53 protein-coding genes and 1 riboswitch (2 of these 54 cut by a window edge) are annotated in these 57671 nt (G+C 30.3%); of the genes, 40 read left to right on the forward strand and 13 right to left on the reverse strand.

Features of this window, described 5'->3' with window-relative positions; all coding sequences use genetic code 11:
• The 12 genes from cobA to V6137_RS04755 all read left to right on the forward strand — a co-directional run.
• On the forward strand, window positions 1-68 hold the 3' portion of the coding sequence (gene cobA, locus V6137_RS04700; RefSeq protein WP_425446730.1) for a uroporphyrinogen-III C-methyltransferase. 1435 nt of this gene lie to the left of the window's left edge; 68 of the gene's 1503 nt are visible here — the last part of the coding sequence; its start codon lies beyond the left edge, outside the window; it ends in the stop codon at window positions 66-68.
• Between the two features lie 296 nt (window positions 69-364).
• On the forward strand, window positions 365-1342 hold the full coding sequence (gene hemB / locus V6137_RS04705; RefSeq protein ID WP_425446731.1) for a porphobilinogen synthase: 978 nt from the start codon (window positions 365-367) through the stop codon (window positions 1340-1342).
• 525 nt (window positions 1343-1867) lie between these two features.
• Entirely contained in the window at window positions 1868-3166 is a 1299-nt protein-coding gene (hemL, locus tag V6137_RS04710) for a glutamate-1-semialdehyde 2,1-aminomutase (protein ID WP_425446732.1), read from the forward strand.
• 618 nt (window positions 3167-3784) lie between these two features.
• Window positions 3785-5089 (forward strand): radical SAM protein, encoded by a 1305-nt coding sequence (locus tag V6137_RS04715; protein ID WP_425446733.1) that lies wholly within the window; start codon window positions 3785-3787, stop codon window positions 5087-5089.
• Window positions 5090-5262: 173 nt separating this feature from the next.
• Window positions 5263-6633 carry an extracellular solute-binding protein gene (locus V6137_RS04720; protein WP_425446734.1) on the forward strand — a complete coding sequence of 457 codons (1371 nt, stop codon included), beginning with the start codon at window positions 5263-5265 and terminating at the stop codon, window positions 6631-6633.
• Window positions 6634-6826: 193 nt separating this feature from the next.
• The gene (locus V6137_RS04725; RefSeq protein ID WP_425446735.1) at window positions 6827-7159 is read left to right on the forward strand and encodes a YddF family protein; all 333 of its coding nucleotides are present in this window, start codon (window positions 6827-6829) and stop codon (window positions 7157-7159) included.
• Between the two features lie 42 nt (window positions 7160-7201).
• Window positions 7202-7385, forward strand: a riboswitch (cobalamin riboswitch).
• Window positions 7386-7562: 177 nt separating this feature from the next.
• Entirely contained in the window at window positions 7563-8294 is a 732-nt protein-coding gene (locus tag V6137_RS04730) for an energy-coupling factor ABC transporter permease (RefSeq protein WP_425446736.1), read from the forward strand.
• Complete coding sequence (locus tag V6137_RS04735; protein ID WP_425446737.1) at window positions 8278-8568, forward strand: energy-coupling factor ABC transporter substrate-binding protein; 291 nt, start codon at window positions 8278-8280, stop codon at window positions 8566-8568. Before V6137_RS04730 ends, V6137_RS04735 begins: the two co-directional genes overlap by 17 nt.
• Window positions 8552-9232, forward strand: a complete 681-nt coding sequence (gene cbiQ, locus V6137_RS04740) for a cobalt ECF transporter T component CbiQ (RefSeq protein ID WP_425446738.1) — start codon at window positions 8552-8554, stop codon at window positions 9230-9232. Before V6137_RS04735 ends, cbiQ begins: the two co-directional genes overlap by 17 nt.
• Before the next feature lie 8 nt (window positions 9233-9240).
• Window positions 9241-10044, forward strand: a complete 804-nt coding sequence (locus V6137_RS04745; RefSeq protein ID WP_425446739.1) for an energy-coupling factor ABC transporter ATP-binding protein — start codon at window positions 9241-9243, stop codon at window positions 10042-10044.
• Window positions 10045-10385: 341 nt separating this feature from the next.
• Window positions 10386-11084 (forward strand): DUF7847 domain-containing protein, encoded by a 699-nt coding sequence (locus V6137_RS04750; RefSeq protein WP_425446740.1) that lies wholly within the window; start codon window positions 10386-10388, stop codon window positions 11082-11084.
• A 63-nt stretch (window positions 11085-11147) separates the two neighbouring features.
• Window positions 11148-11669: a GNAT family N-acetyltransferase gene (locus V6137_RS04755; protein WP_425446741.1), complete on the forward strand. Its 522-nt coding sequence runs from the start codon at window positions 11148-11150 to the stop codon at window positions 11667-11669.
• Between the two features lie 144 nt (window positions 11670-11813).
• On the opposite strand, the gene V6137_RS04760 is transcribed toward V6137_RS04755, so the two are convergent.
• On the reverse strand, window positions 11814-12110 hold the full coding sequence (locus tag V6137_RS04760) for a hypothetical protein (protein ID WP_425446742.1): 297 nt from the start codon (window positions 12108-12110) through the stop codon (window positions 11814-11816).
• 136 nt (window positions 12111-12246) lie between these two features.
• On the opposite strand from V6137_RS04760, the gene V6137_RS04765 reads away from it, so the two are divergent.
• The 4 genes from V6137_RS04765 (at window position 12247) to polX (ending at window position 15615) form a co-directional block, all read left to right on the forward strand.
• Entirely contained in the window at window positions 12247-12945 is a 699-nt protein-coding gene (locus V6137_RS04765) for a hypothetical protein (protein ID WP_425446743.1), read from the forward strand.
• Window positions 12946-12968: 23 nt separating this feature from the next.
• Window positions 12969-13499, forward strand: coding sequence for a dCTP deaminase (gene dcd / locus V6137_RS04770; RefSeq protein WP_425446744.1), 531 nt, complete (start codon window positions 12969-12971; stop codon window positions 13497-13499).
• A gap of 49 nt (window positions 13500-13548) precedes the next feature.
• Complete coding sequence (locus V6137_RS04775) at window positions 13549-13791, forward strand: hypothetical protein (RefSeq protein WP_425446745.1); 243 nt, start codon at window positions 13549-13551, stop codon at window positions 13789-13791.
• Between the two features lie 96 nt (window positions 13792-13887).
• On the forward strand, window positions 13888-15615 hold the full coding sequence (polX, locus tag V6137_RS04780; RefSeq protein ID WP_425446746.1) for a DNA polymerase/3'-5' exonuclease PolX: 1728 nt from the start codon (window positions 13888-13890) through the stop codon (window positions 15613-15615).
• 18 nt (window positions 15616-15633) lie between these two features.
• Here polX and V6137_RS04785 read toward each other — a convergent pair whose 3' ends face one another.
• Genes V6137_RS04785 through V6137_RS04795 form a run of 3 tightly spaced genes read right to left on the reverse strand, consistent with a single transcriptional unit; the run spans window position 15634 to window position 19526 of the window.
• A complete protein-coding gene (locus V6137_RS04785) occupies window positions 15634-16866 on the reverse strand; it encodes a Ger(x)C family spore germination protein (protein ID WP_425446747.1) in 1233 nt (410 codons plus the stop codon).
• The gene (locus tag V6137_RS04790; RefSeq protein WP_425446748.1) at window positions 16863-17960 is read right to left on the reverse strand and encodes a GerAB/ArcD/ProY family transporter; all 1098 of its coding nucleotides are present in this window, start codon (window positions 17958-17960) and stop codon (window positions 16863-16865) included. The genes V6137_RS04785 and V6137_RS04790 overlap by 4 nt, the downstream gene beginning before the upstream one ends.
• Before the next feature lie 30 nt (window positions 17961-17990).
• Window positions 17991-19526 carry a spore germination protein gene (locus V6137_RS04795; protein ID WP_425446749.1) on the reverse strand — a complete coding sequence of 512 codons (1536 nt, stop codon included), beginning with the start codon at window positions 19524-19526 and terminating at the stop codon, window positions 17991-17993.
• A gap of 243 nt (window positions 19527-19769) precedes the next feature.
• Here V6137_RS04795 and V6137_RS04800 point away from each other — a divergent pair, with 243 nt between their 5' ends.
• A complete protein-coding gene (locus V6137_RS04800) occupies window positions 19770-20816 on the forward strand; it encodes a MerR family transcriptional regulator (RefSeq protein WP_425446750.1) in 1047 nt (348 codons plus the stop codon).
• Between the two features lie 39 nt (window positions 20817-20855).
• Entirely contained in the window at window positions 20856-21020 is a 165-nt protein-coding gene (locus V6137_RS04805; protein ID WP_425446751.1) for a hypothetical protein, read from the forward strand.
• A gap of 125 nt (window positions 21021-21145) precedes the next feature.
• Here V6137_RS04805 and V6137_RS04810 read toward each other — a convergent pair whose 3' ends face one another.
• Window positions 21146-22432, reverse strand: coding sequence for an L-cysteine desulfidase family protein (locus V6137_RS04810; RefSeq protein WP_425446752.1), 1287 nt, complete (start codon window positions 22430-22432; stop codon window positions 21146-21148).
• A gap of 328 nt (window positions 22433-22760) precedes the next feature.
• On the reverse strand, window positions 22761-24557 hold the full coding sequence (locus V6137_RS04815; RefSeq protein WP_425446753.1) for a sigma-54 interaction domain-containing protein: 1797 nt from the start codon (window positions 24555-24557) through the stop codon (window positions 22761-22763).
• Between the two features lie 337 nt (window positions 24558-24894).
• Between V6137_RS04815 and V6137_RS04820 the strand changes: the two genes are divergently transcribed.
• The 4 genes from V6137_RS04820 to V6137_RS04835 all read left to right on the forward strand — a co-directional run bounded on the left by V6137_RS04820 (window position 24895) and on the right by V6137_RS04835 (window position 31174).
• Window positions 24895-25179, forward strand: coding sequence for a hypothetical protein (locus tag V6137_RS04820; protein WP_425446754.1), 285 nt, complete (start codon window positions 24895-24897; stop codon window positions 25177-25179).
• 506 nt (window positions 25180-25685) lie between these two features.
• A complete protein-coding gene (gene rsgA / locus V6137_RS04825; protein WP_425446755.1) occupies window positions 25686-26732 on the forward strand; it encodes a ribosome small subunit-dependent GTPase A in 1047 nt (348 codons plus the stop codon).
• Window positions 26733-26833: 101 nt separating this feature from the next.
• Entirely contained in the window at window positions 26834-28918 is a 2085-nt protein-coding gene (locus V6137_RS04830) for a M1 family metallopeptidase (protein WP_425446756.1), read from the forward strand.
• A 162-nt stretch (window positions 28919-29080) separates the two neighbouring features.
• Window positions 29081-31174 carry a M1 family metallopeptidase gene (locus tag V6137_RS04835; protein ID WP_425446757.1) on the forward strand — a complete coding sequence of 698 codons (2094 nt, stop codon included), beginning with the start codon at window positions 29081-29083 and terminating at the stop codon, window positions 31172-31174.
• Between the two features lie 49 nt (window positions 31175-31223).
• On the opposite strand, the gene V6137_RS04840 is transcribed toward V6137_RS04835, so the two are convergent.
• Window positions 31224-31871 (reverse strand): ribonuclease HII, encoded by a 648-nt coding sequence (locus V6137_RS04840; RefSeq protein WP_425446758.1) that lies wholly within the window; start codon window positions 31869-31871, stop codon window positions 31224-31226.
• A 426-nt stretch (window positions 31872-32297) separates the two neighbouring features.
• Here V6137_RS04840 and V6137_RS04845 point away from each other — a divergent pair, with 426 nt between their 5' ends.
• Window positions 32298-32498 (forward strand): cold-shock protein, encoded by a 201-nt coding sequence (locus V6137_RS04845; protein ID WP_425446759.1) that lies wholly within the window; start codon window positions 32298-32300, stop codon window positions 32496-32498.
• A 57-nt stretch (window positions 32499-32555) separates the two neighbouring features.
• Here the strand turns inward: V6137_RS04845 and grxC are convergent, their stop codons facing one another.
• Window positions 32556-32810, reverse strand: a complete 255-nt coding sequence (grxC, locus tag V6137_RS04850; protein ID WP_425446760.1) for a glutaredoxin 3 — start codon at window positions 32808-32810, stop codon at window positions 32556-32558.
• 303 nt (window positions 32811-33113) lie between these two features.
• On the opposite strand from grxC, the gene V6137_RS04855 reads away from it, so the two are divergent.
• From V6137_RS04855 to V6137_RS04880, 6 genes are all read left to right on the forward strand, one after another.
• Window positions 33114-34982 (forward strand): YgiQ family radical SAM protein, encoded by a 1869-nt coding sequence (locus tag V6137_RS04855; RefSeq protein WP_425446761.1) that lies wholly within the window; start codon window positions 33114-33116, stop codon window positions 34980-34982.
• Between the two features lie 13 nt (window positions 34983-34995).
• A complete protein-coding gene (locus tag V6137_RS04860) occupies window positions 34996-35253 on the forward strand; it encodes a TfoX/Sxy family protein (RefSeq protein ID WP_425446762.1) in 258 nt (85 codons plus the stop codon).
• 534 nt (window positions 35254-35787) lie between these two features.
• Window positions 35788-38070 carry a methyl-accepting chemotaxis protein gene (locus V6137_RS04865; protein ID WP_425446763.1) on the forward strand — a complete coding sequence of 761 codons (2283 nt, stop codon included), beginning with the start codon at window positions 35788-35790 and terminating at the stop codon, window positions 38068-38070.
• A gap of 122 nt (window positions 38071-38192) precedes the next feature.
• Window positions 38193-38630 carry a chemotaxis protein CheW gene (locus tag V6137_RS04870; RefSeq protein WP_425446764.1) on the forward strand — a complete coding sequence of 146 codons (438 nt, stop codon included), beginning with the start codon at window positions 38193-38195 and terminating at the stop codon, window positions 38628-38630.
• 45 nt (window positions 38631-38675) lie between these two features.
• The gene (locus tag V6137_RS04875; RefSeq protein ID WP_425446765.1) at window positions 38676-40706 is read left to right on the forward strand and encodes a chemotaxis protein CheW; all 2031 of its coding nucleotides are present in this window, start codon (window positions 38676-38678) and stop codon (window positions 40704-40706) included.
• Between the two features lie 45 nt (window positions 40707-40751).
• Complete coding sequence (locus tag V6137_RS04880) at window positions 40752-41111, forward strand: response regulator (protein WP_425446766.1); 360 nt, start codon at window positions 40752-40754, stop codon at window positions 41109-41111.
• Between the two features lie 52 nt (window positions 41112-41163).
• Here the strand turns inward: V6137_RS04880 and V6137_RS04885 are convergent, their stop codons facing one another.
• On the reverse strand, window positions 41164-41427 hold the full coding sequence (locus V6137_RS04885; RefSeq protein ID WP_425446767.1) for a YciI family protein: 264 nt from the start codon (window positions 41425-41427) through the stop codon (window positions 41164-41166).
• Between the two features lie 287 nt (window positions 41428-41714).
• Here V6137_RS04885 and V6137_RS04890 point away from each other — a divergent pair, with 287 nt between their 5' ends.
• The gene (locus tag V6137_RS04890; protein WP_425446768.1) at window positions 41715-42017 is read left to right on the forward strand and encodes a hypothetical protein; all 303 of its coding nucleotides are present in this window, start codon (window positions 41715-41717) and stop codon (window positions 42015-42017) included.
• Between the two features lie 130 nt (window positions 42018-42147).
• On the forward strand, window positions 42148-42903 hold the full coding sequence (locus V6137_RS04895; RefSeq protein WP_425446769.1) for an HAD family hydrolase: 756 nt from the start codon (window positions 42148-42150) through the stop codon (window positions 42901-42903).
• Window positions 42904-43181: 278 nt separating this feature from the next.
• Here V6137_RS04895 and V6137_RS04900 read toward each other — a convergent pair whose 3' ends face one another.
• The 3 genes from V6137_RS04900 to V6137_RS04910 form a co-directional block, all read right to left on the reverse strand.
• Window positions 43182-43892, reverse strand: coding sequence for an ABC transporter ATP-binding protein (locus tag V6137_RS04900; RefSeq protein ID WP_425446770.1), 711 nt, complete (start codon window positions 43890-43892; stop codon window positions 43182-43184).
• 239 nt (window positions 43893-44131) lie between these two features.
• Entirely contained in the window at window positions 44132-44899 is a 768-nt protein-coding gene (locus tag V6137_RS04905; protein ID WP_425446771.1) for an ABC transporter permease, read from the reverse strand.
• Window positions 44874-45947 (reverse strand): ABC transporter substrate-binding protein, encoded by a 1074-nt coding sequence (locus V6137_RS04910; RefSeq protein WP_425446772.1) that lies wholly within the window; start codon window positions 45945-45947, stop codon window positions 44874-44876. The genes V6137_RS04905 and V6137_RS04910 overlap by 26 nt, the downstream gene beginning before the upstream one ends.
• A 554-nt stretch (window positions 45948-46501) precedes the next feature.
• On the opposite strand from V6137_RS04910, the gene V6137_RS04915 reads away from it, so the two are divergent.
• The 8 genes from V6137_RS04915 to V6137_RS04950 all read left to right on the forward strand — a co-directional run bounded on the left by V6137_RS04915 (window position 46502) and on the right by V6137_RS04950 (window position 55331).
• Window positions 46502-47197 carry an LptM family lipoprotein gene (locus V6137_RS04915; protein ID WP_425446773.1) on the forward strand — a complete coding sequence of 232 codons (696 nt, stop codon included), beginning with the start codon at window positions 46502-46504 and terminating at the stop codon, window positions 47195-47197.
• A 385-nt stretch (window positions 47198-47582) separates the two neighbouring features.
• The gene (locus V6137_RS04920) at window positions 47583-48233 is read left to right on the forward strand and encodes a hypothetical protein (RefSeq protein WP_425446774.1); all 651 of its coding nucleotides are present in this window, start codon (window positions 47583-47585) and stop codon (window positions 48231-48233) included.
• Window positions 48234-48299: 66 nt separating this feature from the next.
• The gene (locus V6137_RS04925; protein WP_425446775.1) at window positions 48300-48980 is read left to right on the forward strand and encodes a hypothetical protein; all 681 of its coding nucleotides are present in this window, start codon (window positions 48300-48302) and stop codon (window positions 48978-48980) included.
• A 564-nt stretch (window positions 48981-49544) separates the two neighbouring features.
• Entirely contained in the window at window positions 49545-51188 is a 1644-nt protein-coding gene (abc-f, locus tag V6137_RS04930; RefSeq protein WP_425446776.1) for a ribosomal protection-like ABC-F family protein, read from the forward strand.
• Between the two features lie 610 nt (window positions 51189-51798).
• Window positions 51799-53619, forward strand: coding sequence for a translational GTPase TypA (gene typA / locus V6137_RS04935; RefSeq protein WP_425446777.1), 1821 nt, complete (start codon window positions 51799-51801; stop codon window positions 53617-53619).
• A gap of 12 nt (window positions 53620-53631) precedes the next feature.
• On the forward strand, window positions 53632-53991 hold the full coding sequence (locus V6137_RS04940; protein ID WP_425446778.1) for a VOC family protein: 360 nt from the start codon (window positions 53632-53634) through the stop codon (window positions 53989-53991).
• Between the two features lie 54 nt (window positions 53992-54045).
• Window positions 54046-54426, forward strand: coding sequence for a hypothetical protein (locus V6137_RS04945; protein ID WP_425446779.1), 381 nt, complete (start codon window positions 54046-54048; stop codon window positions 54424-54426).
• Window positions 54427-54692: 266 nt separating this feature from the next.
• Window positions 54693-55331 (forward strand): hypothetical protein, encoded by a 639-nt coding sequence (locus tag V6137_RS04950; RefSeq protein WP_425446780.1) that lies wholly within the window; start codon window positions 54693-54695, stop codon window positions 55329-55331.
• A gap of 140 nt (window positions 55332-55471) precedes the next feature.
• Here V6137_RS04950 and V6137_RS04955 read toward each other — a convergent pair whose 3' ends face one another.
• The gene (locus V6137_RS04955) at window positions 55472-57418 is read right to left on the reverse strand and encodes a copper-translocating P-type ATPase (RefSeq protein ID WP_425446781.1); all 1947 of its coding nucleotides are present in this window, start codon (window positions 57416-57418) and stop codon (window positions 55472-55474) included.
• Window positions 57419-57619: 201 nt separating this feature from the next.
• Here V6137_RS04955 and V6137_RS04960 point away from each other — a divergent pair, with 201 nt between their 5' ends.
• Window positions 57620-57671, forward strand: the beginning of a protein-coding gene (locus tag V6137_RS04960) for a hypothetical protein (protein ID WP_425446782.1). The gene runs 533 nt beyond the window's last position; 52 of the gene's 585 nt are visible here — the first part of the coding sequence; it begins with the start codon at window positions 57620-57622; the stop codon falls past the right edge of the window.

Here is a 57671-nt window from a genome sequence, read left to right on the forward strand (position 1 = left end):
TTTATAGGGAAGCAGAGGAGTATACAATTGAGGGAGTTTTGAAAACAATTATAAATTGTAAATTATAAATTTTAAATTAAAAGATACGGAAGCTATGCTTCCTTGTATGTAGGGCTTGAATATATTCAAGCCTCCCACCCTGTAAAGTGGTGGGAAAGGGCCGAAAATAAAGCTAATAAAAAGAACAAAACTAACTGTTCACCAAAAAAACACGAAACACCACAATTTATAATTTGAAATTTACAATTTAAAATTCCGAAGGCGATCCAAGGCAAAAACTTTGGAACCACCAAAACTAATAATTAACAATTAAAAATTAACAATTCCGAAGCAACCGCTTCGGCAAAGGGGTGTTACTATAAAAATGAAAATAACTAAAAGACCTAGAAGGCTAAGGGCAAATAAAGCAATAAGAGATCTAATAAGGGAAACTAAAATAACTCCAGATGATTTAGTTTATCCCATATTTGTAGTTGAAGGCAAAAATAGAAAAGAAGAAATATCCACATTAAAGGGAAACTATCACTTATCAGTAGATATGTTATATGAAGAAGTAAAAGAGATAAGGGATTGTGGTATAAAGTCGTTACTTATATTTGGCATACCAGATAATAAGGATTGCCTTGGAACAGAATCCTATAGCGACAATGGCATAGTCCAAAGAGCTGTAAGAGAGATTAAGAAAAATTATAAAGATATGTATATAATAACTGATATATGTATGTGCCAATATACAGATCACGGCCATTGTGGAATATTAACAGAAGAAGGGATTATAGACAATGATGAAACTCTAGACTACCTTGGAAAGATAGCTGTAAGTCATGCCAAAGCTGGAGCTGATATGGTGGCACCATCGGATATGATGGATGCAAGGATTGGTTATATAAGGAAACAGTTAGACAAAGAGGGATATAGTAATATCCCCATAATGGCCTATAGTGCAAAATATGCATCAAGTTTTTATGGTCCATTTAGAGCTGCGGCCCACTCAGCACCATCCTTTGGAGATAGAAAGACCTATCAAATGGATCCAGCAAATGGCGATGAGGCCCTTAGGGAAGTCCAACTGGATATAGAAGAAGGAGCCGATATAGTTATGGTTAAGCCGGCACTACCATACTTGGATATAATAAGAAGAATAAAGGATAACCACAACATTCCAATAGCAGCCTATAATGTAAGTGGAGAATACTCAATGTTAAGAACGGCAGTGGATACTGGACTATTAAGTGAAGATGCAATAATAGAAGCCTTAACCTCAATAAAAAGAGCAGGAGCAGATATTATTATTACCTACTTTGCAAAAGAAATCTGTAAACAATTGAGAATTGACAGTTGACAATGGACAGTTAACGAAACCGTCGAATGAATTCGATGCTACAATTGTATGTAAGGCCTGAATATATTCAGTTCCCCCGCCCTTTTTATTAAAGAAGAATGGGTAAAGAAGAAAGAAGAAATATGATGATACAGAAGCTATGTTTCCTCATGTGTAGGGACAGGGCATGCCCTGTCCTCCTGCCCTGCTAAGTGGCGGGAAAGGGCCGAAAATAAAGCTAATAAAAAGAACAAAACTAACTAATCACAAAAAAATACGAAACAACATCAATTTACAATTTAAAATTTCGTTGTTGGGGGATTCGTAATCCCCCAACCAATAAAACTAGAGAAGGTGAAAAACTGGGGGATTACGAATCCCCCAGTAACGAAGACATAAAACCAATTTATAATTTAAAATTTACAATTTAAAATTCCGAAGCTGCGGAATAAAACAAAAATTAAGAACCCACCAAAACTAACAATTAACAATTAAAAATTAACAATTCCGAAGCAATCGCTTCGGGAAAGGGGTGCTAAAATACAAATGAAAAACGGAAAATCAACAAAACTATATAAAGAAGCTCAAAACTATATTCCAGGGGGAGTAAACAGTCCTGTTAGGGCTTTTAAATCTGTAGGACTAGACCCTATATTTATAGACAGAGCAGAAGGGAGTAAAATATATGATGTGGATGGAAATGAATATATAGACTATATATGTTCATGGGGTCCCCTTATACTTGGACATAGTAATAAAGAAGTATTAGAAGGAGTAGAAGATATACTTAAAAAGGGAACAAGCTATGGAGTACCAGCTCCAATAGAAGTGGACATGGCAAAGGAAATAGTAGAAGCATTTCCTTCTATAGACATGGTTAGAATGGTAAATTCAGGAACAGAGGCTACAATGAGTGCATTAAGGGTGGCAAGGGCATATACAAAGAGAAATAAAATATTAAAATTTGAAGGATGCTATCATGGTCATTCCGATTCCCTACTAGTAAAATCAGGGTCAGGTGCATTAACCTTTGGGGTACCAACAAGTCCAGGTGTACCAGAGGATGTGGTTAAAGATACATTAGTTTGTAAATACAATGATATAAATTCTGTAAAAGAAGCCTTTAATAATAACAAAGACGAGATAGCAGCAGTTATTATAGAACCGGTTGCTGGAAATATGGGGGTAGTTCCCCCAATGGAAGAATTTTTATCTGATTTAAGAAAACTAACAGAAGAAAATGGTACTGTACTTATATTTGATGAAGTAATAACAGGGTTTAGACTATCCTATGGAGGAGCCCAAGAACATTTTGGCATAGAACCAGATATGACTTGCCTTGGTAAGATAATAGGTGGCGGACTTCCAGTTGGAGCCTATGGTGGAAAAAAAGAAATAATGGAAATGGTATCTCCAGTGGGTTCAGTATATCAGGCGGGAACCCTATCGGGAAATCCGCTGGCCATGCATATGGGATATAAGACAATAAATATATTAAAAAATAATAAAGATATATATGTGGAGATGGAAAATAAGGCTAAAAGATTAGAAGAAGGATTTAATAGTAATATTGAAAAGTTAGGGATAGATGCCCATGTTAGTAGGATAAAAGGAATGACATGTTTATTCTTTGCTACGGGACCGATGACCAATTATGATGATGTATCAAGATGTGATACAGATAAATATGCTATATATTTTAGAGAAATGCTAAAACAAGGTATTCTTGTTCCTCCAGCACAGTTTGAAGGAATATTTTTATCCACTGCCCATACTTACGATCAAATAGAGAAAACTATAGAAGCTAATTATTATGCCCTTGAAAAGGCATTTAATTTAAAATAGATAGATATATATATAATAAAAAGGATAAGCTAGATATCTAGCTTATCCTTTTTATTTTGTAGCTCAACTTATTAAGTAAAAAAATTCATTATAAATTGCTTGATATTCACATAAAAATATGGTAAAATGATACACATAACACACTATATAGTAAAAGTTTTAAAGTGGACAAGCAAAAGAATTTGTGAATATAATTTTAAAGTTGATTATAAAGGAATCTGATTATAAAGAATTTTTTATTAGCTATCTAATTCAATGATTTCTATACCTTGCACTCTGCACAGAATAAAGAAGCACAAAGTGGACTTTATTCTTATAAAGTAGAAGGATTCCTTTTAATAAAAACTTAAAATGAGGGGAGGCATACAAATGAAAGACAAAAAGAAATTATTAAATATGAAAACTTCAAGTAAGAAGAACTATGGATGTGGTCATACAATAGTAGTTTTCGCTCCAGATGTATATCACTGCTAATTGGCACAAAAAAAGTGTATTCGTTTTACGAATACACTTTTTCACATAATTTCAGAAAGAATAACTATACATATTATTTAAGTAAGAGTTTAGTGAAAGTATTATAATAAATTTTTAATAATATTATTAAATGGAGATGAAATTATGAAATATAAGTTTCCTAGAATTAAAGAGGAGAACATTATTCACTATTTTGGTGAAAATAGTATTATTTATAATAAATATGATGAAATAAATGTTTTTAGTGAACCTCAAACAGATATATTAAAACTGTGTAATGGAACTATGAATTTAGAAGAAATACATGGTGAAATTAGTAAAATTTATGGATTAAATAGTGAAGAAAAAGACCAAGTTATAAAGACTATAAACACTTTTATAGAGAATATGACTAATGTTGGTCTAGTGGAGTATGGAAATAAAAGCATGGAAAGTGTAATTAGTACAACTGGAGAAGTGCTCAAATACTATCCATACAATTTAAATATCGAATTAACAAGCTTATGTAATCTTGAATGCTCCCATTGTTTTAAAAGTGCAAATAATAAATCAGGAAAATTCATTGAGTTAGAAGATATTAAATACTTAGTAGAAAAATTAAAAGGAAAAACACACAAGGTAATGGTAAGTGGCGGTGAACCTCTAATACATCCTAACATAAATGAAGTTTTAGGGCTATTAGTTGAAAACTTTGAAGTAAGTTTAATTACTAATGGGACCAACATAGATAGAGTGAATGACGATATATTGAAAAAAGTATATTTTCCCCAAATATCTTTATATGGAATTGATGAAGGAGAATTTGAAAGTATAACAAAAAGACCGTCGGAATTTGAGAAGTTTAAATTAGGAACTAAAAAGTTAAGTAATATAAATAAACGGCTTGGATTGAGTCTAGTATTGAATCAAGAACGAAAAAATAAATTAGAACAATATGTTCAATTTGCTATTGATTATGGAATAAGAAAAATGACATTTGGGACACCACTTCCAATAGGAAGAGCTGCAGGGAGTGAAAAAAATAGACATAATTGGAGTTTAAATCACAATGATATTATTAATATTAATAAGGATTTAAAATATCTTAAAGACAAATATAAAGATAAAATCATTTTATCAACACTAGATGAACTATTTGATAAGAGCAAACAAGAATACTGGCTAAGTTTTTTTGAAGAGAATTATGAACATAGCTTTAGTTGTGGAGCTGGAATTACATCGCTTACTGTTACGGCAAATGGAAATATAAAACCATGTGAAACTATGCCAGAAGAATATTTTAAAATGGGGTCTTTAAGTGATTTGGATTCTATTATAAACAGAAAGGAAATAAAAGGACTTAAAAAAGAGGCTTCAGTATATGGGGAAAGTCTAAAAAATAACAATATAGATCCCAGTAAGATTTGTGGAAAATTAAATAGGTTAATAAAAATTAGTGGTGACAATTAGAAAATTAGCCTAAGATATAAACAAAGGATAAGCTAGTAAACTAGCTTATCCTTTGTTTATGCCCATATAAAACTATATTTTAATTTATAATACATGGAGTTTTAATTAAAAATTAAAATTTAAATTGAACCTTTTAGTTATTTAAGAACTCTATATATAAAGGGGGAATGAAAATGAAAAAAATATTTATTTTTGCATTTTGTATAATACTAATATTAACTTCGTGTACAACGGATAAAAAAGAGGTTAATAGTAAAAGTAGTGAAAGTAAAGAAGTAACTATAGCTGTATGGGAGGATGATTATGATTTCACTATAGACCTTTCCATGCCTATTATTGAGTATATATCAAAATATAATAAGGATAATGATACAAGGGTGAAGTTTGATAAAATTAAAGGGAATACCTATGAAGAATTCTTAGATAACTTAAATGTTAAGTTATATTTAGATGAAGGGCCTACTCTTATATACATATCTAATATGCCATATTTTTATCAACTATTCAAAGAAAAAGGTATAGCAGAGAAGGTAGATACTGATACCATACCTAATCTTAATAATGTATATGACTTTTATTTAGAAGATGAAATATATTTTATACCCATAGGTGCTGACTATACGTGTAAATCATTCAATAAAGAACAGATAGAAAAGCTCGATATTCCATATCCGGATTATGACTGGACTATAGAAGATTACTATGAAATCAGAAACAAGTGGGTAGACTATACAAAACCTATAGAGTTTTCTCGAGATGATATACAGGATATAATCATATATAAATTAGATAACATAGATGTGTTTAGTCAAGATAATAAAAAAATTAATCTAGATACTAAACAAATGAAAGAAAACATAAATAATATGAGGGAAGAAATATATTCAGATAAATATATTTTACCTGAAAATTTTACATATGAAGATTATTATAATGCCTGTTTTGATTATCATAGTTTTAATAAGGGGAGGGATTTTCTTACAAGGTCGGCTACAATTTATTATTTAACCTTTGATGCATATAATGCCTTAAATGTTGAATCTTTAAAACGAGGTATGATGGATGACAGAATACATTTTCCAAATGTAAATAATCAAAAATACAATATAGACCTAGGTGGGTTTATAGTTAATAGTAATGGGAAAAATAAAAAACTAGGATATGAGTTTATAAATAGTTTATTAAGTAAAGAGTTTCAAATGCAAATGTATAAAGGGGAAAAACAAGATTATGTTTTACCATCAAATATGTATAGTCCTGTGTTAAAGACTTTAAAAGATAATATACAAAATATAGAATCAAAGAAGAATCTACAACCAGAGGTTATAAAAATTAAAAATTATATATATGACAAACTTAAAAAAGGAGAAATAAAACCAGAGATATATAGAAAAGACAAGACATTGAAAACAGTTACTTTAAGAAGAAAGTTATATAAGGATTTATTTAAGTTTATATTTACAGAGGATGTGTTTAGTGATGACAGCTTAAGTAGAGAATTAAAGGAGTTAGAAGATAGGTATAGTATATATTTAAATGAATAAGAATATTTACATAATTTCACAAAGAGCTTTTTGAATATTATATCACTCTAAATTCAAAACAGGTTTATACCAATATGCCATTTATTTTAATAAAGGATAATGTAAAAAAATATAGAAATATATAATAACTAGATTATTTATAATTTTAAAATAGCTTTAGTATACTTAAGGCTTTCTATAGGGGTGATGTATATTGGTTGAAAATATGAAAGTAGGTTTATTTAATGGAACGGTTGCCACTACAAACGGTTTATATAAAATAACAGATATAGATTTAGATAGTGCTAAAAAACTTATAGAGAAAAATGGATTTATATCTGCTATAGGCCATGGATCAACTGCTGAAATTATGTCCGATTTGTTTAATATGGATATAGACATGAATCGTATACAGTTTAAACAGAAGGTTGGTCAAAAAGCTGTGGTTTTTAAATTGAATAAAAGACCACCGGAAGGTGTTGTATTAACTAGAGAAGAGGTAGAGTCTATAGGATATTCGTTAAAACTAATGGAAAGATTAGAATAAATTAATTGAATAATTTTATTTAATATGGTAAAATCTTTATGAAAAGTAAATAGGAAATTTGGTTTGCCTATGGTAATTAAAAGGGAAAGAGGTGCAAATCCTCTGCAGCCCCCGCTACTGTAAGTAGTTACGAAACTTAAGGTTCCACTGCAAGATTTCTTGTGGGAAGGATAAGGAGTAGGGTTAAACTATGAGCCAGGAGACCTGCCGAATTTCTCGATAAAGTATACTTTCGGAGGGAAGGTTGTGCTTATGGGTGAATCTATGACGGGGGAAGTCTGTCATTTAACATTCACTGTGTATAAGTATACAAGCTCTACCTAAAGAAGGTGGAGTTTTTTTATTTTATAGTAAACTCCAATTCATCCGAAGGTCTAATTCAAAAAAAGAAAGGGGTATTATTATGAAGAGAAAAAGAGTGTATTTATTATTAATTGCTTTACTTATTTTAGTAGCTCCAAACTTTGCAAGTGCTATGCACATAATGGAAGGATATCTACCTCCTATGTGGGCAATTGGTTGGATAGTGGTGGCTATACCGTTTTTGATTAGGGGATTCAGTAATATTAATGGAATAGTTAAAAACGAGCCAAAGAAAAAATTATTACTTGCACTTGTTGGGGCATTTGTGTTTATATTATCAGCCCTTAAGATTCCATCGGTAACGGGAAGTTGTTCCCATCCCACAGGAGTTGGATTAGGTGCCATATTATTTGGACCCACTGTAATGACTGTTTTAGGAGTTATAGTTTTACTGTTTCAAGCATTACTATTGGCCCACGGAGGAATAACAACTCTGGGAGCAAATACATTTTCTATGGCAATAGTAGGTCCATTAGTGGCATATGGATTGTTTAAATTGTTGAAAAAACATAACGTAAAGGGTGGTGTGGCAGTTTTCTTAGCTGCAACTTTAGGAGATTTAGCTACATATATGATGACCTCAGTTCAATTGGCAGTTGCCCATCCCGATGCCACCAGTGGAATAATAGGATCTATGTCTAAGTTTATGTCAATATTTGCAGTAACTCAATTACCTATTGCCATAGCAGAGGGAATTATAACAGTTATAGTGTACAATCTATTAATGGAATATAAAACCGAAGGGGGTAATTTAATTGAAAACATCAACTAAAAATCTTATCTTATTGGGACTTGTTATAATAATTATATTAATACCCCTTATATTTATGGGGAACTCAGAATTTGGAGGAGCAGATGGAGAAGCAGAAGGGGTTATAACAGAGATATCACCCGACTATGAACCTTGGTTTAGTTCTATTTGGGAACCTCCAAGTGGAGAAATAGAAAGTTTATTATTTGCATTACAGGCAGCCATAGGAGCAGGAATTATAGCTTATTTCTTTGGATATATGAAGGGAAAAAGAAAAAGTGCTAATAATAGATAAATATGCATATACTAATAAGTTGAAAGATAAAAATCCCTTGGCAAAGTTCTACTTTGCCATTTTTTTCTTAATATTGGCTATAGTATCTAAAAAATTTTATATTCATATTGCTATATTGTCAGTAATGTTTTTTATAACTATAACAATAGCTAAAATTCCCCTGAAAAAATATATCAAAATGATTTTAATACCTTCATCGTTTTTAGTACTAAGCATTTTAGCAATATTAATATCTGTATCTAAAGGAAATGGTGAATACATCATAAGTATGGAATTGTATAATGTAAATATTGGAATAACCAATGGAAGTATAGAAAATGGAAGAATATTATTTACAAGATCTCTATCGGCAATAACTTGTACTTTTTTTCTTATACTAACAACACCAATGAATGATATAATATATATACTAAAAAAGCATAGAGTGCCTAAGCTTTTAATAGAAATGATGGTGTTAATATATAGATTTATATTTATACTTTTAGAAGAATATAAAAATATCTATACAGCTCAACAATTAAGATTTGGATATATAAATATTAAAAATTCCTTTAAATCCCTTTCTGCTTTGATATCGGTGCTATTTACAAGGATAATGCTAAAATATGAACATATGGAAATGGCCCTTGACAGTAAAGGCTTTGATAATGAATTTTATGTGTAGGTGATTAAATGATAAAAACTAAAGATTTAACATATATATATGAGGATGGAACTAGGGCCCTTGACAACATAAATGTAGATTTAAATAAAGGAAATATAATAGGCATAATAGGAGCCAATGGGTCTGGAAAAACTACATTGTTTCTAAATTTGGTTGGCTTATTAAAGCCCACCAGTGGAAAAGTATTATTTGATGATAATCAAATAAGTTATAAAAAAAAGGAATTAATAAAGTTAAGAAAGAAAATAGGTGTAGTATTTCAAGATCCAGATAAACAGATATTTTATCCTAAGGTATATGATGATGTTGCATTTGGACTTAGGAACTTAGGATATGATGAAAGGGAAGTAAAGGGGAGAGTAGAAAAGGCCCTTGAAAGTGTAGATGCCAAGGACTTTAAAGATAAACCTGTTCATTTTTTAAGTTATGGACAAAAGAAAAGAGTAGCAATAGCAGGAGTACTAGCATTAGATAATGATATAATTTTTTTTGATGAGCCTACAGCAGGTCTTGACCCTATTATGACTAAAGGAATAATAGATATTATTAAAAGTATATCAGAAAAGGGAAAGAAAGTGGTTATATCTAGCCATGATATGGATTTAATATATAAGCTATGTGATTATGCATACATATTAAATAGTGGAAAAGTGATATCATCTGATAATGTAGAAAAAGTATTTTTAGATGATAGTATAGTAAAACAAGCTAAAATAGAAGCCCCCTGGCTTATTCGATTTCATAAAAATGTGGGAGGCCCTATATTTAAAAGGGAAAAAGAGTTATATAAATTTTTAAATGAAAGGATTTAAAATAGGATTAAATATATATTTAGAAAAAGTAATAAAAAATGGTAGCTATTCCGCAGGATTTGTGAAAATATAGAATAAGGGAGGAAATTGTTAGAATTCCACTGTTCGAGCATAGCGAGTTTGGAATTCTATTTTCGACCGTTTCTATATATTTTCCAAATCCGAGGACTAGCGGACATTTTTTATTACTTTTTCAATATCCTAAATTAAATATATATTTAGTCCTATTTTAATATAAAATTTTACATTTAAAAGGATATATATTGATGAATATAGAAATATAACTATTGTGACTTTATAAATAATGTGGTCACCAATACTTTATTAGGAGGCAAGAAGGTATGGAGAATATAATAAATGAAAGGGAAATGGGAATTGGAGAGATATTTTCCTATGGATTTAGTATTTTTAAAGAAAAATTTAAAACGATAGCTATGATAATATTAATAGTTTATATACCAATTAATATTTTATTAGAAATGGTATCTTCTATGATAATAACAGAAAACTTATTTAGAACATACTCAACATTAGTGGATTTGCTGGAATTATTATTTGGTATATTGGCTACAATGTCCATAACCTATGTAGTTTATGGATATATATATGGTGAAGATATAAAATATTATGGTGCCCTTGAAAAAAGCTTTAGTAGATGGGGAGCGGGTATAGGGACAGGTATTATCCGGGGAATAATACTTTTTATCCTATTTTTGGCACTTATAATACCCGGTATTATATTTGGAATATATTATACATTTATGGCTCAAGCAATTATATTAAAGGACATAGGTGGGAAAGATGCATTGGACTATAGTAGAGAAACTGTAAAAGGGAGTTGGGGGAAAGTTTTTGGATTATCGGTATTATCAGGTATTATAGGTATAATAGTATCTTTACCACTTTTAATATTACCGGAAAACTTTATAATAAATGTTTTGTCAAGCACTATTATAGACATATTTTTAGCTTTTATAGTTGTTGTAATGACTGTGGCCTTTATAAATTTAGATATTATTAAAGATAAGGAAACTTTATAGAATATAAAGAGAATAATATGAGTTTATTATTTGTTCTAATTATATAACATCTGAAGGGACGGTATGAATATGATAGTTAACGGCAAAAAAATAAAGAATATTAAAATAAGAAGAGCTAAATCAAGTGATGCATCGGAATTGGTAAAAGTAGTTAAACAAATACATAGGGAAACAGAAAACCTCCTTAATACTCCAGAGGAGTTTAATGTAACTGTAAACCAAGAAAAAGATTTTATAAAAAGTCAATCGCTTTTTTTAGTAGTGGAAGTTGACGGGAAAATAGTGGGTTCATCAACCCTTAGAAAAAATAACATAGAAAAACTAAGTCATACTTCAGTTTTTGGGATAACCATACTAAGGGACTATTGCAATCTAGGTATAGGAAGTAAGTTGGTGGAACATACTATTTCTTGGGCCAGGGAAGTAAATATAGAAAAGATTGATTTAGAGGTTTTTGAAAACAATAAACCAGCTATAAGACTATATAAAAAGTTTGGGTTTATAGTAGAAGGTAGAAGAAATAAATATATTAAAATTAATGGGGAATATCAAGATATGCTTCTGATGACTAAAATTTTGAGCTAATATAATATTTTCTTTAATGCTATTATAAAGTATGGGTATAGGGACTCAATATATTGAGTCCTTACACAACATGCTTAATTTTAGATATCTAAACTTTGTGCTTTGGGGCTAAAGGATTGGTAGTTGGGTGGATAGTCCATATAACTAGTTATTCATTTGGGATAAAAAGGACATGGCCATTTCAATTGATTTGGTAAGTTCTACTTTAACAATTTCTAAGTTTTTTTCTTCTGACCCCTCTTTTACAGTAAGTCTACATATATTCTTTCCAACTTCAAGTTGAACAAAGTCATCCTTTAATATATTCTTACAAGTATCTTTAATCATATTTCGGGTATTTTTATCTTGTAGATAAGGTTGTAACTGGTCTTGAAGGGATACCAATATCCTTTTTTTGTCATCTAGTTCTATATATTTTATAAATTCATTAAAATTGTCCATAAACATACTCCTCTCCATCTTATGATATAAATAATTATAACATAAAGAATATATAGGGTGATATGAAAAAAATGGAACTTTAAAATTTTTATCTCGTCTAATATAGTAATGTTAAAAAAAGAAAGGGTGTAGGAGTATGAAAAATAAAAAAATACTTATAATCTTTTGTATGATACTGGCTTTATCTCTTATAGTTAGCTGTAATGAAGAAAAAGTTCTAGAAGAAACATCAACAAAGAATGAAAATGATAGTATTAATAGTAATGAAAAAGAAGAATCCAGTGAAAATAAAGATTTGACTAAAGAAGAGAAAGTAATAAATAATGGTTCTATAGAGCCTTTCAATTCTGGTGATGCTAAAGTAAAAGATGTAGTCATTGGAGATATTTTAGATAAAGTAAATAGTAAGATTGGACCTGCCAATGAAATTGAAGATATGAATGAGGAAGACTTTGGTGATACAATAAAAATCAATAATTATGATTTTGGTAAATTAGAGTTTTCTAAAGGAGAAGATGGAAAGTTCTATTTATATAGAATTATTATACAAAATGATAATGTAATAGGTCCTAGGGAAATTAAAGTAGGAGATAGTGTTGAAACAGTACTGAGCAAGTTTCCTAATGATAATAATGATAAAAAAGACGGTATGAGGGTTTTATATGGTGGAGATTACGAATCTAATGGGTCAGGAATTTTATATTATGACGAAGATGATAATATATCCCTTATAAACTATATACATGGACAAGGGGGATTTGGTTCATATGGTATGAAATTAAGTATAGAGAATAATAAAGTAAAAGATATGGATATTATGGTTCAAATTAACTAACATTAAAGGAGATGAAATAAATTATGATACTTTCAGGAAAAGAAATAAAAAATAGACAAGGTAATGAAATAATAATAAAACCATTTAATGAAAAACAACTTAATCCCAATAGTTATAATTTAAGGTTAGATGATGAGTTATTAGTATATGAAGAAGAGGTCTTAGACATGAAAAGGGAAAATAAGACAAAAAAGCTAATAATACCACCGGAAGGAATAGTATTAAAACCAGGGAAGCTTTATTTAGGAAGGACTATGGAATATACAGAAACTGATAAATATGTTCCCATGCTAGAAGGAAGGTCATCAATAGGAAGGTTAGGTTTATTTGTTCATGTAACAGCAGGCTTTGGAGATGTTGGATTTAGTGGATATTGGACCTTGGAGATATTTTGTGTACAGCCTATAAGAATATATCCAGAAGTGGAAATATGTCAAGTTTATTACCATAGTATAGAAGGGGATTATGATAAATATAAAAGTGGTAAGTATCAAAATAATAAGGGGATTCAACCCAGTTTACTATTTAAAGACTTTGAAAATAGAGAGTTTTAAGTTAAGGTTATAAAATGCTTATAATCTTAACGAGGAGGGACGGTTAAAGATGAGTTTTATAATAGGAATAAGAATGGTTTTATTAATACTAATCATAATATTCCCAATATATATTATAGGAAAATCTTTTAAAAAAGGTTCTGAAGTTAAAAAGATGCTTATGGGAATAGAGATGACATTAGTTGGTGGAATATTAGTAATTGATTCAAATATGGATTTAGAAGAGGTTGGATATCTTATTATGTTTTTAGGCTTTATTGTCACCTTGGTAGGGTTTAATGAGAGGAAATAACACTTTTATCTAGTAATTATTTCTAGGCTATCTCTTTGGGTATAATAAAAGTAAGAGATAGATTTATAAAATAAGTCTAGAAATAGGAGGTAGCATATGCCGGTTCATAATAGTGAAATCAGTGATATATTCGGTAAAATGGCAGATTTATTAGAGATAAAGGGAGCCAATCAATTTAGAGTACGTGCCTATAGAAATGGTGCATTATCTATATCGAACCTTTCTAAAAGTCTTAGAAATATGGTTTCAGAAGGTGTAGATTTAACTGATATTGAAGGTATAGGCAAGGATCTTTCAGATAAAATTAAGGAAATTATAGAAACAGGATATCTAGAAGAACTTCAAGAACTGGAGTTGGAGTTTCCCGGTGGACTTATCGATATACTAAAAATTCAAGGCTTAGGACCTAAGAAGGTAAAGGTTTTATATGATGAATTAAACATAGGTAATGTAGATGAATTAAGAAAAGCAGCTGAAAATAATGATATTAGAAAACTATCGGGGTTTGGAGCTAAAACAGAAGAAAACATATTGGATGGAATAAAAGCTAGGGAAGAAAAAGGAGAAGATAAGAGATTTCTATTTGCCAAGGCTGAAGAATTTATATTATCATTAACTGAATACATAAAGGGTATTAATGGGGTAAATAAAGTCACTGTGGCAGGGAGTTATAGAAGAAGGAAGGAAACTATAGGGGATATAGATATTTTAGTAACATGTAAGGATAGAGATATAGTTATGGATAAATTTACTAACTATGAAGATGTGAATAAAGTAGTATCCCAGGGAAATACAAAGTCGACTATAATATTGAATTCAGGTCTTCAAGTGGATCTTAGGGTAGTAGATGGAGAAAGTTATGGTTCCGCCTTATTATATTTTACAGGATCGAAGGCCCATAATGTTGTATTAAGAAGCATTGCTAAGGATAAGGGATTAAAGGTAAGTGAATATGGAATATTTAAAGGGGATAAAAATCTTGCCAGTAAAACTGAAGAGAGTGTATATAAAAAGTTAGGGTTATCCTATATAGTTCCTGAATTAAGGGAAAACAATGGAGAAGTGGAAGCTTCTAAAAATAATCAACTACCTAAATTAGTGGAACTTAATGATATAAAGGGTGACCTTCAGATGCATAGTCATTATAGTGATGGCAGTAATACCATAAGGGAGATGGTTGAAGCTGCTAGAAAAATGGGGTATGAATATATAGCCATTACAGATCACTCAAAGAGGGTTACCATGGCTGGAGGATTAAAAAGAGATGATGTATTAAAACAACTTGAAGAGATAAATAAATTAAACGAAGAATATGATGATATAACTATTTTGAAGTCCATAGAAGTAGATATATTAAAGGATGGAACATTAGATTTATCCGATGATATATTAAAGGAGTTGGACTTAACCGTTTGTTCTACCCATTATAATAGAAATCTAAGTAGAGAAGAGCAAACTAAAAGAATATTGGCTGCCATGGAAAATCCATATTTTAACATATTGGCCCATCCAACTGGAAGAATAATTGGTAAAAGGGGAGAAATAGATGTGGATATGGAGAAAATTATAGAATCAGCTAAGAAAAATAATTGTTTTTTAGAGATAAATGCCTATCCAAAACGTCTTGACTTATCAGATAACTACTGTAGGTTGGCTAGAGAGATGGGTTTGAAACTTTCAATTTCTACCGATGCCCACTCTATAAATGATCTTAATAATATGATTTATGGAATTAATCAAGCTAGAAGGGGATGGCAAAGACCGGAGGATATAATAAATACACGGAGTCTTAAGGAGTTACTTCAATTATTGAAAAAGGATTAAAATCTATCTTCATAGATTTTAATCCTTTATTGACTCAAGGTCAGGTGGTCTTAATTGCTTTCCAAAATCTGTTATTGTCACATCTATACTTAAGTTGACTTCGGCCTTTGGATAACTTTTCATCCAATCATAGTCTATGTATTCCTTTGTAGTACTGAAATGTTTTCTGGCTTCTAAAGACCAGGCAAAGGGTTCCATTTTAAAATCATATTGGGTTCTTTCTATAAATTTATTAAACTTATGTCTTAAATTTTTTTCTATAGATTTTTTTAGTAGTTCCCTGTTCTTTATATTAGTTACATAATTAATCATACTAGGTATGGCAATAAGCCTTATTTCAAAAGAAACAGTAATATCTATTTTAGGTATATCGGTATTTAAGTCCATTTTGATATTTGGTTCGTGGCTTCTTTTTACGAGACAAGTTATTTTTCGATTATCATCTAGAGGATCAGGATATGTTGCAAGCATTGAATTGTTTTTAAAGGCCGGTCTTAAAAAATGGGATATCCTTGTTTCTTCTCCTGTCATAAGACCGATCATCTTTCCTTCCTTAAATGCAGCTGAGCCCATCATTTGAATAAAGTTATCATTTTTTATGGGGAGCTGTCCTGCTACATACTTGTCTTCACAACCGTAGGCAGGGGGAGGTGATTTTTTAGTTGTTCCATAAATAGCTAAGAATACCCCGGCATCTCCCTCTGTCAATTGTAGAAATTTATGTATAGTTGATTTAGATAATGATCCTGTTTCCTCGCCCCTTTTAGCTATAAAATCATAAAATTTATGGGGTCTAGTTATTAGCTGAGGGTCATTATTAATTATAAAATCCCTGGCATTTTCTTTAGATACTATAAAAAAAATATCCCTTTGAATCTCCCTTTCCCTTATTGCAGATTCCAGCAATGGAAAAAAATCATCAGACCTTGCAAGTTCTTCACTAACCACAAGTGTTCTTGTATGGGAAAAGGTTGGTCTTCTGGTTATAGACGAGCTAATCATATTTTTAGATGATATTATATCGGGAGCTATTACAGTTACTACTTCTGATGTTGGCTCTTTTTCTGACATTCCTGTTATATTACCTCCTCCCCCTTGGGGATTTTCAATTTCATATGTAACGGATACATTGTCTCCCTTGGCTTTATCTAATCCAATAACAATAATATAGGCCTGTTCTTCTAGCTCGATTCTATCCCAGCAACCTGTAAGTAATATCATAAATATTATTAAGATAATAAGCTTTTTCAATTGGAAACACCTCCCCTAACTTTAGATATTACCCAAAGAATTATAGGTAATAGTAAAAATACAATCCATAAATCAGATGATATAGCTATACTTTTTAAAGCATATACACTTTCTACTGTATTCCTAGGGATTAATCCTACCATAATATATAATGCTGTTATAGGTATTAATAGTGGTTCAAATTCTTTTAGATTTAAAGTATGACCTAAAGTGGCTGTAGTTAAATAAATAAAAAAGGAATACCTTATCATAGATGATGCAATCCAAAATAATAAAAAAATCATTTCTAGATTCACCAAAAATCTATCGGTTTCAATAAGCATAGTTAACTGCTGAAATGGAAAAGCAATCATTGTTATAGTTGGATAGTCAAAAACAACTATATAGACTAGGAAAAAGATAGTTACTTCTAAAGCTGTTATAACTATTGAAAGTAAACTGGCTTTTTTAAAAATTTTATAGCTTTTCACAAAGGGATAGATCATTCCTAGAAAGATCAATTCAACTAAAAAGCCGCTATAATGAAAGGACTGTCTTATTATTTCTAGTTTACCTGGGCCCCACAATGGAAATATCATACTTAAGTCCATATTCTTCCAAGATAATAAGATTACAAGTACTAGCCCCAATTTAGAGAATAAAATAATAAACCAAGCCAACCGACCTATAGTTTCAAAACCTCTACTAGCAATAAACCAAACACCTATAAATATAAATGTAAATATTATTGGCATAGGTGTATTGGATAGGAAGAGAGAATGTATAGTGTGTACATAGTTTCTACTCCTTAAAGCACCAGCCATAAGACTAAATAAAAATAAAAATATCCCAATTAAAAAACCCATATATTTACCTACTAAACTACGTATTATTTCCATTAAGTTTTCGGTTTTATATTTATTTAATAAGGATAAAAGAAAAAAATAAGGGATAGAAATAATTGTACTTGCTATTAATGGAACCATCCATGTGGAGAATTGAGTTCTTTTAAAAAAAATCATAGGGGTCATATCCGATAGTTCAAACCCAAGTAAAATTAACAGAATAGATAGAAACTCTTTAAAATCTATTTTATCTCTTTTTAATACTGTCATTAGTTACACCTACTATCATTTATATTTTCTTTACTTTATTTTTTTATTGGATTTAAAGGGGTTTAGCCATCTTTTCCATACAGGGGCTCTTAAGATGGTATTAGTTGGTGATTTGGTATAGGGTGCCAGTGGTGAAAAGTAAGGAACATCGAAGGACTTTATTGATAACATATAAGCAAATAAACATATAAGTCCCACTGATATGCCTATAAATCCCATGGTAGCTGCTAGGGCTGTTATCCCAAATCTAAGGATTCGTATACTAAAATTTAGACTGGTATCAGCAATAGCAAAAGAAGATATAGCAGTTATACCAACTATAATTATCATTATTGGACTAACTATGTTTGCATCAACGGCAGCTTGACCTAATATTAGCGCACCTACTATTCCAACTGTTGGACCTATTGGAGAAGGAACACGGATACCAGCTTCCCTTACTAATTCAAAAGACACCTCCATTATTAAAACCTCAACTAAAGCGGGAAAAGGAACAGTTTCTCTAGAACCTGCAATAGATATAAGAAGATCCAGTGGTATTAGTTCTTCATGAAAATTTGTCATAGCTATATAGGAAGCTGGGGCTAATAATGATATAAAGATGGCAAAAAGCCTTATTATTCTTAGAAAGTTTCCATATGCCCATCTTTCATAGGTATCCTCAGCTGTATGGAAAAAAGACCAAAAAGTAGCGGGTGCTACTAAACAAGCAGGTGTATTATCGGATAATATAACTATATTTCCTTCCTTTAAAAAATGAGCTGCTCTATCGGGCCTTTCAGTATATAAAAGAGAAGGAAATAAAGAATAGGGTCTTTCTTCTATGTGTTGCTCTAGTATTGAAACTGATTTTATGCCATCAACCTTTATTTCTTTTATCCTATTTTTAATGTTTTCAATAAGTTTTGGTTCTGTTACATCTTTTATATACATCACCGATATATCAGTTGATGATGTTTCTCCAATAATAAGGGTTTCTGTTATAAGATTTCTATTTCTTAATTGTTTTCTTATTAGAGATCGATTAACTTCTTGAGATTCAGCAAAAGACTCGTGGGGGCCCTTTATAACAACTTCATTTTCAGCCTTAGATATATTTCGATACTCAAATCCTGTGGCAACGATACTAAGGGCTTCTTTATAACCATCTATAAGTACCACAACATGTCCTTTAAGTAGGTCCTCTGATATTACTTTTAAATTATTGAACCTATTGCTTTCTATAGTAGTAAGGATTTTCTTTTCAATATCTGATAATGGGATCTTAGTAGATATACTTATATTTTTCCACATCAATGGTTTTATAATGTGTTCTTCGATTTTTTCTTTTTTAACCATACCATTTAGATAAAAAAGCATTGCGTCTTTATTTAGTGATTTTATGTAGAGATCTTTTATTGTAAAGTCTATATTTGTAGGATAAGAAAAAAGTTCCTTTAGTTTATCTGAATTGTCTTTTAGATTTGAAGTGAGTTTGATTTTATTGAGGGGAAGACCTATTTTTTGTGTTGACTGGGATTTTTCATTCTTTTTATGTTCATTAAAGAATGAAAAAAGTTTTTTCATAATAAACACCTTTCCTTTAATTGAGTTTAAAAACTTATTTAAATCCTTATTTCCATTTTTAACATATAAATGAAATCATATACTGAGAAGATTGGTAGACATAATATAGATTGTGTTTCACTAAAGTGAATAATAAAAAGTCTTGACCTTAACCCTAGGCTAAGGTTTATAATTAAATAAAACCTGGGACAAAGGGACTGTCCCTTTGTCCCAGGTTTTACTAAATTAGAGAGGGGTAAAATTTTGAGAGAAAAATATAGTATAAAAGAAGTGGCGGATTTGTTTAGTATTAAATCAAATAAATTAAGGTTTTATGAGAAAAAGGGGTTAATAAGCCCTAAGAGGGATCCTAAAAATGATTATAGATATTTTGATAATGAAGATATATTAAAAATACACACAATACTTATGTATAGAGCCCTTGATACTCCATTAAAAGATATTAAAGATATCATGGAGAACACATTTAAAGACAATATATTAGAGCACTTTTATAAACAATGGGAAGTAACCAATGATAAGATTCATAAATTAAGACTTATTAAAGATTCTATGGAAAATATAATGGATGCTATATATGAATGTGAAAATAAAAATTATCATGATATAATAGTAGAAAATGGAAAAGAAATAAAGAGGATATATGAAATAAAGGATAATTGGGAAGATAAGTGGGATTTTGATGGATGGGCAAATGTTTATGATGATTTTGTAGAAAAAGATCCAAGTTCATTAAAGATGTATAAAGAATATGATAATTTATTAAAAACTGTTTATCAGAATTCTATAAAAGGACAGGATAAAAACATTAAAATATTAGATATAGGTGTGGGAACAGGCAATCTTTCTTGTAAATATCTAGAAGGTGAATATGATATTGTTGGCATTGATCAGTCAAGGGAAATGTTAAATAAGGCAAAACAAAAGTTTCCCAAGTTAAAGTTAAGGCTAGGAGAATTTTTAAAGATACCCTTTGAAAATAAAAAGTTTGATGTTATAGTGTCCACATATGCTTTTCATCACCTAAATGAAGATGAGAAAAAAATAGCCATAAAGGAAATGTTACGGGTCCTTAAGGACGATGGTAAAATAGTTATAGGAGACTTAATGTTTAAAGATAATAGATCAAAGCAGAGGATAATGAGAGATTTAAATGAAAAGCAGATTATGGAAATAGAAGATGAGTATTATTCAAATGTAGATATGTTAGAAAATGAGTTTGAGAAATATGGTAGAGAGATTAGTATAATAAAGGTTGATAGGTTGGTATATATAGTTGAAGTTAAATGAAATTAGGAAATATTGAGAAATTTATCAGGAGGGTTAATTGTGGATATTCTTATAAGTTTAAACTTTGCTATTTTTATATTTTTAAGTTTAATAATTAATAGTAGAGTTATAGAGAAAAAATCAGTTATTTGGTTTTGTATTATATTAGCTACTATATCATCTTTTTTTGTTGCTTTTTCATTTATGTTAATAGCAGGATCTTAGCTATAAATTATACTTGTGTATCTGGAGGATTTTTAATCTCCTCAAGTCTGTCTTTTAATCACATTTTTCCTTGCTTTGTCAATGCTCTGGGGGATTCGTAATCCCCCAACTAATTTAAAACTTTATCATGCCATTTCCTTCATTATATCCAATATAACTTTATCGGTGGTATCCATTCCCTTACTGCTAAGGGTTCCTAAATTTAAAATGGTATCTTCTACTTTTTCTGCTACTATACCATTTTTAGCAAATGTAATACTATCATTTAATGCAAGGATAGCAGACTGAATAGCTGATGAAGCTGCAGTGGCTAGTTTAAGGGCACATCCCACCTTTGCACCATCACATATCATACCACTTAAATTTGCGATCATATTTTGTATAGCTCCTTCAATTTGATTGTAGTTACCACCCATAAGCCAAGCTATAGAGGCACTGGCTCCCGTTGCAGAGGCTATACCACAACCACATAGGGCAGAAAGTCTTCCTATATAGTTTTTGATATAACAGTTTATTGTATGGCTTATTGCAAGGGCCTTTACTATCTTATCGTCATTTGCATCAAATTTCCTTTTATATGCAACTATTGGTAGTATGGCAGTAAGGCCATTATTACCACTACCATTGGAACTCATCACTGGCATAGTAAGTCCCGACATTCTAGCATCAGAACCAGCAGCAGTTAACATCATGGCAGTATTTATTAAATCATCGGATAATAGTCCTTTTTTCATACTTTCATGGAAGCCATAGCCTACTCCAATACCTAGCTTTTTCTTAAGACCTTCTTCTGCAATCTTCTCATTCATTACAAAGCCATCTAGGAGAAATTGTAGCTCATTGCAGTCAATGTCCTCTATTTCTTTTATTAAATCTATAATTGTAGTATCAAATAATTTGTTGGAGCTAGTACTAAGATTTTTAATATCAGAACTTTTATTTAAAAGTATATCTCCATCACTTTGAATATAGGTAAAGTTATTATGTTTATTTTCTATAATAACTTTAGAAAGTTTATTATCTCCATAAAGATTAACTTCCACATATATTTTTTTGTCTGTATCCTTTATTTTAAGAGCTAATAAATCCTTTTCTAACAAGTCTTTTGCTAGATTTACTTGGTCTTTACTAATACCATCTAAAACAGATAAATTCTTTTTAGAATCTCCCCCTATAACTCCAAGGGCAGCGGCAATATTCAATCCAACTAAATCTGTATTTGGAATACCTACCCCTAAACCATTTTTATATATATTGGGACTTACTAAAACCTCCACTTTTTTTAATTCATTATAATCTATTATATCCTTAGCCTTAGCACAAGCTAGAGCAACAGCCACCGGTTCAGTACAACCTATAGCAGGAACCACTTCACTTTTTAGTGTATCTATAATAAGATTTTTTAAATCCATAATACCCCTCCTAAACAAGTTATACTTACTATATAAGCAATAAATATGCCAAGTTAATTGGCTAGGTATATATTTGGTGAGTTAATTTTGAAAAGTATCTATGGAATGTAATAATATAGAGATTTTAAAGAAGTGGAGTTTTAATTATAATATCTTTTATTTAATAAAACAAAGACTATAAATTAAATTAACTTTGTTTCGATTCTCATTATGAGAAAAAATAAGTCAAAACAACCGTCTCAATATGAGAATATTCTCATATTGAGACGGTTGTTTTGATCCTTGCACTTTTTAAAGAACAAAGAAGCGACAAAGTCGCCTTTGTTCTTTAATACTTTATATTATACAGCTTAATCTTCCTATAAATAGTAGCCCTACTTATCCCTAAAGCCTTTGCAGCCTTTAATATTCCCGACTTGCTATTACCATGTTTATTAACCGCCTTTATTATTTCTTGTTTTTCAAGAACTGATATTGGAAGTATGTCTTCAATAGTGTTGTCAGTATCCATATCTTTAAAACGGTTAGGTAAATCCCATATCTCTATAGTTTCGCCTCTACACATATTAACAGCATATTCCACTACATTTTCAAGCTCTCTAACATTGCCTTGCCAATTATAGTTTTTAAATAAGCCTAAAACTTCGTTATTTATAGATTTGATATCCCTATTTAATTTAAAATTAAACTTATTTATAAAATTATCAACTAATATCTCAATATCATCGGTTCTATCCTTAAGGGGAGGTAAATATATTGGAATTACGTTTAATCTATAAAATAAATCCTCTCTAAATTCTCCCTCCTTGACTTTTTTATCAAGGTCTTTATTTGTAGCTGCCAAAACCCTAACATTGATAGGTATAAGTTTGTTTCCTCCTACTCTGTTGATAGTATTTTCTTGAAGAACCCTAAGGAGTTTCGTTTGCATATGAAGGGGCATATCTCCTATTTCATCTAAAAATATGGTTCCATTGTTGGCAAGTTCAAACTTACCAACCCGTCCCCTTTTATTAGCTCCTGTAAAAGCTCCACCCTCGTAGCCAAATAATTCACTTTCAATTAAATTTTCAGGAATTGCAGAACAGTTAATGGGAATAAAAGGGCCATCTTTCCTATTGCTGTCATGATGTATTGATCTTGCAAAGAGTTCCTTTCCAGTACCGCTTTCTCCCTGTATTAAAACTGTGGAACAACTTTTAGATATTCTTTTAGCATGTTCTTTAACTAAGGTTATTTCTTTACTATGCCCAATTATGTCATTGAAATCTGTGGGTTTATTATTTGTAATGTCATTAACAACTCGTATAACTTCATTCATTTTATTAAAGGTAAAAATATATCCTATAATTTTTTTATTTACTATTATTGGTTTTACATTATATAGACCCCTAAATTCTTTGCCGTTTACTATATAGTTAAAATCTTTGTTCTTATGGAAACACTTAGTTTTGGAGAAATAATCTATTGATATATTATCTATTAGATTTTCAATATTTGTAGTAGGGTGATTCCTAATCCCCCTACTAACTTTATCATTTTTCAAATGAAACATTTCGTCGGCTATGGAATTATATCTTAAAATTTCACCATTTTCATCTGTAGATATAACACCAATATCAATAGAGTCTACTAAAAATTCCAGCTCTTGATTCATTAAGTTTATTTTATCGGTTTTCTTTTTTTCCTTTAGCTTAGCTTCTATTAAATCAGCCATTCTGCTTAAAAACTCAAGGAGGTTTTCCTTATTTGCATCAATAATAGACTTTTGACACTTGTTAAAGGCTATAAGACCTATTATGCCTATAGTATCGTTATCAAAGTTTATGGGACAGCAAACTTGGGCAGTCTCGGTACATTTATTTTTATTTAAACAATTTGCACAAGCTTCATGAAATCTAGGGTTATCTATTATAAATTTTTCTTTTCTTTTCAATGCATAGTCAAACACACAGTTTTTGGCTACTTTTTTTCCGATTCTATCGAGATAGTTTCCCGTCCCTGTTATTCTATTTAAATCTTTATCAACTATAGTTATATCAACATTTATAACACTGGCAATGGCACTGGTTACCCTAAGTAAAGTATCATAAATATCTGTTAGTTTAGGAATTTCTTTAGACAAAATAAGCACTCCCTTACATTTTATTAATAAAATGTATAGTATTTATTATATATTTTATTTTATTTATATATAGAAAACAACCTTGTTGTTAAAGAAGAAATAAGAATTTTAAAAACAAAGAATAAATGGGGAAACCATGGAATGAATTCGACACTACAATTGTATGTAGGGACTGAATATATTCAGTCCCCCGCCGTATGAAGAGGCGGGAGGATTAATTATCCACTGAAAAAGGTAGAGGGGAATTCATTCCAGGGTACTATTTAATTAATTTAAAATAGATTATTCTTAACTATAGCGGATAAATATAGTAATATATACATAAGGAGGGATTGAGTTGAAAGGTAAAATTATAATATTATTATTTATATTATTATTGCTTGCAGTAGGTATATCTGGATGTGTACCGGGAGATGGTAGTTATACAGGTAGTGACCCAGCAGGTTTTTTTTCGGGGATATGGCATGGATGGATTGCACCTATAACCCTTGTAATAAGCATATTTAAATCAAATATTAGTATATACGAACCAATTAATACAGGTTTTTTCTATGATTTTGGCTTTTATATTGCCATAATAAGTGGATTTGGGGGAATAGCTCTTAGCAGGAAAAATAAATAATAGAGAGTTAATAAATAAGAATGGGTAAAGAAGAAAGAAGAATTAAGGTGATTTTACTCCTGAAAATTGTCCACTGTTAGTTATAATAAGTAGAGGGGGGATTTATTCCCCCATAATTAGAATTTGACAAAATATTCTGGATAGAATATAATTATATTAGATTATTACGGGAGGAGTGGTGTTTTATGTTAATAATAAATAGATTATATAAAAACTCATCAAAACAAAATAATGCATCTGCTCCTAAGGGAAGTTATATTTAAATAAAATTTATATATGAGATTTTTATACCCTTAGAGTAGGTAAAACCTAGCTTTAAGGGTATTTTTATGTCTAAATTTAAAACTGTTTTGTATTTTGAAGTAAAAAAAGCCTAATGACCCTTAAAATATACTTAAGTCTATTTTAAGGGTCATTAGGCTTTTGACTTTAATTTACAATTATATGAGCCCTGCTAGGTCAGTCAGTTGATACTAAAGTAGTTATAATACTGGGAGGAAAACATATTGAATAATAAATCAAAAATGGCTTTACAAAAACTTGGGTGGAATCAAGAGTGGGAAGAAAAATTAAATGAATATGATGGTTCATATGATATAGGAAGAATTGGCATTCAACATAGAGATATTTATAAAATATATACAGAAAAAGGAGAAATCCTTGGTGAAGTATCAGGAAAAATGAAGTATGAAAACACCACTAAAGAAGATTATCCAGCAGTTGGGGATTGGGTAATTATAGATAGAGTAGATCCCCAAAAGGGTAATGCATTAATACATGGGATATTAAAGAGAAAAAGTAAATTTTCAAGAAAAGTTGCAGGAGGTAAATCAGATGAACAAATAGTAGCTGCTAATATAGATAAAGTATTTATATGTATGTCGTTAAATAAAGATTTTAACCTTAGAAGACTTGAAAGATATCTTACTATGGCATGGGAGAGTGGAGCAAATCCCGTAATGGTATTAACAAAGTCAGACTTATGCCATGACATAGATAATATGGTAGAAGAAGTTAATACAGTAGCTTTCGGAGTTCCTATTGTTGTTATCAGTTCAGTTACTGGGAAAGGAATAGATAAAATAAATGAATATGTAAAAGAAGGAGAAACCATAGCACTACTAGGTTCATCAGGGGTAGGTAAGTCCACACTTATTAATCAGTTATTGGGAGAGGAGAAGTTACTTACTAAAGAAGTAAGGGAAAGTGATGATAGGGGAAGACATACCACAACCCATAGGGAACTAATAGTACTAAATACTGGAGGAGTAATAATAGATACTCCAGGGATGAGGGAGTTTCATATACTAGATTCTAGCAGTGGCATAAATAATGCTTTTAATGATATAGAAGAACTGGCATTAAATTGTAAATTTAATGATTGTAAACATGCTACTGAACCGGATTGTGCTGTAAAAAAAGCAATAGAAGAGGGTTTAATTTCCCAAAAGAGATTTAAAAATTATCTGCATTTAAAGAGAGAGGCCAAGTATATGGAGAAAAAGGCTAAATTAAAAGAAATGAAAAGGAATAAAAGGAAAAAGAGTAAATAATATAAAATGTTAAAAAAATGAAACATTCACTATTTTTTAAAGGGATATATGTAATAAAATAGAATTATATATAATATAAAACATAAAAGGTGGTATGTGTTATGAAAATAAAAGTTAGAGTTTCCTTAGCTACAGTGTTATTATTAACATTAGTTTTAGGGTTAAATGGTGTTTATGCTCAAGACTCGGAAGAGATAACGAGCTATAGTATTAATGTTAAATACAATGAAGAAGATAAAATACTAGATGCCACAGAAGAAGTAAAGTTTACAAATAATTATGAAGATAGTTTAGAAAACTTGATATTACACTTATACCCAGATTCATATGGTTCTTATGAAACTATGCCAGAAATGCTTGGGGGTGCTCCCGATGGAGAAATAACTGAAGAAAAAAAGGGAGACATAGACATAAAAAAGGTATTGATAGAAGGCCAAGAGGTGAAATTTACAGAAGATAATCAAATATTGGATATAAAATTATCTAAACCTTTAAAGCCAAAGGAGTCTATAGAATTTACTATTGATTTTTCTGTTAAGATTCCAAAGGGGATGGATAGATTAGGATATTATAAAGATGGGGTATCAATAACAAATTGGCACCCAATAATGTCTATATACAATTCAGAAACTGACCTATGGGATACTAATCCATTTCATCCAATTGGGGAGTCTAACTATAGTGATATAGCAAATTATAATGTTACATTAGAAGTGCCAAAGGATATGGAGGTAGCAGCAACAGGTGTAACTCAGTCAGAAGAAACTAAAGGTGATACTAAAGTAATTGATATTAAAGCAGAAAATGTAAGAGACTTTGTGTTTATGATGAATAAAAATTATAAAGTTATAAGTAAAGAAGTAGATGGTATAAAAATAAATTGTTTTTATATCCCCCATGAAACAGCAGAGAATAAAGAAAAAGATGCCCAAATAATGTTAGATACTGTATCTGATTCTGTTGAATTTTTCAATGAAACTATAGGTAAATATCCCTATAAAGAATTAGATATAGCCGAGACTTATTTAGCAGGAGGAGCTATGGAATATCCTCAGCTTCTGCAAATGGGAGGTTATGGGAACTTCTCTGAAAACTACAAAGAAAGTGAAATGTTCCCCTTTGTATTATCAGCTGCAGTACATGAGGCAGTTCATCAATGGTGGTATGTTTCTGTAGGTAGTAATGAATTTGAAGAGTCAGTAATGGATGAGTCCCTTACTGTGTTTACAACAGCATATTATTTTGAAAAAGAATATGGAAAGTATCATGGTAATGGGGTATTAATGGATGTTATAAATAATCTTAAATACATGCAACCTCAAAGGACTCCTTTCTCAGCAGGGGTAGATGAGTTTGTAGATTATTATGATTATGTGGATACTATTTATAGAAGAGGTCCCGCTTTATTTGAAGATTTAAGAAAAAAAGTTGGAGAAGAAAAGTTTCTAGAGATATTAAGCACATACTATGATAAGTATTTATTTAAAAATGGTTCTATTGAAGGTTTCTTAGGTGTAATAGAAGAAGTGGCAGGGAAAGAAGTAATGAATGAATTTAAAAATGATATAAATTCAGATAATTATACCTTAGATGACTATAATTTAAGTGAAGAAGAGCAAAAGAAAATCAGATCTACAGAACAGAAAATGAGACTTGCAAGGACGGAAAGCATATATGGAACTACTTTTTCAAGTATTAAACTAAGGGCATTAAGAGAAGAAAAAATTATTATAGTTAAGCCTTCTGTTATGGAAGAACTAGAAGCAACTGCTGTCAATGACGTAATCAAAAGCATAAAGAAAAATTTACCAGAAGATAATGACAAAATTATAGAAGTAAAAAGTGCTAATGAGATAACCGAAGAAGAAATTAACGGTAACAATATAATTTATTTTGGGAGCATTGAAAAGAATAGATTTTTGAAGGATGAAAAATCCCTAGTAAAAGTAAAAGAAAATCAATTATTATTAGAAAATATTGTTATAAATGATGAAAATCCAACAGGAACATATATAATAAAACACCCTAAAAATAAGAACAAGTTATTAATAAATGTATTTTGGAATAAAATTAATTGGGATTATCAAATAGGAGCTTTATTTACTTCTAATAATTTCCTATGGAATCAAGTTTATGATTATAGAATTATAACTGAGGATCATAATGAGATTTTAGGAAGACACTGATGTATTTTAGTAAATAAGCTAAATAATAAATAAGAAAGTAAATAGATTCATTGTAAAAGATTAAAAAACCCTCTAATATTGGCTAAAATATTAAAGGGTTTTTTAATAATAAAATAAATTTTTTAAATATATGATGCTTAATAAAAAAAGGTGGGATAATATATGAAGGGAAAAGTGAGGATTTCTTTAATAATAATTTTATTATCTACAATGATTTTAGGTTTAAATGGTGTTTTTGCAAATGATGAAGGGACTATAACAGATTATAATATAAAAGTTACATATGATGAAAGTGCAAAGATTTTAAATGTTGCCGAAAAGGTAAAGTTTACTAATAATTACGATGATGCATTGACAGAGTTGGTATTACACTTATATCCTGACTCATATAACGATTATGAAACCATGACAAAGATTTCCAATGATAGCAAGAAAGGAGACCTTTTAAGAGAAGAGATAGGAGATATTAAAATAAATAAAGTACTAATAACAGGTGAAGAGATGAGTTTCACTGAGGATAATCAAATACTAGCCATTAAATTACCCAAACCCCTAAAACCCAATGAAAGCATAGAGCTTAATATTGATTTTTCAGTTAAAATACCCAATGGACGGGACCGATTAGGATATTATAAAAATGGTATATCCATAACAAATTGGTACCCTATAATGTCTATATATAACTGTGAAACTAATACATGGGATACAAATCCATTTCATCAAATAGGAGAATCAAACTATAGTAATATAGCAAACTATAATGTAACATTAGAAGTTCCAAAGGATATGAAAGTTTCATCTACAGGTATAACAAAGTCTGAAGAAATAAAGGGTGATAATAAAATCATTAATATAGAAGCGGAAAAAGTAAGAGACTTCGTATTTATGATGAATAAAGATTATAAAGTTATAAGTAAAGAAGTAGATGGTATCAATATAAACTGCTACTATGTTCTCCATGATGGAGTTAAAAATAAAGATAAAGATGCAGAAATAATGTTAGAGGTTGTAACTGATGCTGTTAGTTTTTTTAATGAAACCATAGGGAAATATCCCTATAAAGAGTTAGATATAGCAGAAACATACATAAGGGGAGGAGCTATGGAATACCCTCAATTATTGCAAATGGAGGCATACGGTAATCTACCTAAGGATTATAAAGAAAGTTCAAAACTCCCTAAAGCATTAACTTCTGCAGTACACGAAGTGGCTCACCAATGGTGGTATGTGGCAGTTGGAAATAACGAGTTTGAAGAGTCCTTTATGGATGAATCTATTACTGTATTTACAACTGCATATTATTTTGAAAAAAATTATGGTAAATATCATGGTGATGGAGTTATAATGGGAATTATAGACGGACTAGAATATTATCCTGCTCAAAAAACCCCTTTCTCTGGAAGTGTAGATGAATTTAAGAATTATATGGATTATGTTTTTACTATATATATGAAAGGGCCTTCTCTATTTGAAAAATTAAGGCTAGATGTAGGAGACGAGCAATTACAGGAGATATTTAAACAATACTATGATAAATATTTATTTAAAAATAGTTCTATAAAAGAGTTCTTAAAAATAATAGAAAAGGTGTCGGGAAAAGAAGCAATGTTAGCATTTGAGAATAGAATAAATTCAGTTGAGTATACACCAATAAAATATAAGTCTAATGAAGAAGTGAAAAAGAAAATGGAGCTAGCGAAAGAAAAAATTAGAATTTCAAATATTGAAAACCAACAGGGAAAAGTATTTGAAAGTATTAAACTAAAGGCATTAAAGGGAGAAAAAATTATCATAGTAAAGCCTTCTATCATGGAAAAACTAGAAAAGGAAGCCGTTGATTATGCTATAGATGGAGTAAAAGATTCTTTGACACAATATGAAACTGCTACTGTAGAAGTTAAAAATAGTAGTGAGGTAACTAAAGGGGAATTAGATAATAATAACATAATATTTTTTGATAATATTCTAAATAATAAGTTTCTAAATTTAGAAGACAATAAACCGTTAATTGAAATTAATGATGGTAATATAGTTATAAAAAGTGTAACTATAAAAAAGGACAATCCAATGGGAATTTACATAACTAGACATCCGAAAGCTTTAAATAAATTACTAATAAATGTATTTTGGGAGAAGATAGAAAGCAAATATCAACTTGATGATTTACTATACTTTCCCAATTATTTCATACATCAGCAGTATAATTATAAGATTGAAAATAGGGGTGGCAATAAAACTTTAGGTATAGAGCAATAAAATTAGATTTTAATCTAAAAAAGAATTTTGCCATAGGCAAAATTCTTTTTTAGATATACTTCTTACAAAAACTTTTTCTATGATATTTACTTATACCATATTCTATGATAGCATCTCTATGCTCTTTAGTGCCATACCCCTTATGTTTTTCAAAGTTATAGTCTGGATACTCTTTATGACAAATATCGATTACATATTTGTCCCTAGATGTTTTAGCTAAAATTGATGCGGCAGCTATACAAGCGCTTTGAGTATCTCCTTTTTTTAATGTTTTATGATTAGGTATAGGAATATTATTATAACAACCATCAATAAGTACCAGATCTGGATTAAGGCCACTACTCTCCTTCATGTTTTCCAGTGCCTTTTGAAAAGCTAAAAAATTAGCCTTTTGAATACCAATAGCATCTATAGTTTCATTACTTACACTACCAATACCCCATCCAAGGGCTATTTCCTTTATCATATCTGCAAGCTTATATCGTTTTTTTTCTGCTATTTTTTTACTATCATTAAGGTCTAAACCTTCTATATCACATATATTTTTAGGAAGAACAACACAGGCAGAATAAATGGGACCAGCCATACAACCTCTACCTGCTTCGTCTATTCCACATAATATATCTACATTGAGTTTTCGATCAAAGTCTTCAAATCTTTTTAATCTTTCTTCCCTAGTTTCTCTTTTTTTAGTCATATTAAAACCACCTTTATGTTTTTCTATCTTCTTTCTTCTTTGTAAATTCTACTTTAATAAAAATAGGGTCTAGGCATTCCTAGACCGATTTTAACGTCCTAAGTTCCTAGCCTTTAGAAACTTTATTTCCATATTAAAGTTTTAGGTTACTCCCACGGACAGGGTATGCCCTGTCCCTACATGATTATTTTCTATTATATCATAATGATTTTCGATATAATAAAAAAAATTCAAAAATATAGTTGCAAAGTTAAATACTAAGTGTTATACTTATATAAGAGCAATTCCGAAAAAATAAATCTTTACTTATAAATTTAAGAAATTATTTACACAGTTTGTATTAACATATAGCAACAATAATTTCCAAGATTTTATAGTTAAAGTGCATTTGTAGGAATTAAAAATAAAATTTTGGAGGTATTTAACATGACTAATGGTACAGTAAAATGGTTTAATGCAGAAAAAGGATTTGGATTCATCACTACAGAAGAAGGAACTGACGTATTCGTTCATTTCTCTCAAATAAACAAAGAAGGATTCAAGTCTTTAGAAGAAGGCGAAAAAGTTACATTTGAAATTACAGAAGGACAAAAAGGTCCTCAAGCTTCAGACGTAACACCTGTTTAAGAATTAAATTAAACTAGATTAAAAACCCAAAGGAATTTATTCCTTTGGGTTTTATTTTTATCTAAGAACCTGATCAAACTCACCAGATTTGTGCAACTCCATTAAGTCATCACATCCACCAATAAACTTATCACCAGCAAATATTTGAGGAACAGTAGAAGAGCCTGTTTTTGATTCTAATTCTTTTAATTTTCCCCTATCGGTTGTGATATCAATCTCATCAAATTCAATACCTTCATTATCTAAAAGATTTTTCGCTTTGATACAAAATGGACATGTATTAAATGTATATACGGTTACTTTTTTATCCATAATAAACCTCCTATTATATTTAATATTATTTAAGTTACTTTCAGTATATAATATTATTACCCTAAAAAATATGAAATAATAATAATTAAAGAATAAAGAATAGAGAATGAAGAATAGATAAGGTTATTTTACTCTTTAGGGTCGTAAAATTCAATTATGTAGGGACAGGGCATGACCTGTCCGCCGCCTTGAAAGAGGGGGCAATGAACTGAAAATAAAAATATAGATTCAAACTATTTCCTTTAATAAATAAAACATAAACTGTATAATTAAATTAAACAATAAAAAATTAAGGATGATAATATGAAGGATTTTTTACCTATAAATGAAAATGATATGAAAAAAAGAGGTTGGGATCAACTGGACTTTATAGTAATAACAGGGGATGCATATGTTGACCATCCCTCCTTTGGTGCTGCTATAATCAGTAGAGTTTTAGAAAATAGGGGATATAAAGTTGGTATTATAGCCCAACCGTCATGGAAGAGTGATAAAGATTTTAAAAAATTAGGAAAACCTAAGATGGGATTTCTAATAACCGGTGGAAATATAGACTCTATGGTAAATCACTACACCGTTGCTAAGAAAAAAAGAAGGGATGATCTATACTCTCCAGGGGGGAAAAGTGGATACAGACCTGATAGGGCAACTATAGTTTATAGTAATAGGGCAAAGGAAGCATACAATGATGTACCAATAATATTAGGGGGAATAGAGGCCAGCTTACGTAGACTTGCCCATTATGATTATTGGGATGATGATATAAGAAGGTCTATACTACTTGATTCTAAGGCTGATTTAATAGTATATGGTATGGGGGAAAAACAAATAGTAGAGATAGCAGAGGCCTTAGATGCAGGAATACCTATTGAAGAAATAACTTATATTAATGGAACAATATATAAAACAAAGGATATAAATAGACCCTATAAACCTATTATGCTACCATCATATGAAGAAATAACAGACTCAAAGAAAAAATATGCAGAAAGTTTTATGGTTCAGTATAAAAATATGGACTTGGTATACGGAAAACCATTGGTTGAAAGTTATGATGACAATTACTATGTGGTACAAAACCCACCTCAACCACCTATTAAGCAAATAGACTTAGATGATGTATATAAACTTCCATATATGAGAACATATCACCCTACATACGAAAAGGATGGTGGAATACCAGCTATAAAGGAAGTAAAATTTAGTCTTATAAGTAACAGAGGGTGTTTTGGAAGTTGTAATTTCTGTGCCCTTGCATTTCATCAAGGGAGGGTAGTTCAATCCAGAAGTCATGGTTCCATTGTAGAAGAGGCTGAAAAAATAATAGATGATAAAGACTTTAAAGGATATATTCATGATGTGGGAGGTCCTACTGCTAATTTTAGACATAGAGCTTGTGAAAAACAGGTAAAACATGGGGTATGTAAAGAAAAACAATGCTTATTTCCTAATCCATGTAGTAATCTTAAAATAGAACATCATGATTATTTAAATCTTTTGAGAAAATTAAGGGATATACCAAAGGTAAAAAAGGTTTTTATAAGGTCTGGACTTAGATATGACTATCTTATTCATGATAAGGATGACACTTTCTTTAATGAATTATGTAAACATCATATAAGTGGACAGTTAAAGGTTGCCCCAGAACATATATCCCCTAGGGTTTTAGAAAAGATGGGAAAACCTAAAAGGGAAGTATATGAACGTTTTGTGAAAAAGTATGAAAAGGTAAATAAAAGGCTGGGAATGAACCAGTTTATCGTACCATATCTAATGTCAAGCCATCCAGGATCAACACTAAATGAAGCTATAGAACTTGCTGAGTATTTAAGGGATATAGGTCACAGACCGAAGCAAGTACAGGATTTTTATCCTACACCGGCAACACTATCTACTTGTATGTATTACACAGAGCTTGACCCAAGGACAATGGAAAGGGTATATGTACCTAAATCTCCCCATGAAAAGGCAATGCAAAGAGCTTTGATACAATATACAGAACCAAGGAATTATAGTCTGGTATATGAGGCGCTAAAAAAGGCTGGTAGAGAGGATTTAATAGGATATGATAGGAAATGTTTAATAAGACCTAAAAAGGGTGATGGGAAAAATAATAATAGAAGTTACAATAAAAAGCAAAAAATTAAGAAAAATAAAAGAAAGAAAAAATAAGGGGGCTAGGGAAATGGGACAATTAAGTAAGTTACCTAATATAGGTAAAATATTAGAAGAGAAATTGAATAATGTAGGAATTAATACTAAAGATGAACTTTATAGAGAAGGAAGTAAAGAAGTTTTTTTGAGAATAAAAAATAATGTAGACAATAATGTATGCCTTAACATGCTATATGCCTTGGAAGGAGCCATACAAGGGATTAGGTGGTATGGATTATCAAATGGGGATAAAGAAAAATTAAAGGAATTTTATAACTATATAAAATAGAATTTTTTTGTTAGTATATATTACTCTTTCATTCTTTTAATGGATGTTTTCTAGTGTCAATCCTCATAGTCCAAAAGCATCACATAGGAATATATTAATTAGCCTTATATATAAGGCTAATTTTTTTATTTTGAATTATATATTTATAGAACTTAAGAACAATAGATATTAAATTTATGTTAATTTTTTGAAATTAAAAGCTCGGACAATTCGACAAAAAAATACTTTAAATACTATGATTATACAAATTTCTATGCTATAATATTAGTAACACGATGAAAAAAATAGTAATATAGACCTATTTTACAACAAAGTAAGGGAGTTTTTGGCTTAATTAAGCAAAAAAACTTTAGTAATATAAATGGTCAAAGTGGATTGTATCATTTTATTTGTAAAGGAGGGCTAGTTTATAAAGGGGACAATCGATGGTAACAGCATAAAAAGTCATAATAATCTGAAATTAGATAGTGTTTTTCAAAGAGATTTAAAGCAAATTTTAAATTATACTAATATAGAAATGGGGGATAAAAACAAATGAAATTAAAAATAAACAAAGCTAGATTGATGATGAAGCTACTAACTGCATTTCTTATTATAACTATAGTACCAGTTTCAGCATTAGGATATATTACATATAATAATGCTAAGGATACCTTAAGAAAAGAAGCAGAGGAAAAACTGAAAGTAATTTTGGATTCTACTGTAGATAAAATATCGATAAAAATGGATAAAATTAAAGATACAGGATATATAATAGGAGACATTCCTTTGCTAGCTAATTATATAACTCAGTCTCAAAATCAGAAAGAAGATGATGAGGGTTTTAATCAGGTTATAGGAACCATTAGGCAACTTAAAAATACTCTTTCAGGAATAAGCGATGGTATTTTAATTATAAATAATAATGGGGAAGTTTTAATAGATGAAACTAATGGAGTAAACTCTGAGATAAATGTATCAAATGAAAGATATTTTAAAGAAAGTATGTCAGGAAATATTTATTGGAGTAAAGTAGTTATATCAAAATCCAGTGAAGAACCTATTAGTGTTTATAGTATGCCAATAAAAAATAATAATCAGGCTATTATTGGTGTTATTGCTATAAAAGTGAATGTTAATAGTTTAACAAATCAACTGAGGAATATTGAATTAGGAAAAAGTGGTTATGGATATATGGTGGATAAATCAGGAAATATTATTTATCATCCTGATAAAAATAAAATCATGAAGGAAAATTTATTAAATTCAGGAAATGAAGGTTTGAAAAAACAGGTAACAAAAATGACAAATGGAGAAGAAGATAAAGGTTTTTATACATATGAGGGAGTATATGAGCTAAATATGTATAAACCTATCGGTAACTGGTCAGTAGCAATAAATATACCCGTTGATGAATATATGAAAGACGCAGAAAAAATTAAGAAGATTGCTTTATATATAGCCGTTGGTTCAATAATTATAGGTATATTAATTGCTACCTTTGTTTCAAGACAAATAACTAGACCTGTTAATATAATGATGGATTTAATGAAAAGAGCAGAAGATGGAGACTTAACAGTAAAGGCGGATATAAAGTCGAAGGACGAAGTTGGAGATTTAGCTACTAGTTTTAATAATATGATAAAAGGACAAAATAAAGCTATGCTGGAAGTTTTAAAAGCTGCAAAGCAAGTTGGATCTTCAGCCCAGGAGGCAAGTAGTGTTTCAGAAGAAATGGCGGCATCATCTGAAAGCCAAACTCAATCTATAAACGAGATGACTATAGGAATTAACGACATGGGTAAATCTATTACTGAAGTTACTGAAAGTATTAGCTCAATGGCTACAGATATAAATACTACTAAAAATAATACCGAGGAGCTGGGACAAGCTGCCAATGAAGTGGCAAAAAGTGCTCAAGAAACTTCAGAAACCATTACAAATGTAACTAGTTCCATTAAACAGATAGATACTTCTATTGATGTGGTAGCAGAAAATGCTAAAGAAGCAAGTAAAAAAGCTGATAATACAGTAAAGGTAGCTCAAAAAGGTAAAGCTACTGTAAATAAAACTATAAATGAAATGGATAATATAGATAATGCTATGGACAATCTAACTGTTGTTATTAAAGGATTAGGAAAAGCGGCTATCCAAATAGGTGATATTGTTGAAGTTATAGATGATATTGCAGAGCAAACCAATTTGTTAGCCTTAAATGCCTCTATAGAAGCTGCCAGAGCTGGAGAACATGGTAAAGGGTTTGCAGTTGTGGCAAGTGCCATCGGTGATCTAGCAGAAGAGTCGGGAAATGCAACTAAAGACATAACAAAACTAATAAAAAAGATACAAGAACAGGTTAATGATGCTGTTAATACAACTGATGAAGGGGCAAGTCAAGTGGCCAACGGTGTTAAGTTAGTAAAAAATACGGGATATGCTTTAGATGAGATATTTAAAGCTATAGACGATACCACTGATTTAATTAAAGAAATAGCAAGTTCCACATCGGAACAATCACAGGCAAGTAAGTCAGTTATGGAGGCTGTAGAGAAAATAAATGGTCTTTCTATGGAAGTATCTTCTGCAGTTGAAGAACAAGTAGCATCTATTGATAATGTAATAGAAGCGGTAAAGAATATTGATTACTCATCTCAAGAAATAGCAAGTGCTTCAGAGGAACAGTCGGCAAGTGTTGAGGAGTTAGTTGCAACTGCTGATAGTATAGATGAAATGTCAAATCAAGTTTCAGCAGCTAGTGAAGAGGTAGCATCGACTTCCCAAGAACTTTCTGATGCAGCAGAAAAATTAAATAAGTTAGTAGAGAAATTTAAAATATAAAATTAATATTACTTATTAAAACTTTTATACAGCTGTTATGGTCATTGGGGAGGGGGTTCCCCCAATTAACTATTCATATGTGTTGTACATATGAAGTCTTAATTTAAAAGGAGGTGTAATAGATGGAAGAAATGGATTTTGTAGTATTTGAAGTGGCAGGAGAGGAATATGCTATTGACATACTTAAAACCCACGAGATAAATAGGCTCAAAGAATTAACAATAACACCGGTACCTAAATTGCCTAGTTTTATAGATGGAATAATAAATCTAAGGGGAGATGTAGTACCTATAATAAATTTAAGAAGGAAATTTAATCTTCCATCTAAGCCCATAGATAAAAAAACAAGGCTCGTGATAGTGAAAACAAAGGGAATTAGTATAGGTTTATTAGTTGACAATATTTTAAAGGTAAGGTCCTTTAATAAAAATCAAATATTGGAACCTACGGAAGAAATTAAAGAAGATTATGATTATATAACAGGGATGGGAAAGAAAGAAGGTAGAGTATCATTTATAATAGATATAGATAAGATAGTTAGCCCTAATATGAGAGGTTAATAAGTATTGGTAAATACACAATATACCTATTAAGGGAGGATAGAAATGGATAAAATTGATTTCAATGATGCCTATAACTCCATGTTTTTAGAGGAAACTAAAGAACAAATAGATAAAATAGAACAAGAATTATTAGCTATAGAGACGGGACAAATTAATGATGAAGTAATAAATAATATATTTAGGATGGCCCATTCTATCAAGGGATCATCTGGAGCAATGGGAATCCACAGGATGTCAGAACTATCCCATAACTTAGAAAATTTATTAGACATGATAAGATCCAAGAAGATATCTATAGATAGTCAAGTGATGGATATTTGTTTTTCCAGTATTGATGTTTTAAATGAAATGCATAAATCCTTAAGTAAAGGAGAAATAGTTGATCATGATATTAATGAACTCTCTAATCAAATACAGTTTATTATGGATAAAGAGCTATCCTCTAAGTTAAATAAAACTTGTAAAATTGATAAAGAAGAAACTAATATATCAGATAAGGAGAAAGAAAAGAAAATTTTATCTAAAAACAAAAACAATAGGTTAAATATATTTAAGGTTACAATAATTTTAAGCAAAAGTGTAAAAATGAAGTCGGTAAAATCTTTTATAATTGTTAATAACTTATTAGATATGGGAGAAGTATTAAATGTAAATCCAGATAACTTTGATAAAATATCCGACGAAGATTTTGGAGAAACCCTTAGTGTTTTTCTAGCTACAGATAAAAATAAGGAAGATATAAGTATAAAGCTTAATTCAATTTCGGAAATTGAAAAAATATATATAACTAAATTGAAGGAAAAGAATAAGAAAAGAAAAATAGTATCGGAAAATATAAACAAAGAAAATAATTCTAAAGGAACAGAGACTAGAAGTACAAGTATTAGGATTGATGTAAAAAAGATAGATAAATTATTTAACTTAGTTGAAGAGTTTATTATAGATAAAGAAAATCTAAATCAATTGGGAAGAGAACTTAATAAGAAATATAAAAATGACTCAAGTATGAAGCAACTTATAAAATCATTAACACATTTGAATTTTATAGGTTCAGAATTACAGGAAACGGTAATGTCTACAAGAATGCTTCCATTAAGTCATATTTTCGATAGATTTCCCAGAATGATTAGGGACTTATCTAAAAAGCTTAACAAAAATGTTGATTTTGTCATAGAGGGAAAAGAAACAGAAATTGATAGACATATAATAGAAGAATTATTAGATCCATTAACCCATATTTTAAGGAATTCAATTGATCATGGTCTAGAGACTCCTACAGAGAGGAAACTACAAAATAAAAGGGAAAAAGGTTTATTAAAGTTAAGTGCTAAACATGAAGAGGGTGCTGTAGTTATTGAAGTTGAAGATGATGGAAAGGGAGTAGATATAGAGAAAATAAAAGGGAAAGCCTTGGAAAAAGGGTTAATTAGTAAAGAAGATATAAAAAGTCTATTAAAAACAGATATATTACAATTAATGTTTCTACCAGGGTTTTCTACAGCCAATGAAGTTAGTGATGTATCTGGACGAGGGGTAGGACTGGATGTTGTAAAATCAAATATCAGTAAGCTAAATGGGATAATTGATATTGATACAGATATAGGAAAAGGAACTAAATTTACTATAAAACTTCCATTGACATTGGCAATAGTAAAAGCTCTATTAATAAAAGAAGGTAACCATACTTTCTCTATACCAATTTATTCTATAATTGAAATGATTAGGCTTAAAGAAGATGAAATTAAAGAAAGAATATATAAAACTAAGGGTCATAAAGTTTTTAGCTGGAGAGACCAGCTGATACCTATAGTTAGATTAGGGGAGTATTTTGAAGTAACTAGTAAAATAAGTAGTAGTAAAATGTTTATAGTAGTAGTGGGACATTCTGAAAGAAAAATGGCTTTGATAATTGATAGGGTTATAGGTGAGCAAGAAATAGTTATAAAATCCATGTCTGAGTTTATAGGAGAAGAAAAACTCTTTGGAAATGTTAAGGGGATTTCTGGAGTTAGTATATTGGGAAATGGAAGTTTTGCACATATAGTTGATATAGCGGCCATTATGAATAGATAAATGTAGGATTATTAACTTTAATGATTACTGAAGGAGATGATTTTTTTGAGCATTTTAATTGTAGATGATACTATTTTTATGAGGTCTACTATAAAAAAATATTTAGAGGAAAGTGACATAGGTGTAGTAGGTGAAGCATCAAATGGAGTAGAAGCGGTGGAAAAATATAAGGAGCTAAATCCCAGTGTTGTAACAATGGATATAACCATGCCCCATATGGGAGGAGTAGAGGCTATAAAAAGAATAGTAGAATATGATTCTGATGCTAATATCATAGTATGTTCCTCGATGGGACAAGAAGATGTAGTTATGAATGCTATAAAAGCCGGAGCCAAAACATTTATAGTGAAGCCTTTTGAAAAGAGTAGATTATTGGACGAAATTAATAGGGTAATAAATGTTTAGTTAGTGAGGGAATGACTAGTTAATGGGGGCATTTGTAGCCCCCATTTTATTTTTATTCTATATTACTCTTCCACTCTTTTAAAGTATACCTTCTAGTACCATGTTTTATAGCAGGGTCATTTTCAACTAGTTCTTTAGCTTCTTCAAAGCTATTAGCTTTATATATTACAAGACCTCCGCTATGGTCTGTAAATGGTCCCTTTGCAAAGATATTACCTGCTTCGATATTTTTATTTAGATAGTCAATATGTATATCTAAATGTTCCTTATCCTTTTTTAAGTCTACCATTTCAAGTATAGCAGCATATAAAATCATTAAAACAACACCTTTCTTTATTAAATTTATTTATACTTAGTTTAGGTAATATAATAGAAAAATACAACAGTAAATTCTAACAAATATTATCTGCTACTTCCTGTTTGCAACTTTTTTCATATAAAAAAGTTAACAAAAAAAAGGAAATTGAAACAAAAAGGAGAAGTTATAATAACGGTACCAGTGAAATTGAAAGTGATTTCCATAATACACCATTGAGCAATTGGTATAAATATACTATAATGTTATTATTACCGAAATATTAAGACTATGAAAGGGGAAAAAGATTGAGAGATTATTATATATACATATATATTTTTTTAATAATCATTTCTATACTAGGTATGAATAAAGGTGAAAATTATAAAAGTATAGAGAAGATTTTGGGGATTGGTTTAATTATTTTAGGAATAATAGGTACTGTAACCTATGCAATAGGCTTAATAATGGATTTAAGCTCAAGTTTTACAGTTAGAAAATACATAATTATGAATATAGTTAGCATAATAGTATACATAATAGGTACTATAGTAGGCTCAAAAATATTAACTAAATACAATGGTGAGTATTATCCGAATAAAAAGGGTTAATATGTTTTTTAGGAATAAGACATATTAACCTTTTTGTAAGTCTAAAAAAGCAGAAAAATAATATACATTTATTATAGACTAACTGTTTAAAATAAAGTATAATGGGGATTAATATTTAAATAGATATATTATGGAAGGAAGTGAAATCGTGACAATAGCAGCTTTTTTTGATATTGATGGTACATTATATAGAAACTCCCTTATGATACAACACTTTAGAAAACTTATAAAATATGAAGTTGTAGACCCATATGTTTGGCATGAGCATGTTAAACATACATATAAAAAATGGGAAAAAAGATATGGTGACTTCGAGGATTACCTAGAGGAATTAGCAGAAATATATGTGGAGTCATTAAAAGGTATGCCTAAAGAGCATATAGAATTTATAACTAGACAGGTTATTAGACTAAAGGGAGACTCTGTGTATAAATACACTAGAGAAAGGATAAAATGGCATAAAGAACAGGGACATAAGGTGTTTTTTATATCCGGAAGTCCTGACTTTTTAGTCTCAAAGATGGCAGAGAAATATGGTGCAGATGAGTATAAGGGAACAAAATACATACTAGATGAAAATAATAGATTCACTGGAGAACTTGAGAAAATGTGGGAATCAGATAATAAGCAAAAAGCTTTAGATGAGTTATTGGATAAATATGATGTAGAACTGGATAAAAGTTATGCCTATGGAGATACAAATGGTGATTTATCGATGTTTAGAATAGTAGGTAACCCCATAGCAATAAATCCTAATAAAAACCTATTCTTTAATATTAGAAAGGAACCTGAGCTTTTAGAGAAGGTTGATATAGTTATTGAAAGGAAGGATTTGGTTTATAAAGTGGATGGAAATGTAGAGGTTCTTGATTTGGATTTCGAGTAAAAATTAATTTATATCTTTATGTTAGGCCTAGATTATTTCTAGGTCTGTTTTTATATGTAAAAAGTAACTTCTTCATCTCATGTGTAGGGACAGGGCATGCCCTGTTCCCCGCCGTATGAAGAGGGGGGAAGATTAATTGACGATTGACAATTGACAGTGGACAATTTGAGGTATAAATTAGCTGAAGCTTATTTGGAATATAATATTTTAGGAACGGAGTGACTAAAATTACATTCAATTGTCAATTCTCAACTGTCCACTGTCAATTTTATTAAGTATCACCCTTCCCTAATACTACTCTCAACACCTTTTTTCCGAGATGCAATTTCATCATCATCAAGCCTCCTATTTCTCTTATCAGACTTTAGGTCAAATGTATTTTTAATTTTAATCGGAGGACCGTCAAGGACAAATATTGTATCTGATATAAGAATAGCTTCATCTATATCATGGGTAACGAATATTACTGTCTTATTATTTTCATTCCATAGGGATAAAAATATATCCATAAGGTTTCTTTTTAACTCTATATCGAGGCCCTTAAAAGGTTCATCCATTAAAAGAATTTGGGACTCATAGGCAAAGGCTCTTGCTATTGATACTCTTTGTTTCATACCACCACTTAACTGATTGGGATAAAAATTTTTATAGCCTTTTAACTTAACTAAATCGACATATTTATCTGCTATTTTTTTAGAAGTTTTTTTATCATAATTTTTCTTAAGAACAAAGATAATGTTATCTTCTACGGTACTTGTGGGTAATAATCTAGGTTCTTGAAATATATAAGAGAAACTTTTATTATCTAGACCATAGATGTTACCACTCTCGTACTTAGTTAGCCCAGAAAGTATATTTAATAAAGTCGTTTTCCCACAACCTGAAGGACCTAGTAGACATATTATTTTGTTTTCTTCTATGGATAGGTTGAAATCATCTAAAACTTTTACATTATCATATTTTTTTGTAATATTTTTTATATTTATCATAATATACACACCCCTGCCAATCGGAGATTGGAATTTTAGATTATAAATTGTAAATTGTAAATTGCTGTAGCATCGAATTTATTTGGCGGTTACCTTTTATAATTGACAATTGACAGTTGATAATTGAAAATTAAATGTAATTTTAGTCACTTCGTTCCTAAAATATTATATCTCAAATAAGCTTCAGCTAATTTATACCTCAAATTGTCCACTGTCAATTGTCAATCGTCAATTAAACTTTATCTATTCTTTATTCTTTGTATTTCAAAGGTTTTCATTATCAAATAATTAAAACTATACTCAAATATCATACTAAAAATAATAACCACTATGGTCCAAGCAAATAACTGCTCCGATTCTAAATATACCTTAGCATCATAGAGCTTAGAACCTATGGAAAACTTAGGGCTACTTAGTACTTCTGATGCCACTGTAACCTTCCATCCTAATCCCAATGCAGTAATCATCCCTGTTGTAACATAAGGAATAATAGATGGTATATATATACCACGTAAAACATCAAGTTTTTTTACCTCGTAAAGTCTAGCCATTTCTATTAACTTATTATCAACATTATGGATTCCCTCTACTACAGATGTCCAAATGATGGGAAAACACATTAAGAAACAAATAAAAATAGGTACATTACTTGATTTAAACCATATTAGAGCTATTATTATAAATGACATAACTGGAGTTGATTTTATAGTTATTATCAATGGATTAAATAAATTATAAAAGTATTTATTAAGACCACAAATTATACCTATTAAAGTTCCTAATATACAAGATATTATAAAGCCTATTATTACTCGGGAAATAGTCATAAAGACAGTGTACCAAAAAGTTTTTACTTTAATTAATGTTAATAAAGTAGTTAAAGTTGATAAAGGAGAAGGGAGATACAATTCCCTATCTATAAGTAGAAATCCTATCTCCCATATAATAATCCAAAATATTATAGAAAATATTTTAAAAAGTTTATCTTTCATAGTAGAAGTCTTCATTAGGTATTTTACCTCCTAAGGACTTAGGGTTAAATTCGAATAATACCTTATAAAAATCCTTTAAAACCTCTTGAGATTTTTCACTATCTATAAAAACAATATTAGATTTTGGTATAGCCATTTTTGCTAATTTAGCCTTTGGTAGTATACCATGCTTCTCTATTAGTTTTCCAGCATCTTCATGATTATCATTTACCCAGTTTATAGATTTTTCATATTCGTCTAAGAACTTATTTACAGCATCTTTATTTTTTTTTGCCACATCTTTATTTACAATTATTGCACCCATTGCAAGTTTACTATTCTTGCCCTTTACCTTTTCCCATTCCTCAGTAAGATTTATAGCTATCTTAACATCTTTATTTTTCATAGTAGCAGTTGTAACATGGGGTTGGGGCAATAGTGCTATAGGGGCATCTCCAGAGGCTACTTGTGCAGCCAGTTCTGCATGCTGTGATTTAAAGTCTAGAGTAACATCCTTTTCTGGATCTATACCATTTTCCTTTAGTAAGTATCTTATAATATAATCGGGAGTAGCCCCTTTGCCACTGGCATATATGGTTTTACCCTTTAGGTCTTCCATAGTTTCTATTTCACCGGTTGTATCTAATATGTATAATACACCCAAGGTATTTATACCGGCTAATTTAACATTTCCCTTTGTCTTATTATAAAGGATAGAAGCCATATTACTGGGAACAGCAGCTATATCCACTTCACCGCTGGTTATTTTACCTATAAGTTGATCCGGTGCTCCATATACAGAAAAGTTAAGATCTAAATTAGAATCACCCTTTTTTACATCTTCCATTAATTTTGACATACCCATTCCTGTAGGGCCCTTAAGTGTAGCCACATTTAATTTTACTTCTTCATTTTTAGGTTCATTGTTTATATTTGTATCTTCTTTCTCAGTATCCTTATTGTTTGCATCTTCCTTTTTAGTATCATTATCGCTGGTATCAGTGGAATCACCACATGCCACGAATAAAGACATAGAAATTAATAATACCAATGCAAATATCATTAGCTTTGAAATTTTTTTCATGATAATACCTCCTAATTATAATTTTGACAATAATTTTCAATTAGATGATAACTCAATAATTAGGTTTTGTCAATAAGAACCCTTCTATTAAAGAAGAATGGGTAAAGAAGAAAAAAGAAATTTAAAAGCAAAGAATAAAGAATAAGGAATAAAGAATAGATAAGGAGATTTTACTCCCTACGGTCGTAAAATTCTATTTTATGTTGTTGGGGGATTCGTAATCCCCCAACCAATAACGTAGGGACTGAATATATTCAGTCCTCCCGCCGTATGAAGAGGCGAGGGAATTAATTGACGATTGACAATTGACAGTGGACAATTTAAGGTACAAATCGGCTGAAGCCGATTTGACATATAATATTTTAGGAACGAAGTGAGTAAAATCACCTTTAACTGTCAATTGTCCACTGTCAATTATCAATTATAAGCGGTAGAGGGGAATTCATTCCCTGTATAATAGCATAGAGAAACAACAAAATTAATTTTCATAAATTGAATTAAACACTACAACATGATACAATAAAGTTAAATAATTCCACTGGAGGGGTGATTTAATGAAAAAATTAATAATAGTCATAATGATTTTGTTTTTAATATTAAGTATATCTGGTTGCCAATCTAAAGGTGACTCAGTTAGCAAAGAACTTACTAACGACGAAGAAATTTTAAATCTAGCAAGACATATAGAAAAACTAGATGGAGAATTTTATAGTTTCGATATAGGTTATGAAGATTATTTTAATAAATTAAAAGAAATAGATAAGCATTTATCTGAAATTGTTCACAATTCGGAAAAAGGATTAAAGGAGTTCCATGCTAATAGGTGTCCAATACAATCAATAAGGTATAATATAACTGAACCGGGTATGTCGTATAAAGGAATTGACAAGATGATTAAAGTAGCTTTAGAGGAAGGAGTAGAATTCCCATGGGAAATTGAAAAGCCTAAAATATCAAAAGTATATACTGATAAAGAAAAAGGGTTTAAATATGTATTTTCTAAAATGGACTGGAGATATACCGATGAAGAACGCTTTTCAACTGTATATGAAGGCAAATGGCTTGGAGATATGTGGACATTGAGAAAATATGTATTTATAAAAGAAAAAGGTAACTGGAAGCTACTTGATATAGAAAGGGAAGATAAATTTATGATGGTAAATAAAGAAGGGGAACCGAGAGAGAGGGAACCGCAGCTTGATAAGTTTAATGGGGAAAAGGTAAAGTTTCAAGAGGTTATTGAGTACTAAGTTAAAGAAGAATGGGTAAAGAAGAAAGAAGAATTAAGGTTATTTTACTCCCGATGGTCGTAAAATTTGATTATGTTGTTGGGGGATTCGTAATCCCTCAACAAATAATGTAGGGACAGGGCATGCCCTGTCCCTCGCCGTATGAAGAGACGGGGGATTAATTGACGACTGATAATTGACAGTGGACAATTTAAGGTACAAATCGGCTGAAGTCGATTTGTAATATAATATTTTAGGAACGAAGTGAGTAAAATTACCTTCAATTGTCAATTATCAACTGTCAATTGTCCATTGTAAAAGGTAAAGGGGGAATTCATTCCCCCACCTATTTTAAAGACAAGGAAAGTAGAGTGGATAAGAAGTGAGAAATATAGAGGTGGAGATAATGGCAAAAATAAATAAAAATATAAAGTCATTAATTATAATTTCCATATTTATTATTTTGATTTTAATAGTTAAAAATAATATGTTTTTTGAAAACACTAACAATACTGAAATAAAAAAACTAATAGAGAATGTGGAATTAGCAGATCATCAATTATCGAATTTGAAAATCACATATGACGAATATTTAGATAAATTAGATAATTTATTTTATAACCAATTTGAAAAGGAGTCTCATAATGAAAGATTTTATGGTTCTAATGTAAAAAATATAGAGAATATTAATACAGATTTTTTATTAAATAATGAGAGTGAATTTTCTAAAAATGTTAAGGTGTCTATTTCAGAGGTTTATGATTGTGGATGGACTACAAATGAGAATTGGAAATGGGTATATACAAAATCTAATTTAACTTTTAAAGATGAAGATAATGAAAACATTATTTCTAATAAAAGATATACTTTAAAAAATAACGATAATATTTGGCAAATAGTAAGTATAGATTTTGAGATATATTTACAGTCAGCATTAAATGAGGACAATACCAGTGATATACTAAACTATAATGAGAAAGCATATGAACCTAAATATGATATTCATGAAAATGAAAAGATAAAGTACCTTTACACCTTTTATCCACTAAAGGAATAGGGGTGGGAATTATTAATTGAATTGTGGGAATATTTTAAAATGTATAAGTAGAAGGGGAGGTTTACTATGAAAAAGTTATTAATAGTTACAATGGTTTTAGTTTTAATATTTAGTATGGTTGGTTGCAAATCTAAAGATGAATCAATTAGCAAAGAACTTACTAGTGATGAAGAAATTTTAAATCTAGCAAGACATATAGAAAGGCTAGATGGAGAATTTTATAGATTCGATATAGGTTATGAAGATTATTTTAATAAACTAAAAGAAATAGATAACCATTTATCTGAAACAGTTCATAATTCAGACGAAAGATTAGAAGATTTTCATATCTATAGATGCCCAATCACTGTAATAAGTCATAAAATAATTATAGAAGATAAGTCCCATAAAGAGATTGATAAAGGAATTAAAGCGTTGGTAGAAGGAGAAAAAGAAACTCCATGGAAGATTGAAAAATCTAAAATATCAAAGGTATATACCGATGAAGAAAAAGGTTTTAAATATGTGTTTTCTAAAATAGATTGGGGATATACTGATGAAAAGTACTTTTCAAATGAATATGAAGGTAAGTGGGCTGGAGATATGTGGTCAATAAGGAGATATACATTTGTAAAAGAAGAAGGGAACTGGAAGCTACTTTATGTAGAAAGAGAAGATAAACTTATGGTTGGCGATAAAGAAAAGGAATCAAAATTTGGTAAGTTTAATGGAGAAGAGGTAGAGTTTGAAGAGATAATTGACGATTGACAATTGACAGTGGACAATTTAAGGTACAAATCGACTGAAGCCGATTTGAAATATAATATTTTAGGAACGAAGTGACTAAAATCACCTTCAATTGTCAATCGTCAACTGTCAATTATAAAAGGTAGAGGTTAAGGAAGTAGTAGAGTATTAAAATACCACGTTATTGACTAAATAATAAATATATGTAATAATATTTTATAGTAAGTTATTAAGAATATGAAAGGTTAGGTGGAAAGATGCGCAAATAATCCTGTTTAGATTCATTGAATGAAATAGTTATGAGAAATGGACGATATAAAATACTATTTTATTTCTAGATGGGATTAGTGTGTCAAAAAACGCCTAATTTATATATAAAATACTCTTTAAATGGACAATTGACAATTGACAGTGGACAATTTAAGGTACAAATCGGCTGAAGCCGATTTGGAATATAATATTTTAGGAACGAAGTGACTAAAATTACTTTTAATTGTTAATTGTCAAATGTCCACTGTCAATTGCATTTATCGTTTTGGTGTTTTTGAATATAATCCTCTCTGGAAATACAGGGGAGGTTTTTTTATGCTTATTTTAGAAGCTAATAATATAAAAAAATACTATAGAGATAGATTAATACTTGATTTTGATAATTTAAAAATATATAAAGAAGATCGAATTGGAATCGTTGGGTTAAATGGTGCAGGAAAGACAACCCTTATGAATATATTAACCAAAAGAATAAGTCCCGATGAAGGTTTTGTAAAACTATATGGCACCCACTCCTATATTCCACAACTGGATAACTTAGATGATGATTATACAGACCTTAAGGTTGCATCGGAGTTTGATGTTGATTATGATTATTCAAATAAATTAAGTGGCGGGGAGAAAACTAGGTTAAAAATAGTTAAAAGTTTAAGCAAAAATTCTAGCATACTATTTGCAGATGAACCTACTTGCAATCTTGATATGAAGGGTATAAAAATGATAGAGGAAAAACTTAAAGACTTAGATATTCCTATTGTCTTAATATCCCATGATAGAAGTTTACTTGATAATATTTGTAATAAAATAATAGAAGTAGAGGATGGAAAGATAAAGGAATATAAGGGAAACTATAGTGACTATAAAGAACAAAAAGAAATGGAGTTAAAAAGAAAAAAGGATGAGTACGAAAATTATATAAGGGAAAAGAAAAAACTGGAAAGTGCCATACAGGATAAGTTTGAAAAGACCATATCTATGAAAAAGACACCATCAAGAATGGGAAATTCAGAAGCTAGGCTTCACAAAAGGAGTACAACCCAAATACAAGGTAAGCTCCATGGAGCTAGAAAGGCATTGGAAACCAGGCTAGAAAAGCTAGATAAAAAAGAGAGGGTAATTGAGCCAGATAAGGTTAAAATAGATATACCATCCATAGGAGAACTCCATAGTAAAGTGGTTATAAGGGGAAAGGAGCTATCTAAATCCTTTGGAGATAAGGTATTATTTAAAAATGGTGATATACAAATATATAATGGGGATAAGGTGGCTTTAATTGGAGATAATGGAACAGGTAAAACTACCCTTATTCGAATGTTACTAGATGGCCATGACAATATAAAGGTTTCTAAAAAGGCTAAAATAGGTTATTTTAGTCAAAATCTAAATGTATTAGATGACAATAAAACAGTACTTGAGAATGTTATGGAGGATACTATCCATTCTCAAACTTTTGTCAGAACTATATTAGGGAGATTATTATTTAAAAATGATGATGTAAATAAGATGGTTAGCATATTAAGCGGAGGAGAAAGGGTAAAAACCGCCATAGCCAAAATATTTTTACAAGATATAAACATTATAATCCTAGACGAACCAACAAACTTTTTAGACACCGATTCAATAGAAGCTATAGAAGATGTGTTAAATGACTATGAGGGAACCCTGTTTTTCATATCCCATGATAGAAGTTTTATAGAAAAGATAGCACACAAGGTAATTGTTCTAGAAAATAAAAGGTTGATTGAGTTTAATGGAACCTATAAAGAGTATATAGAAAGTAAAAATAAAAATGATGAAGATCAAGATATAAAAGAACAGTTATTAGTACTTAAAAACAGATTATCAGAAATAACGGGAAGGTTATCTATGCCATCTGTTGATGATGATGTGGAAGAGTTAGATAGGGAGTTTAAAGAGGTGGCAAGGGAGATAAACCTTTTAAAGGCAAAGAATAAATAATAGAGAATAAAGAATAGATAGGGTAATTTTACTCCCTATGGTCGTAAAATTTCAATTTATGTTGTTGGGGGATTCGTAATTCCCCAATCAATAACGTAGGGACTGAATATATTCAGTCCCCCGCCGTATGAAGATGCGGGTGAATTATATGAAGAATTGGACATATAATATAAATAAATTGATTTTTATGTAAACTGTGATAAAATAAAAACAGACCCAATTGGGTCTGTTTTTAATGTTTAAATAGTTCTTTAAAAACAAAGAATAAATAATAGAGAATAAAGAATAGATAGGGTAATTTTACTCCCTATGGTCGTAAAATTTCAATTTATGTTGTTGGGGGATTCGTAATACCCTAACCAATAACCTAGGGGCTGAATAAGCCCGCCTGCCCTATGAAGAGGCGGGAGGGATCAATTGACGATGGACAATTGACAGTGGACAATTTAAGGTACAAATCGGCTGAAGCCGATTTCAAATATGATATTTTAGGAACAAAGTGACTAAAATCACCTTTAATTGTCAATTGTCAACTGTCAATTGTTAACTATATAAATAATACATCTTCGAATGAAATCGAAGTCACTTGTAAACAGATGGAGGAAAAAATATGAAAATAAAAAGAGACGATATTAGAAACATAGCTATAGTTGCCCACGTAGACCATGGAAAGACTACATTAGTGGATCAATTATTAAGACAAAGTGGTACATTTAGAGAAAATCAGGTTGTTGAAGAAAGGGTAATGGACTCAAATGACCTAGAGAGGGAAAGAGGTATTACCATATTATCTAAAAATACGGCAATAAAATATGGGGATACAAAAATAAATATAATAGATACCCCAGGCCATGCGGACTTTGGAGGAGAAGTGGAACGGGTTTTAAAAATGGTAAATGGGGTTATATTAGTTGTTGATGCCTTTGAAGGACCAATGTCCCAAACTAAGTTTGTATTAAAGAAAACTCTTGACCTTAACTTACCTGTAATAGTATGTATAAACAAAATAGATAGACCAGAGGCTAGACCAGAGGCAGTAATAGATGAAGTTTTAGATTTATTTATAGAGTTAGGAGCAGATGAAGAACAGTTAGATTGCCCCTTTGTATTTGCTTCAGCTAAGGATGGTACAGCATCTTTAGATAGCGAAAAGCAGGATGAAAATATGGAAGTACTATTTGAAACGGTTGTTGAAAATATACCAGCTCCAGAAGGGGACGAAGAAGAGCCTTTTCAAATATTAATATCAACAATAGACTATAGTGAGTATGTTGGTCGTATTGGTGTTGGTAAGGTTGAGAGGGGTAAAATAAAGGTAAATGATAACACTGTTATTGTAAACAAAGAAGAGCCGGATAAAATGAAAAAGGTTAAAATAACAAATATATATGAATTTGAAGGATTAAACAGAGTAGCTGTAGAAGAGGCTAAAATGGGAAGTATAGTAGCGGTAACAGGGGTTGAAGGTATCCATATTGGTGATACAATCTGTGATGTTGATAATCCTGAACCTTTAGATTTTGTAAAAATTTCTGAACCAACTATATCAATGAGATTTTCTGTAAACAATAGTCCCTTTGCAGGTAGAGAAGGAAAATATGTTACATCAAGACAACTTAGGGATAGATTATTTAAAGAGCTTAATACTGATGTTAGTTTAAAAGTTGAGGAAACAGAATCAACAGAATCCTTTAAAATATCAGGAAGAGGAGAATTACACCTTTCCATATTAATTGAGACTATGAGAAGACAGGGTTATGAATTCCAGGTATCTAAGCCAGAGGTGCTATTTAAAAAGATAGATGGTAAGAAATGTGAGCCTATGGAAAAGGTAGTAATAGATGTTCCAGAGGAATTTATGGGAGCAGTTATAGAAAAACTAGGTAAAAGAAAAGGTGAAATGGTAAATATGACCCAATCAAATGGAGGATATACTAGACTTGAGTTCTCCATACCGGCTAGGGGACTTATTGGTTATCGTTCAGAGTTTATGACAGATACCAAAGGAAATGGTATATTAAACTCATTGTTTGATGGTTATGAGCCCTATAAAGGTGAGATAGCAAGCCGTAGCTATGGGTCATTGGTTGCATTTGAAACAGGAACTGCCACAACCTATGGATTATATAATGCTCAAGAAAGGGGATTCCTTTTCATTGGCGCAGGAACAGAAGTATATGGCGGAATGGTGGTAGGGCAAAACCCTAAAGCTCAAGATATAGAAGTAAATGTTTGTAAGAAAAAGCATGTATCAAATGTTAGATCCTCAGGATCAGATGATGCACTAAAATTATCACCGCCTAAGAGAATGAGCTTAGAAGAGTGCTTAGAATTTATAGATGATGATGAAGTTGTTGAAGTTACTCCAGAAAATCTTAGAATAAGAAAATCTATTTTAGATAAAAACAAAAGATATAAATCTAAGAAATAGGGAGGAGATATTTTGTCAACTGAATGGGATGGTATGATTACTTTTTTAGGAACTGAGGATTTAGAAAAGACCCATAAGTTTTATAATGGGGTATTGGGATTTCCCCTTTATAAGGACCAAGGATTGTGCAGAATCTACAAAGTAGAAGGCGGAGGCAAGGTTGCCTTTTGCAGTCACATTAAAGTCTTAGCAGAAGAAAAAAGCCCTATATTGACCTTTTTAACAGATGATGTTGATAAGGTATATGAAGATTTATCACAAGCAGGATTTGATTGTCATAAACCTAAGGAGAATCCTAAGTTTAAGATTTACCATCTTTTCACGAAAGACCCAAATGGATATTCAGTGGAGGTACAAAAGTTTTTAGATTAAAAAAAGGCCAAAATATTTTGGTCTTTTTTTAATGCAAAGAATAAATAATAGATTTTGGATAAAGATGCTTCTAGATTAGGTAGTGGATTTAAATTTAAAATAGGTTGGGGAATAAGTGATCCTCGTACTGGTCTTGTTGTATCTTTAAAGATAGACAAAGATAGGAGAGATGATGAATTTAGTTTCACACGATATAATCGCGAAGATGAAGTTGTAAAGAAAGCTGAAGGTGTTTTAAGTTCCAATTATTATTTAGAAGATATAAACCGTGATCAATTTAAAGCTAGTTTTGATATAGGGAGTCATTATAAATATGGAATTACAGGGTATAAAGATTTAGATATAACTTATGAATATACTATTGCAAGTAGAGAGGATTATCATAGAGAAGATGATAGTAGAAGAGTATCAGTTGAATATAAAGTTATAGAATGATAAGACAAGCCAAATGCTTATAAACTTATAAGTATTTGGCTTGTTGGATAGTAAAGAAAACATATAATTGAAAATAAGTTTAGTCATGGTAATATATATATAAGTGTCATATTGAAACAATTAATGGTATAATAACATTAATAAATTAATGTATCCAGTAAAACTATAAATATACTGCAATCAAATAAACTAGTTTACAAAATAATTTTTGTAAGGCAAGATAATTCATTGAGTTTTTTGACTTTGGTTAAATGAAAGGAATGGTTATGAAGATGTGGAAAAAAGTATCAATAGTTTTTATCGTTAGTATTATCTTTCTAATAGGAAGTAATGTATTTTTTTATCATGAGTATAAAGTGCTGAAAAATTACAGAACAGAACATTACAAATTTAAAATAGAAGAAGGCTTAGAAAATACTATACATAGGGGAATACTTAATATAAATGATTGTCTAAAGTTCCTTGAAGATAACTCAAGGGATAGTTTGATATTTAAGATTACGGATTTAAGTAATACCTTTAGATTTGGAGAAATGATACTTTCCCAAAATATAGATTCTGAAAATAAAGAGAATATATTTTTACAATATGCTAGACTTTTCGAACAGTCTTATTGGCATATAGAAAACAGGTTAAAAGAAGGAATACAGTTTCATTTAAATAAAGATAGTACCGGCACTAAAATGATAATAAAAGAAAATCTACAGCAAATGAAGGAAAGTCTTCAATATTTAAAAGAAAATTTAGACATGGATATATTTATTAATTCAGAAAATAAAACTGTAGAAAATGAAACAGAGAGATTAATTAAAGAAATACTGAAAAAAGAATCTAAGATTTTAAAAGATGATGATATAAATATTTTAGAGGAATATCGTAATCAGTTTCGTTATTATTTAGATTAACTATATAAAATGATTGAATGAATTCAGTGCTACGGTTATTTAGGTGAAAGGAAGAAATGGATTTTAAGTCTGGTAGAGGGAAATTCATTCCCCGTAAGGATATGGAAGGAGAGGAAATATTTCCTCCCATTCTATATCATTTAAACCTTTAACAACTTAGCATTCACAGCAACTATAACTGTACTCAATGACATCAATATGGCACCAACGGCAGGGGATATAACTATTCCTGCTTTATATAATACACCGGCTGCAAGGGGTATAGCAAATACATTATAGCCAGTTGCCCATATAAGGTTTTGTATCATTTTTTTATAGGTGGCCTTACCAAACTTGATTAAAGATACAACATCCTTTGGGTTACTATTAACCAATATAATATCGGCAGTTTCTGCTGCAACATCGGTACCAGAACCTATGGCTATACCAATATCAGCTTTAGCAAGGGCAGGGGCATCATTGATACCGTCCCCGGTCATGGCCACGAAGTTATATTTTTGTTGAAGCTCTTTTATCTTATCCTGTTTTTCATCGGGTAAGACTTCGGCAAAATAGCCATCTAGATTTAGCTTGTTAGATACTTCCTTTGCAGTGTTTTCATTGTCTCCAGTTAGCATCCAACATTTGATACCTTCTTTTTTAAGACTTTCAATTGCTTCAAAGGAATCTTCTCTTATTTCATCGGATAGACTAATTGCTGATACTAAATTGTCATCAACCAGTAAAAAGACTATTGTAGATATAGAGTCATCCGGTAGGCTGTCAGGGATAGTTATATTATTTTCTTCTAAATATCCCGGACTTACCACCTTTATATTTTTATTATTAACCATACCTTTTACTCCCTTACCCTTTATGGCTTCAAAATCCGATGCTTCTAATAAATCCACATCCATATCCTTTGCCTTTTTAGTAATACCGTTGGCTATGGGGTGTTCTGAATCACCTTCTAAGGATGCAGCTAAGGAAATTATGTCTTCTTTGCTGTAATTATCATCAAAAACTTTTATAGAGTTAACTCCAAATTCTCCTTTAGTAAGGGTACCTGTTTTATCAAAAACTATAGTGTCTACATTTCTAGAGTTTTCAAATGATGTTCTATTTCTTATTAAGAGTCCATTTTTAGCAGATAGGGTTGTTGAATTTGCAACCACCAGAGGCATTGCAAGGCCTAGGGCATGGGGACAAGTTATAACCATTACTGTGGCCATTCTTTCTATTGCAAATTGAAGACTTCCATCTATTATATACCATGCAATAAAGGTTATAACACCTACACTTAATGCTATGATAGTCAACCAAAAAGCAGCCTTATCAGCAAGGTTTTGGGTTTTAGACTTTGATTCTTGGGCTTCTTCCACCATAGTAATGACTTTAGATAGGTAGGAATCATCACCTAAACTTTCCACTACTATCTCAATAGAACCTTCTCCATTTATAGAACCAGCTATAACTTTATCATTTTCTCCTTTTTCAACAGGTTTTGATTCCCCTGTTAGCATTGATTCATTTACTGAAGTACTTCCCTTTTTTATAGTTCCATCGGCAGGAATTTTTTCTCCCGGTTTTACCAACAATCTATTTCCCGATGAAAGCTCATTAACTTTAACATCCACCACGTCATCTTCCTTAATAAGATGGGCTTCATTTGGCATTAACTCTGAAAGTTTTTCAAGGGCATTTGAAGCATTGGCAACTGATTTCATCTCAATATAGTGACCTAAAAGCATTATATCAATAAGGGTTGCCAACTCCCAGAAAAAGCCACTACCATCTAATACAAAAATAGTACCTACACTATATAAGTAAGCAACAGATATTGCCATGGCAATAAGGGTCATCATACCCGGGGATTTTTTCTTTATTTCATCGATTAATCCCGTTAAAAATGGCCAACCTCCATATATGAAAATAAATGATGATAATATTAAAATTACATAATCATCATAATTAAAACTTATGGTAAAGTTAAACCAACTTTGTATAGTCTTAGAAAGTAATAAAATGGGCACTGTGATAATCATTGATACTATAAACCTAATCTTAAAATCTTTAATCATATGTTTATGATGTTCTTTATTATCCAAAATAATCCTCCTTTATTAATTATGGTTATATAGTTTTACTACCCCAAAAAATTTAAAATAAAAATCGTATAAAAGAAGGAATTAGAAAATATATGTAGAAATTGTACATTGAGGTATAAATATAGTTACTAAGAGATATATATTATGATGGAGAGTTGATTTTCCGAAGGTAATTTTAAATTGACAAAAGGGGGTTATATATTGGGAAATTGGTTAAATGATATACCTCAATTTGAAAGGTTATTTTGGTATT

This window comes from Dethiothermospora halolimnae (assembly GCF_037577855.1).
Lineage (GTDB): Bacteria > Bacillota > Clostridia > Tissierellales > VENL01 > Dethiothermospora > Dethiothermospora halolimnae.

What these genes read in the sequence shown, in the direction of transcription:
- hemB (WP_425446731.1), top strand. Translation starts at nt 365, where the DNA reads ATGAAAATAACTAAAAGACCTAGAAGGCTAAGGGCAAATAAAGCAATA.
- hemL (WP_425446732.1), top strand. Translation starts at nt 1,868, where the DNA reads ATGAAAAACGGAAAATCAACAAAACTATATAAAGAAGCTCAAAACTAT.
- V6137_RS04715 (WP_425446733.1), top strand. Translation starts at nt 3,785, where the DNA reads ATGAAATATAAGTTTCCTAGAATTAAAGAGGAGAACATTATTCACTAT.
- V6137_RS04720 (WP_425446734.1), top strand. Translation starts at nt 5,263, where the DNA reads ATGAAAAAAATATTTATTTTTGCATTTTGTATAATACTAATATTAACT.
- V6137_RS04730 (WP_425446736.1), top strand. Translation starts at nt 7,563, where the DNA reads ATGAAGAGAAAAAGAGTGTATTTATTATTAATTGCTTTACTTATTTTA.
- V6137_RS04745 (WP_425446739.1), top strand. Translation starts at nt 9,241, where the DNA reads ATGATAAAAACTAAAGATTTAACATATATATATGAGGATGGAACTAGG.
- V6137_RS04750 (WP_425446740.1), top strand. Translation starts at nt 10,386, where the DNA reads ATGGAGAATATAATAAATGAAAGGGAAATGGGAATTGGAGAGATATTT.
- V6137_RS04755 (WP_425446741.1), top strand. Translation starts at nt 11,148, where the DNA reads ATGAATATGATAGTTAACGGCAAAAAAATAAAGAATATTAAAATAAGA.
- V6137_RS04760 (WP_425446742.1), bottom strand. Translation starts at nt 12,110, where the DNA reads ATGGACAATTTTAATGAATTTATAAAATATATAGAACTAGATGACAAA.
- V6137_RS04765 (WP_425446743.1), top strand. Translation starts at nt 12,247, where the DNA reads ATGAAAAATAAAAAAATACTTATAATCTTTTGTATGATACTGGCTTTA.
- dcd (WP_425446744.1), top strand. Translation starts at nt 12,969, where the DNA reads ATGATACTTTCAGGAAAAGAAATAAAAAATAGACAAGGTAATGAAATA.
- V6137_RS04775 (WP_425446745.1), top strand. Translation starts at nt 13,549, where the DNA reads ATGAGTTTTATAATAGGAATAAGAATGGTTTTATTAATACTAATCATA.
- polX (WP_425446746.1), top strand. Translation starts at nt 13,888, where the DNA reads ATGCCGGTTCATAATAGTGAAATCAGTGATATATTCGGTAAAATGGCA.
- V6137_RS04790 (WP_425446748.1), bottom strand. Translation starts at nt 17,960, where the DNA reads ATGACAGTATTAAAAAGAGATAAAATAGATTTTAAAGAGTTTCTATCT.
- V6137_RS04795 (WP_425446749.1), bottom strand. Translation starts at nt 19,526, where the DNA reads ATGAAAAAACTTTTTTCATTCTTTAATGAACATAAAAAGAATGAAAAA.
- V6137_RS04810 (WP_425446752.1), bottom strand. Translation starts at nt 22,432, where the DNA reads ATGGATTTAAAAAATCTTATTATAGATACACTAAAAAGTGAAGTGGTT.
- V6137_RS04830 (WP_425446756.1), top strand. Translation starts at nt 26,834, where the DNA reads ATGAAAATAAAAGTTAGAGTTTCCTTAGCTACAGTGTTATTATTAACA.
- V6137_RS04835 (WP_425446757.1), top strand. Translation starts at nt 29,081, where the DNA reads ATGAAGGGAAAAGTGAGGATTTCTTTAATAATAATTTTATTATCTACA.
- V6137_RS04840 (WP_425446758.1), bottom strand. Translation starts at nt 31,871, where the DNA reads ATGACTAAAAAAAGAGAAACTAGGGAAGAAAGATTAAAAAGATTTGAA.
- V6137_RS04845 (WP_425446759.1), top strand. Translation starts at nt 32,298, where the DNA reads ATGACTAATGGTACAGTAAAATGGTTTAATGCAGAAAAAGGATTTGGA.
- grxC (WP_425446760.1), bottom strand. Translation starts at nt 32,810, where the DNA reads ATGGATAAAAAAGTAACCGTATATACATTTAATACATGTCCATTTTGT.
- V6137_RS04855 (WP_425446761.1), top strand. Translation starts at nt 33,114, where the DNA reads ATGAAGGATTTTTTACCTATAAATGAAAATGATATGAAAAAAAGAGGT.
- V6137_RS04860 (WP_425446762.1), top strand. Translation starts at nt 34,996, where the DNA reads ATGGGACAATTAAGTAAGTTACCTAATATAGGTAAAATATTAGAAGAG.
- V6137_RS04865 (WP_425446763.1), top strand. Translation starts at nt 35,788, where the DNA reads ATGAAATTAAAAATAAACAAAGCTAGATTGATGATGAAGCTACTAACT.
- V6137_RS04870 (WP_425446764.1), top strand. Translation starts at nt 38,193, where the DNA reads ATGGAAGAAATGGATTTTGTAGTATTTGAAGTGGCAGGAGAGGAATAT.
- V6137_RS04875 (WP_425446765.1), top strand. Translation starts at nt 38,676, where the DNA reads ATGGATAAAATTGATTTCAATGATGCCTATAACTCCATGTTTTTAGAG.
- V6137_RS04885 (WP_425446767.1), bottom strand. Translation starts at nt 41,427, where the DNA reads ATGATTTTATATGCTGCTATACTTGAAATGGTAGACTTAAAAAAGGAT.
- V6137_RS04895 (WP_425446769.1), top strand. Translation starts at nt 42,148, where the DNA reads ATGGAAGGAAGTGAAATCGTGACAATAGCAGCTTTTTTTGATATTGAT.
- V6137_RS04900 (WP_425446770.1), bottom strand. Translation starts at nt 43,892, where the DNA reads ATGATAAATATAAAAAATATTACAAAAAAATATGATAATGTAAAAGTT.
- V6137_RS04905 (WP_425446771.1), bottom strand. Translation starts at nt 44,899, where the DNA reads ATGAAGACTTCTACTATGAAAGATAAACTTTTTAAAATATTTTCTATA.
- V6137_RS04910 (WP_425446772.1), bottom strand. Translation starts at nt 45,947, where the DNA reads ATGAAAAAAATTTCAAAGCTAATGATATTTGCATTGGTATTATTAATT.
- V6137_RS04915 (WP_425446773.1), top strand. Translation starts at nt 46,502, where the DNA reads ATGAAAAAATTAATAATAGTCATAATGATTTTGTTTTTAATATTAAGT.
- V6137_RS04920 (WP_425446774.1), top strand. Translation starts at nt 47,583, where the DNA reads ATGGCAAAAATAAATAAAAATATAAAGTCATTAATTATAATTTCCATA.
- V6137_RS04925 (WP_425446775.1), top strand. Translation starts at nt 48,300, where the DNA reads ATGAAAAAGTTATTAATAGTTACAATGGTTTTAGTTTTAATATTTAGT.
- abc-f (WP_425446776.1), top strand. Translation starts at nt 49,545, where the DNA reads ATGCTTATTTTAGAAGCTAATAATATAAAAAAATACTATAGAGATAGA.
- typA (WP_425446777.1), top strand. Translation starts at nt 51,799, where the DNA reads ATGAAAATAAAAAGAGACGATATTAGAAACATAGCTATAGTTGCCCAC.
- V6137_RS04950 (WP_425446780.1), top strand. Translation starts at nt 54,693, where the DNA reads ATGAAGATGTGGAAAAAAGTATCAATAGTTTTTATCGTTAGTATTATC.